This is a genomic window from Micromonospora sp. NPDC048935 (assembly GCF_043197875.1).
Lineage (GTDB): Bacteria > Actinomycetota > Actinomycetes > Mycobacteriales > Micromonosporaceae > Micromonospora.
Genome location: NZ_JBICTZ010000010.1, coordinates 1 through 57671, shown reverse-complemented (window position 1 = coordinate 57671; position 57671 = coordinate 1). Strand labels below are relative to the sequence as shown.

General features: G+C 72.5%; 28 protein-coding genes and 3 pseudogenes (1 of these 31 running past the window's edge). 6 read left to right on the top strand and 25 right to left on the bottom strand.

Going from position 1 to position 57671, the window contains the following annotated elements; all coding sequences use genetic code 11:
* From ACGFIW_RS25040 to lanKC, 3 genes are all read right to left on the bottom strand, one after another.
* Positions 1 to 1200, bottom strand: the 5' portion of a protein-coding gene (locus ACGFIW_RS25040) for an ABC transporter ATP-binding protein (RefSeq protein ID WP_393320204.1). The gene continues 528 nt to the left of window position 1, outside the view; the window shows 1200 of its 1728 coding nt (coding positions 1-1200); its start codon is at positions 1198 to 1200; the stop codon falls past the left edge of the window.
* A gap of 73 nt (positions 1201 to 1273) precedes the next feature.
* On the bottom strand, positions 1274 to 1393 hold the full coding sequence (locus tag ACGFIW_RS25035; RefSeq protein WP_013734295.1) for a SapB/AmfS family lanthipeptide: 120 nt from the start codon (positions 1391 to 1393) through the stop codon (positions 1274 to 1276).
* Positions 1394 to 1398: 5 nt separating this feature from the next.
* Positions 1399 to 3975, bottom strand: a complete 2577-nt coding sequence (lanKC, locus tag ACGFIW_RS25030) for a class III lanthionine synthetase LanKC (RefSeq protein WP_393320198.1) — start codon at positions 3973 to 3975, stop codon at positions 1399 to 1401.
* Positions 3976 to 4386: 411 nt separating this feature from the next.
* Between lanKC and ACGFIW_RS25025 the strand changes: the two genes are divergently transcribed.
* The gene (locus ACGFIW_RS25025; RefSeq protein WP_393320196.1) at positions 4387 to 6129 is read left to right on the top strand and encodes an RICIN domain-containing protein; all 1743 of its coding nucleotides are present in this window, start codon (positions 4387 to 4389) and stop codon (positions 6127 to 6129) included.
* Positions 6130 to 6198: 69 nt separating this feature from the next.
* Here the strand turns inward: ACGFIW_RS25025 and ACGFIW_RS25020 are convergent, their stop codons facing one another.
* On the bottom strand, positions 6199 to 7653 hold the full coding sequence (locus tag ACGFIW_RS25020) for an alkaline phosphatase PhoX (RefSeq protein ID WP_393320194.1): 1455 nt from the start codon (positions 7651 to 7653) through the stop codon (positions 6199 to 6201).
* Positions 7654 to 7876: 223 nt separating this feature from the next.
* Here ACGFIW_RS25020 and ACGFIW_RS25015 point away from each other — a divergent pair, with 223 nt between their 5' ends.
* The gene (locus ACGFIW_RS25015; RefSeq protein ID WP_393320191.1) at positions 7877 to 8830 is read left to right on the top strand and encodes a cyclase family protein; all 954 of its coding nucleotides are present in this window, start codon (positions 7877 to 7879) and stop codon (positions 8828 to 8830) included.
* Between the two features lie 131 nt (positions 8831 to 8961).
* Here ACGFIW_RS25015 and ACGFIW_RS25010 read toward each other — a convergent pair whose 3' ends face one another.
* The 3 genes from ACGFIW_RS25010 to ACGFIW_RS25000 form a co-directional block, all read right to left on the bottom strand.
* Positions 8962 to 9783: a sugar phosphate nucleotidyltransferase gene (locus ACGFIW_RS25010; protein ID WP_393320188.1), complete on the bottom strand. Its 822-nt coding sequence runs from the start codon at positions 9781 to 9783 to the stop codon at positions 8962 to 8964.
* A gap of 495 nt (positions 9784 to 10278) precedes the next feature.
* On the bottom strand, positions 10279 to 11163 hold the full coding sequence (gene ribD, locus ACGFIW_RS25005) for a bifunctional diaminohydroxyphosphoribosylaminopyrimidine deaminase/5-amino-6-(5-phosphoribosylamino)uracil reductase RibD (RefSeq protein WP_393320186.1): 885 nt from the start codon (positions 11161 to 11163) through the stop codon (positions 10279 to 10281).
* A complete protein-coding gene (locus ACGFIW_RS25000; RefSeq protein ID WP_393320185.1) occupies positions 11163 to 12368 on the bottom strand; it encodes a hypothetical protein in 1206 nt (401 codons plus the stop codon). The genes ribD and ACGFIW_RS25000 overlap by 1 nt, the downstream gene beginning before the upstream one ends.
* A gap of 470 nt (positions 12369 to 12838) precedes the next feature.
* Between ACGFIW_RS25000 and ACGFIW_RS24995 the strand changes: the two genes are divergently transcribed.
* Both ACGFIW_RS24995 and ACGFIW_RS24990 read left to right on the top strand, forming a co-directional pair.
* Positions 12839 to 13093 carry a hypothetical protein gene (locus ACGFIW_RS24995; protein WP_393320182.1) on the top strand — a complete coding sequence of 85 codons (255 nt, stop codon included), beginning with the start codon at positions 12839 to 12841 and terminating at the stop codon, positions 13091 to 13093.
* Complete coding sequence (locus ACGFIW_RS24990) at positions 13090 to 13368, top strand: hypothetical protein (RefSeq protein WP_393320181.1); 279 nt, start codon at positions 13090 to 13092, stop codon at positions 13366 to 13368. Before ACGFIW_RS24995 ends, ACGFIW_RS24990 begins: the two co-directional genes overlap by 4 nt.
* Before the next feature lie 301 nt (positions 13369 to 13669).
* Here ACGFIW_RS24990 and ACGFIW_RS24985 read toward each other — a convergent pair whose 3' ends face one another.
* The 8 genes and pseudogenes from ACGFIW_RS24985 to ACGFIW_RS24950 form a co-directional block, all read right to left on the bottom strand.
* Positions 13670 to 14785 (bottom strand): Gfo/Idh/MocA family protein, encoded by a 1116-nt coding sequence (locus ACGFIW_RS24985; protein WP_393320179.1) that lies wholly within the window; start codon positions 14783 to 14785, stop codon positions 13670 to 13672.
* Complete coding sequence (locus ACGFIW_RS24980) at positions 14755 to 15465, bottom strand: ThuA domain-containing protein (RefSeq protein ID WP_393320177.1); 711 nt, start codon at positions 15463 to 15465, stop codon at positions 14755 to 14757. The genes ACGFIW_RS24985 and ACGFIW_RS24980 overlap by 31 nt, the downstream gene beginning before the upstream one ends.
* Positions 15466 to 15575: 110 nt before the next feature.
* Positions 15576 to 17024, bottom strand: coding sequence for an FAD-dependent oxidoreductase (locus ACGFIW_RS24975; protein ID WP_393320175.1), 1449 nt, complete (start codon positions 17022 to 17024; stop codon positions 15576 to 15578).
* Positions 17025 to 17165: 141 nt separating this feature from the next.
* On the bottom strand, positions 17166 to 18170 hold the full coding sequence (locus ACGFIW_RS24970) for a 3-oxoacyl-ACP synthase III family protein (RefSeq protein WP_393320172.1): 1005 nt from the start codon (positions 18168 to 18170) through the stop codon (positions 17166 to 17168).
* Complete coding sequence (gene ccrA / locus ACGFIW_RS24965; protein ID WP_393320167.1) at positions 18167 to 19513, bottom strand: crotonyl-CoA carboxylase/reductase; 1347 nt, start codon at positions 19511 to 19513, stop codon at positions 18167 to 18169. Before ccrA ends, ACGFIW_RS24970 begins: the two co-directional genes overlap by 4 nt.
* 4 nt (positions 19514 to 19517) lie before the next feature.
* A pseudogene (locus ACGFIW_RS24960) lies at positions 19518 to 25262 on the bottom strand (amino acid adenylation domain-containing protein); the annotation flags it as partial.
* Positions 25263 to 25352: 90 nt separating this feature from the next.
* A pseudogene (locus ACGFIW_RS24955) lies at positions 25353 to 28961 on the bottom strand (type I polyketide synthase); the annotation flags it as partial.
* Positions 28962 to 29254: 293 nt separating this feature from the next.
* A pseudogene (locus ACGFIW_RS24950) lies at positions 29255 to 34210 on the bottom strand (type I polyketide synthase); the annotation flags it as partial.
* 280 nt (positions 34211 to 34490) lie between these two features.
* On the opposite strand from ACGFIW_RS24950, the gene ACGFIW_RS24945 reads away from it, so the two are divergent.
* Together ACGFIW_RS24945 and ACGFIW_RS24940 are read left to right on the top strand one after the other, a co-directional pair.
* Positions 34491 to 35696: an aromatic ring-hydroxylating dioxygenase subunit alpha gene (locus ACGFIW_RS24945; protein ID WP_393320165.1), complete on the top strand. Its 1206-nt coding sequence runs from the start codon at positions 34491 to 34493 to the stop codon at positions 35694 to 35696.
* On the top strand, positions 35693 to 37810 hold the full coding sequence (locus ACGFIW_RS24940; RefSeq protein WP_393320162.1) for an MMPL family transporter: 2118 nt from the start codon (positions 35693 to 35695) through the stop codon (positions 37808 to 37810). The genes ACGFIW_RS24945 and ACGFIW_RS24940 overlap by 4 nt, the downstream gene beginning before the upstream one ends.
* A gap of 7 nt (positions 37811 to 37817) precedes the next feature.
* Here the strand turns inward: ACGFIW_RS24940 and ACGFIW_RS24935 are convergent, their stop codons facing one another.
* The 10 genes from ACGFIW_RS24935 to ACGFIW_RS24890 form a co-directional block, all read right to left on the bottom strand.
* Positions 37818 to 38468 carry a 4'-phosphopantetheinyl transferase gene (locus tag ACGFIW_RS24935; protein ID WP_393320160.1) on the bottom strand — a complete coding sequence of 217 codons (651 nt, stop codon included), beginning with the start codon at positions 38466 to 38468 and terminating at the stop codon, positions 37818 to 37820.
* A 17-nt stretch (positions 38469 to 38485) separates the two neighbouring features.
* Entirely contained in the window at positions 38486 to 39241 is a 756-nt protein-coding gene (locus tag ACGFIW_RS24930; RefSeq protein WP_393320157.1) for a thioesterase II family protein, read from the bottom strand.
* 41 nt (positions 39242 to 39282) lie between these two features.
* Positions 39283 to 40509 carry a cysteine desulfurase-like protein gene (locus ACGFIW_RS24925; RefSeq protein WP_393320155.1) on the bottom strand — a complete coding sequence of 409 codons (1227 nt, stop codon included), beginning with the start codon at positions 40507 to 40509 and terminating at the stop codon, positions 39283 to 39285.
* Between the two features lie 36 nt (positions 40510 to 40545).
* Positions 40546 to 41394: a glycosyltransferase family 8 protein gene (locus ACGFIW_RS24920; protein ID WP_393320152.1), complete on the bottom strand. Its 849-nt coding sequence runs from the start codon at positions 41392 to 41394 to the stop codon at positions 40546 to 40548.
* 294 nt (positions 41395 to 41688) lie between these two features.
* Entirely contained in the window at positions 41689 to 42909 is a 1221-nt protein-coding gene (locus tag ACGFIW_RS24915) for an FAD-dependent oxidoreductase (RefSeq protein ID WP_393320149.1), read from the bottom strand.
* A gap of 27 nt (positions 42910 to 42936) precedes the next feature.
* The gene (locus tag ACGFIW_RS24910) at positions 42937 to 43797 is read right to left on the bottom strand and encodes a 3-hydroxybutyryl-CoA dehydrogenase (protein WP_393320146.1); all 861 of its coding nucleotides are present in this window, start codon (positions 43795 to 43797) and stop codon (positions 42937 to 42939) included.
* 37 nt (positions 43798 to 43834) lie between these two features.
* On the bottom strand, positions 43835 to 45046 hold the full coding sequence (locus ACGFIW_RS24905; protein WP_393320143.1) for a glycosyltransferase: 1212 nt from the start codon (positions 45044 to 45046) through the stop codon (positions 43835 to 43837).
* 31 nt (positions 45047 to 45077) lie between these two features.
* A complete protein-coding gene (locus ACGFIW_RS24900) occupies positions 45078 to 46346 on the bottom strand; it encodes an activator-dependent family glycosyltransferase (RefSeq protein ID WP_393320140.1) in 1269 nt (422 codons plus the stop codon).
* A 41-nt stretch (positions 46347 to 46387) separates the two neighbouring features.
* Positions 46388 to 51757 carry a type I polyketide synthase gene (locus tag ACGFIW_RS24895; protein WP_393320137.1) on the bottom strand — a complete coding sequence of 1790 codons (5370 nt, stop codon included), beginning with the start codon at positions 51755 to 51757 and terminating at the stop codon, positions 46388 to 46390.
* 25 nt (positions 51758 to 51782) lie between these two features.
* On the bottom strand, positions 51783 to 57671 hold a 5889-nt coding region (locus ACGFIW_RS24890; RefSeq protein ID WP_393320134.1), incomplete at its 5' end, for an SDR family NAD(P)-dependent oxidoreductase.

The following is a 57671-nucleotide window of genomic DNA, read 5'->3' as shown; positions in this document are numbered from 1 at the left end:
CGACCCGTCGAGGTCGCGCAGCGGTACGCCGTCGAGTCGCACCTCACCGCCGTCGGGGTCGTACAGCCGTCCGGCGACGGCAGCCAGCGTCGACTTGCCGGCACCGGAGACTCCGACGACAGCCACCGTCGCGCCGGCCGGCACGTCCAGGTCGATGCCGTCCAGGATGGGCCGGCCGTCGTCGGCGTGCACGCGTACCCCGCGCAGTCGCAGTGCGCCTCCGCCGGGTGGAAGGGGCCGGTCGCCGGCCGGCGTGGCCGGCTGGTGCAGCAGCTCGGCGACCCGGTGTGCCCCGGCGCGGCTGCGGACCAGGTGGTTCAGGGTGGCGAGCACTCCACCGAGCCCGGCGCCCATGGCCGCGTAGCGGACCGCGGCGACCAGTTGGCCCGGCGTGAGCCAGCCCGCGGTCAGCGCGTACCCGCCGACCGCGATGACGCTCAGGTTCAGCAGCGGTGCCACGGCGGAGGTGCGCGCGCTCGCCCGGGCCAACAGGTCCCAGCCGCGCCGGCCGTGCCGGCCCAGCTCCGGCAGGGCCGCCAGCACGCGGTCCTCCTCGCGGTGGGTGGTGGCGGCGGCGGCGATGGTCCGGGCACCGGTCAGCGACTCCAGCAGTCGGCCGGCGATGGTGCCGAGCACCCGCTGGTACCCGGCGGTCGCGGCCGAGGCGTCGGCCACGAAGGCGCGCATGAGGACGGCGAGCAGGCCGAGACCGGCGAGCAGGGTGAGCCCGAGGACCGGCTCGATGAGGGCGAGGGCGACGACGCTGCCGAGCGGTGGGAGCACCGCCACGACGGCCAGCACCACGGCGTTGCCTGCCTGTCCCGCGTCGGCGGCCTGGCCGACCAACCGGCCGACGAGGTCACCGACCGGGTGGCGGCGGGTGGCGCGGACATCCAACGCGAACACGTGCCGCAGCAGGTGCCGGCGCAGCCCGGCGGTGGCGCGTGCCGCGCCGAATCCGCTTGTCAGATCCGTGAGGGTGTCGACGCAGACGAGGACGACGACCAGGCCGCCGGCGGACACCGCCCACCAGCCGGAGCCGCCGGCGAGGGCGGCGTCGACGGCGTGGCCGAGGGCCGCGGGTAGCAACAGTTCGGCGGTCGCGCCGAGTAGCGCGACCGCCGCGAGCCCGGCGGTCCAGCCGCCGCCCGCTCGGGCCGTCCGCCACAGCAACCGGTCCCCCGCGGCGAACGTCGGCATCGGTCCTCCCGTTGGTACGCGATTGCCCTGGGTGGGCACGTCTGCCCACCCAGGGCCTCGCTTGTGCGGCGGATCAGTTGCAGGTCGTGACGGAGAGCGAGCTGTCGCCGCAGAGCAGCAGGCTCGCCCGGCTACCGCCACCCGTACGGTCGGCCGGAGCCATCTCCAGGCCCTGGAGGTCCAGAAGCGCCATGTCGTTCACCTCCCTTCCTTCCGTTCGCCGAACAGGTCGCCCCCGCTGTTGCGAGGGAGTCTCTGCGCGCCCGGCAGGGGCGCGAGAAAGGGCAGCACCGGCGGCTGGTCGTGCTGTGCGCAGGCCAGCGCGTAGAGCACGCCGGTGGTGCCGGTGCCGAAGTCCATGGAGAGCCGCAGCAACTGCTCGCCGGGGAACGCGGTTCCGTCCCGGTACGGCAGCGCGTGCCAGCTCAGCCGGTCCACCTGCGCGTCGAGTTCCCGGCGGTCGGCGTCGTCGGTCGAGGCGGCGAGGTAGGCGATGATGCCGGCCCGGCCGGCGAAGAGCCCGGACTGTGCGTAGAACGGTGACCGCGCGGCGCGGCGGATCCCCGCGCTCGCCTCGGCGAACCGGTCGTCGGAGCGGTGGCGCAGGTACTGGTCGAGGACCAGCCCGATGCCGACGCTGCCGTGCGCCAGGTACGGCATGGTCCGCCAGCCCTCGTTGACCTCCAGGGCGCCGTCCGGGCGCAGCACACACCGGCGCAGATCCTGGCGCAGTGCCGTGGCGGCGTGCCCCAGCAGCTCCTCGTCGCCGCTGAGCTCGTAGAGCCGCAGCAGCATCAGCGCCGGTCCGGTCCGGCCGCGCAGCAGCCCGGCGTACGGATTGCGTCCGCCGCTGATGTCCGGCCCCGGGTCGGCGGCCAGTTGCCCGACCACCCGCTCGGCGACCTGCCACGCGGCGTCGCGCAACGACGCCTCCCCGGTACGCGCGGCCAGCTCGGCAAGGTTGAGCGCGATTCCGGACAGTCCGCTCGCGAGGCTGTGGTCGAGTCCGTCCACGGGTTCGCGCAGGCAGATGTCGAGCACGTCCAGCGCGTCCTGCCGTCGTCCGAGGTGGTCGAGGGCGTGGGCGACGCCGTGCAGCCCGTCGTAGAAGCCGCAGCGGGTGCCGGACGGCGGCGCTGTCGCCCGCCGCACCAGCCAGTCCTCGTGCTCGGGCCACCGCCCGGCGCCGCTCTTGTCGAGCGCGTACAGCACTCCCGCCGCCCCGTGGGCGAGGTTGAGGCCGCCGCTGCGGAACTGTTCGATGTCGCCGGGGAAGAGCCGGTCGTCCCGGGTCGGAGTGGCGCTGGCCAGGATGGCCGTCGCCAGCTTCTCCCGCACGAGGGGCGCGGGGTGTGTGTCCGCGGCCCGGGGGCTACCGGTGATCTCCTCGACCGCCGGGTCGAGGAAGGACCTCGGCACCGGGAAGTTCGCGGCGATGATGTCGGCCAGGTGCGCCACCTTCGCCGGTGCGAGCCGGACCAACTGGGTCAGCGGCAGGAACAGCGCCAGCCGCAGGCAGGCCAGGGCGTACCTGTCGACCGCCGGCCCGGTCCGGTTCCGCGGTGCCGCGAACCCCTGGTTGCGCAGCCCGGGTCGGCGGTGTCCGGCGATCGGCGCGGCCACCTCGAAGTCGACGAGGGCGACCCGGTCGTCCGGCCGGATCATGATGTTGAACAGGTGCAGGTCCCCGTAGACCAGGCCGCGCTCGTGGATCGCCGCGACGACCGACTCGACCTGCTCGTAGGTCTGCCGGGCCCACCGGGCGTACGCCGCCCGGTCGTCGTCTGTCGCGTCGGCGTCGATGAGCGGGTACCTGTCGACGAGCACCTTGTTCAGCGGTCGGCCCTCGATGAACTCGAGTGCGAGGAACCGGTGCTCGCCCAGGGCGAACTCGTCGTGCACCCGGGGCACCTGCGGCAGGTCGGCGAGTTGCCGCAGAGCGTCCGCCTCGCGGGCCAGCCGGGCGACGGCGTCGGTGCCGTCGGCGTCCAGGCCGGCGTGCGGGCGGGCCTCCTTCAGCACCACCTCGGTGTCGGTGCGCAGGTCCCGGCCCACGTACAGCCCGCCGCCGTTGGAGAAGTGGATCACCTTCTCGATGCGGTACGGCACCTGGTTGGTGCTGGTGTCGTTGCGGGCGGCCAGGTGCGGGCCGAGGAAGTCGGGCAGGGTGATCCAGGACGGCACGTGGAAGACCGGCTCCCGGCGGTCCGGCACCAGCGTGCCGGAGTCGTCCTCGATCGCCGGCACCACCTGACCGTCCGGGGAGAGGCAGTAGCGGGCGGCGAAGCCGCCGTAGCGCACGTGCACCGGCCCGCTGCCGTAGCGCAGGTCACTGAGGATGTACGGCCCGGTCTCGCCGGTGAGCAGTTCGTCGAGTTCCTTGCAGGTCAGCTCCAGTTCCGCGTCGTCGCGGGGGTAGACCGTGACGAACTTGCCACTGGCGGCCCGGGCGGCGTACTTGGAGTTGCGCAGCAGCAGGGTGCGGGGCCCACGCAGGAACTTGAAGGACAGGCCGCGGGGGACGCAGTAGTCCCACACCGCGTCCAGCACCCGCTCGGCGTTCGCCAGACCCGCCGAGATGTGGATCTTCCAGCCCTGCTGCGGCAGCGAGCCGCCCTCGGGGGCGTAGATCAGCCAGTCGTCGAGCGGCTCGCTGCGCCAGCCGGTCGGCAGCGGCCGTTCGGCGGCCGGGAAGACGGGCTGCGCGACGGCGCTGCCGAGCGAGTCGTAGAACAGCGGGTCCGCGGCGCAGTAGCTGTCGTAGCGTTCGTCCACTGTCCCGCCGCCCTTCGACTCGGCCGGCTGATGTGCCGGCGTTGCATCGAGTCTCGTCCACGGGACGTGCCGGCCCCCAGTGCACATAGTCACGACGTTCAATGCAGGGCGCACGGTACCCAGTGACATTAGTCAGGGCCACCGCGCCAACACCGGTGGCGCGGCACCACTGTTCGATGCGACACACAGGGTGGCCACCCGCTCACTGAGCTGCGTGTTCTTGACCCCTGGCGAGTGCAGAACTTAGACTCCCGTGATTGTTAACGTTAACAGTCACGTCATTCGATCGTAATCGACAGGTCATCGGCACCGGGGTCCCCCGTCAGCCCCGGTGGCGACGCGACAGACCGGTGCCGACCGGGCCGAGGGGACCGCGAAGGCGCGTACCACCACCAGCCAGGAGGACGAGACATGACGCACGAGCAGCACGAACCGGTGAGCGGCGAGCGGAAACTGCTGAGCCGGAGAACCGTCCTGACGACGATGGGGGCCGTACCGGTCGCGGCGGTCGCCGCGGTCGCGGGGGCCACGCCGGCCTCGGCCGCACCGGCGAGCATCAATCCGTCCGCGACGCGACAGACGATCCGAGGCTTCGGCGCCATGGCCCACGCGGCCTGGATCGGCGACCTGACCGCCGCCCAGCGGGACACGGCGTTCGGCACCGGCGAGGGTCGGCTGGGGTTCTCCCTGCTGCGGATCCCCGTCAACGAGAACCAGGCGGACTGGAGTGCCGATCTGGCGACGGCGCAACGCGCGGTCGCGCTCGGAGCCACCGTGTTCGCGTCGCCGTGGAACCCCCCGGCCAGCATGATCGAGACCTTCACCCGCGGCAACCAGACCAACGCGAGGCGCCTGCGGTACAGCTCGTACGCCGCCTACGCCACGCACCTGAACAACTTCACCACGCACATGCGCAACAACGGGGTGGACCTGTACGCCATCTCGGTGCAGAACGAGCCCGACTACGCGGCCGAGTGGACGTGGTGGACCACCACCGAAATGGTGCGGTTCCTACGGGAGAACGCCGGCTCGATCAGCACCAGGGTCATCGCTCCGGAGTCCTTCCAGTACGTGAAGTCCGTGTCGGACCCGATCCTCAACGACGCCACCGCGCTGGCCAACGTGGACATCATCGGGGCGCACCTCTACGGCACCTCGTACTCCAACTTCGCCTACCCCCTGTTCAAGCAGAAGGGCGCGGGCAAAGAGCTCTGGATGACCGAGGTCTACTACCCCAACAGCAACACGAACTCGGGCGACGCCTGGCCCGAGGCGCTCGACGTGGGCGAGCACATCCACCGCGCCATGGTCGACGCCGAGTTCCAGGCGTACGTCTGGTGGTATCTCCGGCGCAGCTACGGGCCGATGCGCGAGGACGGCCAGGTCAGCAAGCGCGGGGCCATGATGGCGCACTTCTCCAGGTTCGTCCGCCCCGGCTACCAGCGGATCGACGCGACGGCGAACCCGGCGTCGAACGTCTACGTCTCGGCGTACCGCGGTGGCAACACCGTCGTGATCGTCGCCGTCAACAAGAACACCTCGTCGGTGAGCCAGCAGTTCACCCTGTCCAACACCACCGCGTCCGGCAGCGTCTCGAACTGGCTGACCGACGCGAGCCGGACCGTCGCGCCCCAGGGCGCGCTCACCATGTCGAACGGCTCGCTGACCGTCACGCTCCCCGCCCGCAGCGTGATGACCTTCGTGACGAACGTGACCGGCACCACCCCCGTGGGAGACACCTACAAGCTGGTAAACGTCGACACCGGTGTGGTCCTCGGCGTCCAGAACATGTCCACGGCCGACGGTGGTCTGGCCGTGGTGTGGGGCGACACCGGCACCGCCGACCACAACTGGGTCCGCGTCACCGACGGCAGCGCGTTCCGGTTCCGCAACGTCAACAGCGGCAAGGTCCTCGGCGTCGAGAACATGTCGACCGCCGACAACGCCCGCGTCCTACAGTGGAGCGACAACGGCACCGCCGACCACCGGTGGACCCTGGTGGCCAACAGCGACGGTTCCTACCGGATCCGCAACGTCAACAGCGGCAAGGTGCTCGCCATCCTCAACGGCTCCAGCACCTGGGGCACCCAGGCCGTCCAGTACACCGACAACGGCAGCACCAGGAACAACTGGCGGCTGGTCCAGGTCGGCTGACCGTACACCCCGCACGACTCCGGTGGGGATCAGGCCGATCACCTGACCCCCACCGGCCGGCCCCCTCGGTCAGCCCAGGTACTTCTCCCACGGGCCGGTGATCGCCAGGGTGAGACCGGGGTCCTGCATGTTGACGAAGAGCACCCTGCCGTCGGCGCTGAAGGTCGGCCCGCAGAACTCCGAGTCGTTGAGCTGGTTGCGGGCGATCGCGTACGTCGGCCCGCCCGGAATCGTACTGAGCACGTGGGAGGCCCCGGTGCCGTCCTCGGCGAGCACCAGGCTGCCCCACGGGGTGACGGACACGTTGTCCGGGCCGTCGAAGGTGAGGTCGTTGTACTTGACCGGCGCACCCTCCTCGGAGGCCACCTGGTGCGGGAAGTACGTCACCAGCTGGATGGTCTGGGCCCTGAAGTCGTAGAACCAGACCATGCCGTCGTGCGGCGCGGCGTCGGCCGGCAGGTCACCGTCGTCCCAGGCGTAGGAGTTGACCACGTACACGCCCTCGTCGGTGCTCCACACCCCCTCGAACTTGCGTCCCCGGGTGACCTGGCCGTCGGCGAACTGCTCGCGCACGGACGTGTGCCGCGCGTCGCGGTCCGGCACCTCGATCCACCGCACGGGGAAGGGGCGGCCCAACTGGGCGGAGGTCAGGTAGGCGACGTCCGGCAGCACCGAGCCGTCGTCCAGGATGATCTGCATGGCGGCGAGGACACCGGCGTTGGGTGCGAGGCGGGTGAGCACACCGGGGCCGAGCTTGACCCCGGCCGGGGCGGTCCAGCGGTAGAAGAGGCCGTTGGGCTCGTCGGCGTCCTCGGACAGGTAGATCCGGGTGCGGTCCCGGTCGACCGCCAGGGCCTCGTGGGAGTAGCGGCCCAGGCACTTGATCGGCCGCGGGTCCGCGCTGCCGTCGGCCCAGACCTCGAAGACGTAGCCGTGATCCTTTTGGTAGACGCCCGACCGGGCGCCCTCCTCCCACTCGTCGCCGGCCCGGTCCTCGGTCTCCTCGCAGGTCAGCCACGTCCCCCACGGGGTCGGCCCGCCGGCGCAGTTGGAGATGGTGCCGGAGAGGGCGACGAACTCACCCAGGTTGCGGCCCGCGCGGTCGGTCCTGATCACGGTGCAACCGCCGGCGTCGGTGGCGCCCGCGTCGTACACCGTGCCCTTGACGTGCGGCACACCGAACTCGGCGCCCGGGTCGATCTCGTGGTTCTGGATCAGGGTGTAGCGGCCGTGACCGGCGTCGTAGACGGCCATGCCGTCGTGGTCGGACGGGGTCACGCCCTGAGCACGGTCGAGCCGGGTGACGCCGGTCCGGGTGACCACGGTGTAGCTGAAGCCCTCGGGCAGGGCCAGGACTCCCTTGGGGTCGTCCACGAGCGGCGGGAAGGGGACGTGGCCGCCCTTGACCGGCGGGTGCGGCCGGCCGGGGCTGGCCTGCGCCAGGGACGGCAGGCCACCGGCGACGGCGAGGCCCACGCCGGCGGCGGCACCGCTCGCGAGGAAGGTACGACGGGAGGAAGGCACGCGGATCAGCTCCTGGTCCAGGGATGTACGACGGCTGACAGCCAACTCCCGTGGACGGACACCGACACGTCACCCGAGGGTTCCCGTGGTGACATCGAGGTGAAGAATCAGTGCCGCGCACCCGTCGCGGGGCTGGTCACCGGTCGTCCCGGACCTCGATCCGGCCGCGGGATACCCTGACCGCGGTGCCCAGCGGAGCCGGACAAAAGGAGTCGATGCGGGAATGACGGCAGAGCGACACATGCCCTCCCAGGACGACGTGCTCGGGTATTTCGACACGCTGTCGAACTGGGGACGGTGGGGCGACGACGACGAGCGCGGCACACTGAACCACATCACCGACGACGTCCGACTGGCGGCGGCGCGGGCCGTGCGCCACGGCAGGAGCGTGTCCTGCGCGTGGGAGGTCGCCGCACCGGCGGACATGGAGCGGTCGACGACGACGTGCCCGCGCGCCGCCGACATGCCGGGCGCCGAGCACATGCCGCCCCACTTCCACGGCGACCGGAGCTGGGGCTTCTCGTCCGAGCGACTCGGCATCACCTTCCACGGCAACACCCTCACCCACGTCGACTCGCCGTGCCACCTGTTCTGGGACGGCAAGATGTACAACGGGCGGTCACACTCGTTGGTCGACGCCGAGACGGGATCGGCGTGGGCCGCCGTGACGGCGGCAGCCAACGGGATCATCACCCGTGGTGTCCTGCTGGACGTCGCGGGAGCCCGCGACGTGCCGTGGCTGGAGCCGGGGCAGGGCGTCTTCCCCGACGATCTCGAGGAGGCCGAACGTCGCCAGGGCGTACGGGTGCTCCCCGGCGACGCGGTGCTCCTGCGCACCGGCCATGGCCGCTTCCGGCACGAGGCCGGCGCGGCCAGCGGTTTCGCACAGACCGGCTGGCACGCGTCCTGCCTGCCGTGGCTCCAGGAACGGCAGGTCGCGCTGATCGGCGCGGACAGCCCTCAGGACGTGCAACCGTCGGGGTACGAAGCGGTGTTGATGCCGGTCCACGCCGTGGGTCTCGTCGCGATGGGTCTGTGGCTGCTCGACAACTGCGACCTGGAGGCGTGCGCGACGACGGCCGCCGAGCTGTGCCAGTGGGATTTCCAGCTCGCGGTCGCACCGGTCCGCTTCGCCGGCACGTCCGGCAGCCTGGTCAACCCGATCGCCACCTTCTGACCGCGCGTAGATCGGCAGCTCGCCGCAGCGGCCAGGAGGACTTCCGTTGACAGCGCCGGACGACTTCCGTGCGTGTGCGCCGGGCTGGCCCCGGCACGGGGCGTTGTGACATCCCCGGGAAGGCCGGGCCCTCAGGCCAGAGCCGCAGCGTTGTTGGCAGCGAGCCAGCCGGCAGGGTTGCCGCAGTCGTGGTACTCGCCGGTGACAGGGTGGATCAGTACGTCGTTGTCGCGGGCGAAGGCGATGACGGCGTCGGTGGCCTGGTACTCGCCGTTCGGCGCCGGAGTCAGCTTCTGGAAGTAGGCCAATGCTTCGGCGGGTAGCAGGGTGCGGCTGATGTTGATGTACGCGGTTGGCTCGCCGTAGTCGTCCGGCTTTTCGAGCAGCTGATCGAGTAGCTGGTGACCCTCGGCTGCTCGCGGGTGCAGGATGCCGTAGCGATGGGCCTCGGCGCCGGGCACCGTGGCGGCGGCGAGCGCGGCCGGCACTCCAGCGCTGGCCCGGGCAGCGACGAGGTCGGCCAGGTCCGACCCGCCGTCGTTGCGGAGCAGAAGGTCGTCGCCGGTCACTAGGAGGAAGTCGTCGCCAGCGATGAAGTCAGCGGCGACGATCGCGGGCAGCGCGGTGCCGTACCGGTCGTCGCGTGGCTGTTCGATGAACGTGAAGTCGGCCTGGCTGTGCAGGTCCGCGAGGGGCGCGTACTTGTCCCGCCAGCCGCGTGCGGTGAAGTAGTCCTTCAGGTCATGGTCTTCGGTGAAGTAATGACGCACCTGGCGGCCGATCTCGCCGGGGGCGGTGACGATCGCGATCTCGTGGGCGCCTGCGGCGACGCAGTCAGCGACTGCGTAGGCGACAACTGGTTGGTTGAGGATCGGCAGCATGCATTTGTTAATGGTCTTGCCGATGGGAAAGAAGCGGCTGCCCATGCCGGCGACAGCGATGACGGCCCTCACGTGCTTACCTTTCGGTTGGGTTGCACCGGCCGTCAGGGTGTGGCGACAGTGAGCCGGGCGAATCTGTGCAGTTTACGCATCGCACTGGTCCGACTCGGGGCACATGGTGAAGGCGCGCACGGTGCGGGCCGCCAGCGCGTCGATGCCGGCGGCCCGCGATGATTCGTCAGCGTGCGGTGGGTGCTTTGAGCATGGTGATCGTGGGTTCGGCGGCGGCTGCGGCTGCGGCCAGGGAGCCGGCTTGACGGATGCGGTCCCACGTCGGGGTCCGGCGTGTGTCGGGGTCGAGGCGGTGGCCGGGAAGGCTTTGAAGCCGGCCTGCGGGTCGGTGGCGTCGAGGTGCAGGAGGTCCCGGACGGCTCCTTGGTAGAGCCAGGTGGTGGGGGTCGGACCGGTGGACGGGTAGTAGCCGTGGGAGTCGGGGCGGCGGCGGGAGCCGATGACGGCGCCGACGCCGGGCTGGTCGAGGGCGGCGACGTGGGGTCCGATCTCGCGCTACACATCCACGCGTCGCAGGCGCAGCGTCATCGACTCCGCGTCGGCACCGACCTCGACCAGGCGGAAGCCGACCGGCATGAGGTCGGGTTGGACCACGTCCAACGCTCGCGACGGGTCGGTTCGCGGCACAGCGATGACGATCTCATCGACCGCGTGCAGGTGCGGTCGCAGCGCGGCGGCCTGCTCGTGACCGACAACGAGCATGCTGCGTACGCCGACTCCGTAGGCCGCTGACTGCCATTGGGAAAGGCCGCCGTCGATCTCTGCAGCCCCCGGCAGTGCGAAGTGCGCGCTGGCGTGGCCTCCGGGAATGCCCTCGTGGAGGGTGTTGTCCGCAATGACGAGGTCAGCGGTCGCGCGAAGGTCGACCAGGAGTCGCTTTTCGGCCGCCGTTCGATACCCGCTGTCCGCTGTGAACGCCCACGTCAGGTAGGGCCTGCGCCGTTGTGTTGCGGTCAGCCACGGCTCAAGGACGGTCAGGGCTTCGTCGCGCAACACGCCGATCTCGACCTCCACGCCCGCCGCGGCGAGCATCGAGGCGCCACCCTCACCACGGGACGTTGGGTCCATGACAGCGATGACCACCCGGGAGACGCCGGCGTTGATCAGCTCCTGGCGACACGCCGGCGTGACTCCGACGTGGTTGCAGGGTTCCAGCGTGACGAAAGCCGTACCACCGCGAGCGGCACCTCCCGCCGCGTTGAGAGCGTGCGCTTCGGCGTGCGGCTCCCCCTTGCGGCGGTGAAATCCCGCACCCACAACGACTCCGTGCTGATCCAGGATCACGCACCCGACGGGCGGGTTCGGGCTCGTGGTGCCCAGTCCAAGAGCGGAGAGAGCGATGGCATGCCGCATCGCGGACAGCTCTACGTCTGAGGCCATCAGTCGGTCTCCACAAGGTCAGCGAGGAACGCACGGACATGGGTCAGGTGGCGGTGCTCGTCAACAGCGGAGCCGATCTGGCCGAGTTGGTGCAGAATCCGGCGCGAACCAGCTCGCCGGGCGATCGGTAACGCCACACGCGCGGTGGCGGCAGCCTGCTCAGGCTGGTCAGCCGCTACGTGGGCTGCGGCCTTGGTGAGCAGGGCTGCGGTGAAGTCCTGACGGTGGAGCGGCGGGATCATCGGTAGCGCTGCGTCGAGCACCGCGATGGCCTCGTCGGGTCGCTGTCCTATCCTCAGGCACGTACCTCGGTGTACCTCGATATAGCCACTCGTGCAATAGGAGGCATGCTCACCTTCGGGCTTGCCTGGGCGACGGTCCGCAGCCCACTCGTGGGCGTCGTCCAGGAGTTGCATGGCCTTGCGATGCTCACCGACCATGGCGAGCGCATGGGCATGCTGCACGCGAAGTGCCGCCCGAACCGGATTGGGTACCCTCCTGTCCTGCAGCATTGCAGCTTCGGCTTCCTCGACAGCACGACGCGGCTTTCCCGCGATGAGCCAGTGCTGACTACTGCGGTACGTCGCCCAGGCTGTCATGATCGGATCAGCAATTTGATCCGCCCAGGTAAGCGCCTCCCGGGTCCAACGCTGGGCGGCTGGGGCGTCGTCGAGCGAGTGGTTCAACCATGCTGCCGACTCGGCATACTGGGCGGCCAGGCGTACGAGGTTCGGGCGAATCGACGATGGCACGTCGTTGAGCAGCCGGTCGAGCAGCATGAGCTGAGCCGTGACCCCGATTAACGCGTACTCCGGTCCAAACAGCATGTCGTTCTGGACCAGCAGGTGCCACTGGGCTCGTAGCTGGTAGATCGTCTCGTCCCAGCTTCCCGGCGTCGGCAGTTCGATGACGTGGTTGGCGGCGCTGGTGGCGTCGGTGCGCCGCGGGCTGTACAGGTCGAGTTGAGCGTCGCTGGCAGCGCTGAGAACATCGCGGAGGGCGGCGCGACGCTCTTCGCCAGGCCATCGGTGCTCGCCGCGTTCGAGTTTGCCGACCCACCGAGAGTCGACGTAGTGGGCGGTAAGCACCCTGCTGGAGTAGAGCCGGTCAAGAGCGGTATTGATGGCGTCGGCCAGCTCGCTGCGCGACATGCATTGGCCCGGTCGCCGGGGTGAAAGTAAACGTTGGCGGGCGTCGGTGAGCACCGTGTTAGGGGTGACCACGGTTTCCGGGTGACGAGCCACTATCAGGCCCGGCACATTCGTGGATGAGGGCCGAGACCTTGCTCGGTGGCGATGCCGAGGAACCGGCAGGAATCCGCTCTCCGACCGGTAGAGCGAAGCTGCCTGCCAGGTACGACAGTGGTGTGAGGAGAGCGTGACACTTACTTCTCCTCTCACGGCCGGCTCTACGGCCATCTTGCCACCGGATGGTCGCCGTCATGCGTCACGGCGGCAATCGAGTCGCTGGATGCCCAGCTCAGACGGTGGTCGGACCAGAGGTCGGTACACAAGGTCGGACCGTAGGTCGGTATTCCCAGGCGTACAGCATTCGGTGATCGTTGACTCGCAACGAGTTAACCACCAGCCGAGCAGGGTGCAGAGCCCGTCGCGTCCCGCGGGCGTCAGTCCCTGCGGCCCCGGCCTGGCCGCACGCGCGTGAGGGAAGGATGACGGTGGCGAAACGAATCAAGTGGTTCGTCCCGGCCCAGGACAGTCGGCAGTACCGGCCGTTCGGCATCGACTGCGAAGGCGCGGCGACGCTGTTCGGTCACCGCAGCGGATGGAATCGGACCGGCGAGGCCGGCCCGGACCAGCCCTCCCCGCAGGGGCTCGCTGCGGAGAACCGCGCCTTCTGGGCGGGTCTCGATCGGGTGCCCGCTGATTACCAGATGGGTCTCGACCTGCACCGCGACGAGAGGCCCGCATGACGTACGAACCCAGCGAACTGCCCATCGTCGAGCCTGGGACGCTGCTGAGGCTCAATCCCGACGACTGGTCTTTCGGCCGGGACCTGGCCCCTGGCTCCCCCGTCGACGTCGTCGTCGCCTGGCTCCGCACCGACCTGGCGCACCTCAGCGACGAGTGGTTGTGGACACACGGCCACCGGCCCCAGTGCGGCTACCCCGACATTGATCCGCACCCGCCCTGCATGGAGTTGCGCGTCAACGTCGCCGCACTGAGGCGAATCGCGCAGACGCCGTGACCGGCACGGACGAAAGCGCCCGACCCGTCGACCGCTTCGAGTCGGCCCGCCTAACGGCCCTCCAGCACGCGAACGACCGCACCTGCTTCCACTGTGCCGACAACGGATGCAGGCAGCACGCCTGGGCGGTGGAGGAACTCACCCGCCACACCGGAGGCCGCCAACTCCTCCGCCGACTCGGGCTCTCCGCCGTCGACAACTCACCTCCGAATGGCCAGCCACGGTGAACGGACCGCTGGCTCAGCGGATGCGCACGCGATGCCCGCGAAGAAAAGGTACCCCTGCACGCGTGGACATCTGTTTACGAAGCTGCGAGGTGCCCCTTCCACTCCTCGGCCGGGGTGAGCGGGACCGGCGAGGGTCGCTGCACCCCCGTCGTCAGCTCGATCCGCCGGCCTTCGGCTGCCGACCGGAGCAGGGTGGTCATCGTTTCGAGTACGTGCAGTGCGAGGTCGCCGCTCGCCCGTGGCGGACGCTGAGCGTCGGCCCGGACGAAGTCGATCAGGCCGATGCCGCGGGACGACTCGGCGTATCCGGCCCGCGGTTCGAGAACGCGCCATTCGGTGTCCCCGGGCGCGAAGAGGCGGACCTCCCCGTCGAAGTGGTTCGGATCGGGTACGGCGAGGGTGCCGGCCTCCCCCCGTACCTCGATCGGCGCGGCCGTCGTCGTGACGCCGTCGAAGCTCGTGGTGATGGTGGAGAGGGCACCGTTGGCGTGTTCGAGCACGCCAGTCACGTGGGTGTCCACCTGCACCGGGATCCGCTGGCCGGTGCGTGGGCCCGAGCTGATGACGCGTTCGGCGCGCAGGCGGCTGGCGGCTCCGACCACCGCGCGCACCGGCCCGAGCAGGTGGATGAGCGCCGAGATGTAGTACGGCCCCATGTCCAGCAACGGGCCGCCGCCCGGTGCGTAGTAGAAGTCGGGGTTGGGGTGCCAGCGCTCGTGCCCCGCGGTGATCATGACTGCCGAGGCGGACATCGGGCGTCCGATGAGCCCGCCGTCGATCGCCGCCCGCGCCGTCTGCGTACCCGTGCCCAGGACCGTGTCCGGCGCGCACCCGACGCGCACGCCGGCCGACGCGGCCCGTTCGATGATCGTGCGACCCTCGGGGAACGTCACGGCGAGCGGCTTCTCGACATAGACGTTCTTGCCCGCGTCGATCGTGGCGAGCGAGATGTCGGCGTGCGCCGCGGGGATGGTGAGGTTGAGCACCGTCCGCACGTCCGGATGGGCGAGCAGGCGCTCGACGCTCATGGCCTCGGCCCCGGGAATCAGGGCGGCGGCCTCGGCGGCCCGGGAGGCGTCGAGGTCGGCCAGTGCGGCGACGCGCACCGCGGGGTGGTTGGCGAGGGTGTCCAGGTACGCGCGGGAGATGACCCCGAGACCTACGACGCCGACGAGGTGCGCGTCGCCCACCGCATCCCCCTCTCGATGACGGTACGGACGCTCGGGTGCTCCAGCACGTCCAGGCTGTGCCCCGGAGTCGTCACGACGATGCGCCCGGCACCCCAGCGCCGGGTCCAGATGGCCGGCGAGGTGACCGGCCGGTGCCACGTGTGCCACGCCTGGGTGGGGTGGGTCGTCACGGCCAGGACGTCGATGAGGTCGTCGTGCAGCACCCAGTACTGTTCGGTGACCAGGTCGAAGTCGTCGATTCCGGCGGTGATCGGGTGCTCCCGGCCGAGGTCGGTGACGCGCACCGTGTGCGGCAGGAAGTTGTCCTCCGGGCCACCGTGCCGCTCGCACGGCTCCTTGCCCGGATGGGTCGCGAACTGGCCGCCCACCAGATGCAGGTATTCGGAGGACGCGCGGAACGAGTCGACGATGCCGCCGTGCCAGCCGGTGAACCCCGTGCCGGCGACGACCGCCGCGCTCAGGCCCGCCACCTGCTCCGCGGTGATCTGCGACATCGTCATGCACTGCACGACGAGGTCGGTGTCGGCCATCTCGGCGGCGTCGGCGTAGACCTCGGTCGACTCCTCGATCCGTACGGCATAGCCGTTGTCTTTGAGAAAGGGGAGGAACAACTCCGTCGCGCCGACCGGCTGGTGCCCCTCCCATCCGCCCCGAACCACAAGTGCTCTCCGCTGCGTCACCCTCGCTCCCTCCCCCGGTCCGTCGCCACCGGGTTGACCGCTCGCGTCCCGACGATGCCCGTGAATGTCGCGCACCCGAAACCGTACTAGGGGTTGTTGCGGTGTGCCCGTCAGCCGGCGGCCGGTGTGCTCTCGCGGACCGTACGCCGGGTGGACCGTCTCAGCATCGCGAGTTCCTCCGCGGTGAACGGAGGAGCCTTCAGCGGCGGGTGGGTGGGCCCGGCGCGTAGCGCCCCGAGGACGCGCGGTTGCATCAGGCTGCTCACCGGGGCCGCGAGCGTGACGACGTCGAAGAGCGCCGACGCGATCTCCGGTTGCCGGGCGGCGGCCGTCCCGATCGCGTCGGTCAGCTCCCGTCGAGCGTTGGCCTGCTGTGGCAGCAGACGGTCGTCGCCGCTGCGTATCCGGCAGTTGGGGTAGCAGATGTCCTGCGTGGTGGCGAACGTCCAGGCCTCGTCGACGACGTCGGCGAGGCCCCGCATGACGCGTCGCATCGTCGCCGGACCGGCGTCGCCGCTGGACAGTTCACGGTCCAGGACGGCGGCGCTGCGGGCGGCGGTGACCATGCCGTGGCCGTACGACGGGTTGAACGAGGCCATCGAGTCGCCCAGCAGGAGCAGGCCGGTGGGCCAGTCGGCGGCGCGCTCCGGGTACAGGCGGCGGTTGGCGGTGCTCCGCGACCGCTGGACCGGGGTCAGTGGCTCCGCGTCACCGATCAGCTCCGCGATGATCGGGTGACGCAGGTTGCCGGCGAACTCGGTGAAGGACGCGTCGTCGGCCGACGGCTCGCCGCCGCGGGTGCCGGACAGCGCGACGATCCACCTGTCACCCTCGATCGGCAGGAGGTATCCGCTCTGGCCAGGGCGCCCGTCGCGGTGGTCCGGCTGCACGCTCACCCCGGGGAAGCTGCCGTCCACCCACTCGGGCACCCGGAACAGCCGCGTGGCGTACGTGATGCCGGTGTCGACGAGATCCTCCTCGATGGGCCGCAGCCCCAACTCGGCGAGCCACCGCCGGGTCGCGGACGCGCGTCCGGTGGCGTCCACGACGAGGTCGGCGGGCAGCTCGGTGGTCTCGCCGTCGGCCACCGAACGCACCACCACACCGGTCACCGCCTCGGCCGAGCCGAGCAGACCGTCGGCCTGCGTGCGGTCCCGCACGACGACCCTCGGATCGGCGCGCACCCGCTGGCGGACCGTCCAGTCCAACAGGTCCCGGCTGGCGGAGAGCATGAACTGCGCCTCGGGGAAACGGTGCTGCCACCCGTACGCGCTGAACAGGGCGTTGCCGGTGGGGATGCCGACGCGTTTCGCGCCGGCCCGCAGGAGCTGCTGGGTCAGGCCGGGCAGCAGGGTGTCGAGCACCCGCGCGCCGCTGGACCACAGCTGGTGCAGGTGCCGGGCCTGCGGAAGCCCGGTACGCGGCTGTGGGCCGGGCGCGCCCAGGTCGTCCCGGTCCACCACGGTGACCGTGCCGAAGTGCCGGGCGAGGACCTGCGCGGCGAGCATGCCGGCGAGTCCGCCACCGAGGACGACGGCCTGGCGCTCCCCCGGGTTCACCGCGTGGCCCGGGTCGTCGGGGCCGCCGTACGCGCCACGCGGTGGGCCGTCGAGGCGTGCCGGGCAGGGTCGGTCATGGAGTGTCCTCTCGCGTTCGATGAAGGTTGGTGCGCCGCACGGTGAACCCGCCGACCGCTGCCGTCACTGTTGCGCCGGACCCCACCGGAGCAGGCTCGCGCCGAGGCTCATGCCACCGCCGAAGCCGGCGAGCAGGACCAGGTCACCGGGGCGTAGCCGGCCCTCGCGGTTGGCATCGTCGAGCGTCACCGGGACCGAGGCGCTGCCCACGTTGCCGTACCGCTCCAGGGTCCGACAGGTGTGTGCCCCGGCCAGGCCGCACCGCTGCACCAACTCGCTCAGCAGCACCCCGTTCGGCTGGTGCGGCACGAAGTGGTCGACGTCGTCCAGGCCGACGCCGGCCCGTTCCGCCAGACCCCGCATCGCGGGCGGGACGTGCTCGAAGACGAAGTCGCGCACCCCGCGGCCGTCCATCCGGAAGAAGTGGCCGCCGGCGGCCACCGTCTCCGCCGACGCCGGTAGGCGACTGCCGCCGGCCGCCACGTGGATCAGCCCGTGTGCGGACCCGAAGCTGGACAGGTCGAAGGCCAGGAAGCCGGTCCCCTCGGGCGCGGGGCCCACCACCGCCGCGCCCGCCCCGTCCCCGAGCAGCACGGCGGTGCGGCGGTCGTCGAAGTCCAGCGACCGGGAGTACACGTCCGCCCCGATCACCAACGCGTAGTGGTCCTCCCCGCCCACCGCCAGCAGGCTGTGCGCGAGCGCCAACGCGTAGACGAAGCCGCTGCACACCACGTTGACGTCGAAGCACGCGGCCTGGGTGGCGCCGAGCGCGTCCTGCACGAGGTACGAGGTGGGCGGCTGCGGTGAGTCGCCGGTGGAGGTGGAGACGATCACGTAGGCCAGCTGGTCCGCCGACAACCCGCTCTGCGCCAGCGCCCGCTCCGCGGCCTTGACCGCCAGGTCGGAGGTGGCCTCGTCGGGGGCGGCGTAGCGCCGGGAGGCGATCTGGGTCTTGCGCTCGATCCAGGACGGGTCGATGCCCATCCGCTCGGCCAGCTCCACGCTCGCCACCTCGTGCTTGGGCAGGTACGACCCGGTGCCGAGGATGCCCGTGCCGCGGGCCCTCACAACGCCTCCGCCGCGATCGGCAGGCGCAGCGGGTTGATCCGCTGCTCGCCGATCCGCTCGCGGGCCGCCCGGTCGGTGACGCCGAGCCCCGGCTCCGGCGCCAGGCAGAGCACACCGACCTTGCCGATGTGCGAGTTGGTCTGCACCAGCCGGGCCGCCTCACCCACCTCGGCGAGCTGGTAGCAGCGCGACAGCGCCGGCGACAGGTGCCCCAGGTCGAACAGGCGGATGCACTCCGTGTTCTCCTGGAGATTGGCCACATGGCTGCCGATGACCCGCTTCAGGTTCATCCACAGGTACCGGTTGTCGTACTGGTGCTGGTAGCCGGTGCTGGAGCCGCAGGTCACCACCGTCCCGCCGCGCCGGACCAGGAACACCGACAGGCCGAAGGTCGCCTTGCCGACGTAGTCGAACACGATGTGCGGGTCGCCGCCCGCCTGCTCCCGGATGATCCGACCGAGACGCTTGCCGGCGGCGACGGTCTCCTCCGGCCCGTTCTCCGCCCCGCCCAGGCCCAGTTCCTCGCGGTCGACGACGATGTCGCAGCCCAGCCGGCGCAGCAGCTCCGCCTTCTGCGGCGAACTGACCACCCCGACCGGGATGCCGCCACCGTTCTTCACCATCTGCACGGCATAGGCTCCGAGGCCGCCGGTGGCGCCCCAGATCAGCACGATGTCGCCCTGCTTCATGTCCGCGCCCTGCCGGCTCACCAGCATCCGGTACGCGGTGCCGGCGCAGAGCGTCACCGAGGCCGCCTCCTCCCACGTCAGGTGGGCGGGCTTGGGCAACAGTTGGGTGGCCCGGACGACCGTGTAGTGGGCGAGCCCGCCGAAGTTCGTCTCGAAGCCCCAGGCCCGCTGTTCGTTGCCCATCATCCCGTCGCCGTGGGTGGCGGGCTCCTGGTCGTCGACGTAGGCGGGGCTGACCACCACGTGGTCGCCGACCCGCCAGTGCCGCACCCCGACGCCGACGCGCACCACGACTCCCGCGCCGTCCGAACCGACCACCTGGTACGGCTGGTCGTGCCGGCCGGCGAAGCCCCCGGTGGCGGCGAACCGCTTCAGGAAGCCGAACGACGGCATCGGCTCGAACATCGCCGACCAGACCGTGTTGTAGTTGATCGAGCTGGCCAGGACGGCGACCAACACCTCGTCCGGGGCCAGCTCCGGCATCGGCACCTCGCCGACCCGCAGGGACTTACGGACGTCCTTGTCCTCGACGCCGGTGAACATCCGGACGTCCTCGACGCGCAGGTGCGCGGCGAGATAGCGGTCCGGCACCGGCGCCGCGGACAGCGTCTCCGGGGAGGCGCCGGCGAGTACGGCCTCACTCAGTGGGTCCATCGGTCTACTCCTGCGGCTCGGCGAGGTCGGGGAGGATGTCGCCCAGGGGACGTTCCGGATCTGCGGCGATGGACGCCAGGAGCCCCTCGAAGGCTCGGCTCCAGCGGGCGACCGCGCCGGCCGGGAAGAGGCCCGACCGGTGGTTGATCGAGATGAAGATGTTGTCGTACGCCACCGCCGCCTCGACCCGCAGCGGATGCTCGGTCTGGGCGAGGACCTGCACCGGCGCGGCACCCAGGAGGGACATGAACTGACCCAGGTTGGTGCCGAAACCCGGCAGGGTCTCGCTGACGAAATAGCTCTCGAAGATCGGCTGCTCGACGGGGACGCCGGTGATCTCGTACAGGGCGGCCGGCGTCACGTACTCGTGTTGGTTGAGCGTCGAGATCCGCTGGTGCAGTTCGTTCAGCCAGGCCAGCAGCGGCGTCGACCGCTCCACCCGAGCCCGCACCGGCAGCACGTTGAACAGCAGACCGACCGCCTGGTCGACGTCGACCGAGGTGGTGCTGCGGCCGGAGTAGACCGCCCCGCAGATCACGTCCGGGGACTCGCTGATCGCGCTGAGCATGAGTGTCCAGGCACCGTGCAGCACCGTGTTGAGGCTGATCCCGGACTCGGCGGCCAGCCCGCTGAGCCGGGTCGACACCTCCGGGCTGACCTGCACCGTCTCCTGTAGCAGCGTCGGCACCAGCTCGGTGCTCCGCTGCGCCGGGGGCAGTGTGATGGGGGCCAGCGGGAACGCCACGTCCGCGAGTTCCCGGCGCCAGAACTCCACGACCGACGTCGTGTCCCGCTGCGCCTGCTCGGTGCAGAAGTCGCCGTACACCCGGGAGACGGGCCACGTCGCCGGCTCGCGACCCGCCCGGATCGCGCCGTACGACTCCAGCAGGTTGACCACCATGATCTGGTAGCTCCAGCCGTCCTGCCCCGGGAGGCTGAACATGTGGATGTGCTCCCAGGTGTCGTCCTCCAGGCGGAAGAGCGCCAGCCGCATCTGCGGCGGCGTCCCGTCGAACCCGCGCCGTCGCTGCGCCTCGACGTACACCTCGATCCGCCGGTGCTGCTCGGTCTCGGAGACCCCGCGCAGGTCGAACCGCTCGATCGGCAGTCGGACGTCGCGGTGGACGACCTGGATCCAGCGGCCCGTGTCGTCCCGCTCGTAGCTGGCCCGCATCGACTGGAAGCGGTCGATGGTGTGCTGCCAGGCCCGCTCCAGCGCGTCCGGGTCGAGACCCCCGTTGGTGAACCGGAACCGCTGGTGGGTGACGTTTATCCCCAGCCCCGGGTTGCGTAGCACGGCCTCCAGCATGCGCTGCTGGGTGCCCGTGGTCGGGTAGGCGTCCTCCGCGTCGGGGAAGTGGGCGCGGGCCCACTCCCACACGGCCGGGTCGCGCTCCGCGACCTTCTCCGTCTGCACCGCCCCCCGGGAGCCGACGAGTTCGGCCAGCTCCGCGATGGTGGGGCTCTGGAACACGTCCTGCGGGTTCAGCGCCATGCCACGGGCGTTGGCCCGGCTGACCATCTGGATGCCGAGCAGGGAGTCTCCGCCGAGGGCGAAGAAACCACTGTCGACGCTCACCTCCTCCAGGCCGAGCACGTCGCGCCAGATCGCCGCGAGTTGCTGCTCCACCTCGGTACGCGGGTTGACCACCTCGCCGGTGGCGTGCAGGGCCCGCACCGGCATCGGCAGGGCCCGCCGGTCGAGTTTGCCGTTGGCGTCGGTCGGAAACTCCGCGACGGCGACGACGGCCGAGGGCAGCATGTAGTCGGGCAGGCTGTCCCGGACGAAGCGCGGGATGTCGGTGCTCAACCACCGGCTCAACTCGAGCAGTCGGGGGTTGTTGGTGTAGTGCCGCGACGTGCGGCCCGGCGACACCGGGTCGGCCCAGTCGGCGGCGTACGCCGACCCGGGCCGCCGGAACGTCACCCGGTAGCGGCCGTCGTCGGCACCACCGGCCCACGCCACGTCGACAACGTAGCCCAGTTCCTCGGCGAGCGCCCACCACGTCTCGGGCTCCACCCCGTCGGCCGGTTCGTACCGCAGGTCGGACACCAGCCGGTCGTCGGCGGCGTCCCGCGCGGCCTTGCGGAAGCCGTTGATGCCGGCCAGCCGGGCGTTCGGGACGTCGTCGACCCGCAGCGCCTCGGGCCGGTCCTCCGTGAGCAGCCGGCGGACCTGCGCCACAGACGTCCACGGTGTACGGATCGGCTCGGTCGGCGGCGTGACCGGCTCGCCGATGTGCAGGACCACGTCGTAGCGGTAACGGGTGAGTTCGTTGTGGTGCTCGCCGCGCTTGAGCATCAGCTCGACCCGTGCGATGCCGGGCACCTCCTCGCGCAGGGCGGTGAAGAACTCCGGTGCCACGACAAGCTCCCGCTCGTGCTGGGTGCGCTGCTGCACCCGGCCACGGAGTCGCCCGAGGGTCAGACCGGGCTCGGCGCGGGCCATCTCGACCTCGACGTGGAAGGCGTCCAGGGTCGGCAGGTGCCTCAGGTCACCCAGGAAGACCGCCCCACCCGGGCGGACCCGGGCCACCACCTGCCCGATCACCGCACGGAGGTAGGCGGGGTCGGGGAAGTACTGTGCCACCGAGTTCACCACGACCGCGTCGAACCGCTCGTCGGCCAGGCCGGTGAAGTCGTTGGCGTCGCGTTGGAAGAGCTCGACGTCGACCCCGTCAGGCAGGCCGGGCAGCAGGTTCTCCCGGACGTAGTCGAGCACGGTGCCCGAGATGTCGGTCCCCCGGTACGCCTCGGCGTGCGGTGCGATCCGGGCGAGCAGCATGCCCGTGCCGCAGCCGACCTCCAGCACCCGGCGCGGCATCAGCGCGAGGATCCGCTCCACCGTGGAGTCCAGCCAGATCCGCATCTCCGCGTCGGGGATCGGCTCGTCGGTGTAGCTGCTGTTCCAGCCGATGATGTTGAAGTCGGTCTCGCTGACGTCGGTGTCGCGGCCGTAGCTCTGGTCGAACAGGTTCTGCCACTGCGCCACCCGGTCCTCGGCGGACGCCTCCGGAGCGGTGGCGTCCTCGGCGGGGATGACGTACGCCACGAGCTGCTTGTCCTCGGCGTCGTGGGGCAGCTCCCGGGCCAGGACCACCACCTCGTCGACGGCCGGGTGCCCGGCCATCGCCGTCTCGATCTCCTCCAGCTCGATCCGCATCCCGCGCACCTTGACCTGGAAGTCCGTGCGGCCGAGGAACACCATCGTGCCGTCGGGCAGGAACCGGGCCAGGTCGCCGGTCTTGTAGAGGGTGGTGCCCAGGTCCGGGCGGAACGGGTCCGGCAGGAACCGCTGCTCGGTCAGCTCCGGGCGGCGGTAGTAGCCGCGGGCCACGCCGATGCCACCGATGTACGCCTCGCCGGGCGTACCGATCGGCACCGGGTTGAGGTGTCGGTCGAGGACGTAGGTCTGGGTGTTGGCGATCGGCGGGCCGAGCGACACGACACCCGGGTCGCGTGGGCACTCCCAGCAGGTGCTGTCCACCGAGCATTCGGTGGCGCCCCACAGGTTGTGGATGGTCGCGCCCGGCCAGCGCTCGTAGAGCGCGCGGATGGACGTCGGGGGCAGCGCCTCGCCACTGGCCATCACCCGCACCACCGAGGTACACCGCTCGATGCCGGGGTGTTGCAGGAACACCCGGAGCATCGACGGCACGAAGTGCAGGGTCGTGATCCCGTGTTCCTGGATCAGGTTGCTCAGGTACTCGGGGTCCTTGTGCCCCTCGGGTCGGGCCACCACCATGCGGGCACCGGTCAGCAGCGGCCAGAAGAACTCCCACACCGAGACGTCGAAGCTGAACGGGGTCTTCTGCAGGACCCGGTCGTCGAGGGTGAGACCGAACGCGTCCTGCATCCACAGCAGCCGGTTCACCACGCCCCGGTGCGTGATCATGGCGGCCTTCGGCTGCCCGGTCGACCCGGAGGTGTAGATCATGTAGGCGAGGTCGTCCATTCCGGCGACGTTCTCCGGACGGGTGTCCGGCTCGTCGTCGAACTCCCCCGGCCGGTCCAGCGGCAGGGTCACCGCGCCGTGCTCGGGCAGGCGCTCCACCAACCGCTCCTGCACCAGCAGCAGGCTCGGTTCCGCGTCGGCGAGCATGAACGCCACCCGCTGCGGCGGGTACGTCGGATCGATCGGAACGTACGCCCCGCCGGCCTTCAGGATGCCCAGCAGACCGACGACCATCTCCACCGAGCGTTCGACGCAGATGCCGACCGGCTGGTCCGGCCCCACGCCCATCCGGCGCAGCCGGTGCGCCACCCGGTTCGCCCGGCGGTCCAGCTCACCGTAGGTGACCTCCACCCCCTCGAAGGTCACCGCGACCACGTCCGGCCACCGGTCGGTGGCATCCTCGATGAGCGTGTGCAGGCAACGGGTCAGCGGGTACGGCACGTCCGTGTCGTTCCACTCCACCAGGAGCTGGTGCTCCATCGCCGGCGGCAGCACCGGCAGCTGGGAGACCCGCCGGTCGAGCGGGCCGGCGAACGCCCCGAGCAGCGTCCGGTAGACGGCGAGCAGACGCTCCACGGTGGCGTGGTCGAAGATCTCGCTGTTGTACTCGACGTCCACCAGCAGGGTCTCGGCCTGCTCGGTCACCGAGATCTCGATGTCGAACTTGCTGGTGTCGGTGTGCACCTCGACCACGTCCACGGTCGCGGCGCCGGACCGGGAGTCGCCGCTGTAGCGCTTCATGTCGAAGACGACCTGGAACAGCGGATTGGTCGTGGCGCCCCGGTCGGGGGCCAGCTCGGCGAGCAGCGCCTCGAACGGCAGGTCCTGCTCGTCGTAGGCCCGTTTGACCGCCTGGCCGACCCGGTCGAGCAGTTGCGCGACAGTCGGATCGTCACCCAGCGCGGTCTTGAGTACCACCGTGTTGACGAAGAAACCGACGAGGTGTTGCACGGCGTCGTGCTGCCGGTTGGCCATCGCGGTACCGATGATCACGTCGCCGGTGCCCTGCATGTCGCCCGCGTACCGGTAGAGCGCCACCTTCAGCGCGGTCAGCAGCGTGGTGAACAGCGTGACACCGTGCTCGGCGCTGAATCCGCGCAACGCCGCAGAGGTGGCGGTGTCCAGGTCGAAGCTGAGGCTGCCCCCGCTGAACTGCTGCACCGCCGGTCGGGGCCGGTCCGTCATCAGCTCCACGCCGGTCGACCCGCCGAGCAGCTCGCGCCACTGCGCCAGCCTGCCGGCGAGCCGGTCCTCCCCGAGCCGCTGCCGCTCCCAGATCGCGTAGTCGGCGTACTGCACGGGCAGCTCCGGCAGCTCCGGGCGACGGCCCTCGACGAACGCCTCGTACGCGATCGCCAGCTCCCGGGCGAAGATGCCGCCGGACCACACGTCCACCACGATGTGGTGCACGGTGACGAGCATCCGGTGCTCGGTCGGGCCGAGGCGGTACAGGACGACCCGCAGCAGCGGCCCCTCGGCCAGGTCGAACGTCCGGCGCGACTCCACCGTGACCAACCGCTCGCACTCGGCCTCCCGCTCACCGTCGGGCAGGTCGGCGAGGTCGACCACCGGCACCGGCACGGTGAGGTGGGGCGCGATGCGCTGCCAGGCCTGGCCGTCGCGGCTCGGGAACGTGGTCCGCAGCACCTCGTGCCGCCGGACGAGCTCGTTGACCGCGTGCTCGACGGCGTCCGGGCGCACCGGGCCGTCGAGCGCCAGCGAGAACGCGGCGTTGTACGCGTAGCTGTCCGGCACGAGCTGGTCGAGGGTCCAGAGCCGCTGCTGGGCGAAGGAGAGCGGGATCTGCTCGTCCGGCGTCGCCACCGCCCGCCGTCGGCGCGCGATGCGCAGCAACTCGACGCCCTCGTCGTCACCGCCGTCGGACGCGGCAAGCTGCGCGAGGACGAAGTCGGCGAGCGCGGTCGGCGTCGCGTGGTCGAAGACCATGCTCACCGGCAGGGTGAGCCCGGTGGCCCGGTTGAGCCGGTTGCGGACCTCCAGGGCGGTCAGCGAGTCGAACCCGAGGTCGAGGAAGTCGGCGTCCGGCGCGATCTCCTCCGGCTGGCGGTAGCCGAGCACGCTGGCCACCACCCCGGCGACCAGGCCACCGGCGGCCGTACGCCGGGTCTGCTCGTTGCCGGTGCGCAACAGCTCGCGGGTGTCGTCGACGGTCTCGTCCTCCGCCGGCAGACCGGCGAACGGATCCTCCCCGTCGGCGGCGACGCCCGGCGCGACGGTGTCGATCCAGAACCGCTGCCGCTGGAAGGCGTACGTCGGCAGCTCGACGGCCGTGCCGTCGCCGGCGGGCAGGGCGGCGGCCCAGTCCAGCCGGACGCCCGCGGCGAACGCCTCCCCCAGTGACGTCAGCAACCGGTCGCGGTCGCCCTGACCGCGGCGCAGCGTGCCGAGCACGGCGAACGGGTCGCCGACGGCCTCCAGCGTCTCCTGCACCCCGGACGCGAGCACCGGGTGCGGGCTGACCTCGATGAACGTGTCGAAGCCCTGCTGGCGCAGGGCGGTGGCGGCCGACGCGAGCCGAACCGGGCCGCGCAGCACCCGGAACCAGTACCCGGCGTCCATCTCGGTGGTGTCCAGCCACTCGCCGGTGACCGGCGAGAAGAACGGCACCGTCGCCCGAGTGGGGCGCACCTCGGCCAGGTCGGCCAGCAGGGTGTCCCGGATGCCGTCCACGTGCGGCGAGTGCGGCGCGTACCCGGCGGCGACGCGGCGGACCCGCGGCCCGCCGGCCTCGCCCGCGGCGACCAGCTCGTCGATCGCGTCGGCGTCGCCGGAGACCAGGATGGACGACGGCCCGTTCACGGAGGCCACCACGAGTCGCCCGGACCAGCGGTCGAGAAGCTCCGTGACGGTCTCCTCGGTGGCGGAGACCACGGCCATCCCGCCCCGGCCCTCCATCACCCGGGCGATGGCCCGGCTGCGCAGCGCCGCCACCCGGGCGGCGTCGGCGAGGCTGAGCGCGCCGGCCACGTGGGCCGCGGCGATCTCGCCCTGGCTGTGCCCCAACACGGCGTCGGGCTCCACGCCGTAGGAGCGCCACAGGGCGGCGAGCGACACCATCACGGCGAAGAGCGCCGGCTGGACGACCGCGACGCCGTCCAGCTCCGGGGCGCCGGGCGTCGCCCGCAGCACGTCGACCACCGACCAGTCCAGGTGCTCCCGCAGGGCCGCGTCACAGGCGGCCATCTCCCGCGCGAAGACCGGCTCGGTGTCCAGCAGGTCCGTGGCCATCCGTGCCCACTGCGACCCATGGCCGGGGAAGACCAGGACCACCCGGCGACCGGCCCGGCCGGTGCCCCGGGCCACGCCCACCGCGTCGACCCCTCGGGCCACCGCCTGCAACCCGGCGACCAGGTCGTCCCGGTGGCGGCCGACGAGCACCGCGCGGTGTTCGAAGGGGGTACGGGCGGCCAACGCGCGGGCCAGATCCGCGGGGCGTAGCTCCGGCTCCGCCTGCACGTACGACAGCAACCGGGCGGCCTGGGCGCGCAGCGCGACGGCCGACCGGGCGGAGACCACCCACGGCATCGCCACCTCCGGCGCGGCCGGCGGCTGCTCGACGGCCGGCGGCTCGGGCGCCGCTTCGAGGATGACGTGCGCGTTGGTGCCGCTCAGCCCGAACGAGGAGACCGCCGCCCGGCGCGGGCGGTCGGTGTCCGGCCACGGCCGGGTCTTGGTCACCAACTCGACGGCGCCCGCCGTCCAGTCGACCTGCGGGCTGGGGGCGTCCAGGTGCAGGGTGCTCGGCACGGCGCCGTGGCGCAGGGCCAGCACCATCTTGATCAGACCGGCGACGCCCGCCGCGGCCTGGGCGTGCCCGATGTTGGACTTGAGCGCACCCAAAAGCAGCGGCCGGCCGAGCGGCCGGTCCGCGCCGTACGTGGCGAGCAGCGCCTGTGCCTCGATGGGGTCGCCGAGGGTCGTGCCGGTGCCATGCCCCTCCACCACGTCCACGTCGGCCGTCGTGAGGCCCGCGTTGGCCAGCGCCTGCCGGATGAGCCGCTGCTGCGACGGGCCGTTCGGGGCGGTCAGCCCGCTGCTCGCCCCGTCCTGGTTGATCGCCGACCCACGGACCACCCCGAGCACCCGGTGGCCCAGCCGCCGCGCCTCGGAGAGTCGTTCCAGCACCACCACCCCGGCGCCCTCGGCCCAGCCGACCCCGTCGGCCCCCGCGGCGTACGACTTGCAGCGACCGTCGGGTGCCAGCATCCGCTGCTGCGAGGTCTCGACGAAGACCTGCGGGGTGGCCATCACCGTCGCGCCACCGACCAGGGCCAGCGAGCACTCGCCCTGTCGCAGCGCCGTCCCCGCCGCGTGCAGCGCGACGAGCGAGGACGAGCACGCGGTGTCGACCGTCATAGCCGGGCCCTCCAGGCCCAGGGTGTACGAGATCCGGCCCGAGGCGACGCTGCCGGAGCTGGTGTTGCCCAGGTAGTCGTGGTACATCAGCCCGACGAACACGCCGGTGCGGCTGCCCGCCAGGGACTTCGGGTCGATCCCGGCGCGCTCCAGCGCCTCCCAGGAGCACTCCAGCAGCAGCCGCTGCTGCGGGTCCATGGTCAGCGCCTCGCGCGGGGAGATGCCGAAGAAGGCCGCGTCGAATTCCGCGGCGTCGTGCAGGAAACCGCCCTCCCGCACGTAGGAGCGGCGTGGCCGTCCCGGCTCCGGGTCGTAGATCGCGTCGACGTCCCATCCCCGGTCTACGGGGAACGGCCCGACCGCGTCCTCGCCGTCGGTGACGAGCCGCCACAGCTCCTCGGGAGTGCTGACACCACCGGGCAGCCGACAGGCCATCCCCACGATGGCCAGGGGCTCACGGGCAGCGTCCGCCAGCTCCTGGGTCTGTCGGCGCAGCCGCTCGTTCTCGAGCAGAGACGCCCGCAGCGCCTCGACCAACGAATCGGAAGTGTTGCCCACTACTGGTACCCCCAGATGGATGTGTCGGTGACGGCTGGCGGTCGGCTCGCTCAGAAGGTCTCGAGCTGCTCGTCCAGGAGGTCGAAGAGTTCGTCGGCCGTGGCGGACTCCACCTCCACCGCAGGCTCCTGCGGTCGGACGTCGAGCTCGCGCACCAGCTCCCGCAGGCGGGCGGTGAGGCCGGCCCGAGCCGGGTCGTCCGGCGGCTGCGCGGCGACCACGGCACGCAGGTGCTCCACGGCGGCGGTCACCGGGTCGGCCCCCGCGGCCTCGTCGCCGACGAGTTCGGTGCGGAGGAACTCCGCAAGCGCGGACGGGGTGGGGTGGTCGAAGACCAGCGTCGCGGGCAGCCGCAGCCCGGTGGCCGCGCCGAGCCGGTTGCGCAGTTCCACGGCGGTCAGCGAGTCGAACCCGAGCTCCTTGAAGGGGCGATCCGCGTCGATCGACGCGCCGGCCGCGGGCGGGTGCCCGAGGACCGTGGCGACCCGGGAGCGGACCAGGTCGGTCAGCCGGCCGAGTTGGTCCTCCGCCGGCAGCCCCGCCAGGTCCCGCCGCCACGTCGCGGCGTCCCCGGCCGAGGCGTCCGCCGCGCCGTCCGGCCTGGACGAGGCGGCCGGTGCGCGCACCAGCGAGGTCAGCACCGGCGGCAGCGGGCCGGCGCCGGCCGCCGTACGCAGCGCGGACAGGTCCAGCCGCGCGGTGACCACCGCGGACTCGTCGGACGCCCGACCGGCGTCGAGCAGGGCCAGCGCCTCCTCCGACGGCATCGGCACGATCCCGGCCGCGGCGAGCCGGCGCAGGTCCTTCTCCTCCAGCTCGCCGGTGAGCCCGCTGGTCTGGGCCCAGTGCCCCCAGGCCAACGACAGGCCGGGGAGCCCGAGGTGACGGCGGTGCTGCGCGAGGGCGTCCAGGAAGGCGTTCGCCGCGGCGTAGTTGGCCTGGCCCGCGCCACCGAGCACCCCGGCGAGGGAGGAGAAGAGGATGAACTCGTTGAGGTTGTCGCCCCGGGTCAGCTCGTGCAGGTTGACGGCACCGTCCACCTTGGGCCGCAGCACCCGGTCCAACCGGTCCGGGGTGAGCGTGTCGACCAGACCGTCGTCGACCAGGCCGGCGGTGTGCACGACGGTGGTCAGCGGGTGCTCCGCCGGGATCGCGGCCAGCACCTCGGCGACGGCGGCACGGTCCGCCACGTCGCAGCGGGCCACCGTGACGGCCGCGCCGAGCGCGGTCAGCTCCTCGACGAGCCGATCCGCCCCGGGGGTGTCCGCGCCCCGGCGTCCCACCAGCAGCAGGTGCCGGGCGCCCCGCTGGGTCACCAGGTGCCGGGCCACCGTCGCACCCACCGTGCCGAGGCCGCCGGTGACGAGGACCGTGCCGGCGGCGACCGGCCCCGGCTCGGTGGTGGGGGTGACGGCCCGGACCAGGCGGGCGACCCGCACCGACCCGGCCCGCAGCACGCACTGCGGTTCCTCCCCGGCGAGCACCTCGGGCACGACCGCGCCGGAGGCCGGGGTGCCATCGATGTCGACGAGCAGGAAGCGCCCCGGGTGCTCGGACTGCGCCGAGCGCACCAGCCCCCACACCGCCGCGGCGTCCAGTCGTGGCGTCTCGTCGCCGTCCATGGCCACCGCGCCCCGGGTGACGAGCGCCAGTCTGGTCGCCGGCAACCGGTCGTCGGCGAGCCAGGCCCGCAGCAGCGCCAGCGTGCCGTCGAGCGCCGCGCGCACCGCCTCGGACGTCGAGGACCCCTGATCGGCCGGTGCGATGCCGGCGACGACCACGTCCGGCGCGGGTTCGCCCTCGTCCAGCGCCGCGCTCAGCGCCGTCAGGTCGGCGTACCGTTTCGCGGTCGCGATGCCCGGGACGTCACCGAGCAGCGCGAACTGCGGCGGCACGGCCGCGTCCGCGGTGGGCGCGGCCGGCGTCCAGTCCAGGCGGAACCAGGCGTCGCGCAGGGCCCCCCGGGCCGCCCGTAGCTGTTCCAGCGTCACCGGGCGGGTGGTCAGCGACCCGACGGAGACCACCGGCGCGCCGCTGGCGTCGACCGCCGCCATGGTGACGTCGTCCGCACCCCGGTAGGCGAGCCGGACCCGCAGGGTGTCCGCGCCGCCCCGGTGGACCACCACGTCGTGCCAGGCGAAGGGCAGGCTCAGCGAACCTCCGCCGGTCGCGCCGTCCGCGCGGTCGACCAGAACGGCGTGCATCGCCGCGTCGAACAGCGCCGGGTGCAGGCCGAACCCCGCAGGCGGTACGCCGTCGGGCAGCGCCACCTCGGCGAAGAGCTCGGCCCCGCGCCGCCACACCCCGCGCAGCCCCTGGAAGGCGGGGCCGTACTGGTAGCCGAGGGTCGCGAGCCGGTCGTAGACCCCGGTCACCTCGACCGGGTCGGCACCGACCGGCGGCCATGCGCCGCGGAGGGCGGACCAGGCCGCCGGGTCGGGCTCGGGCAGGTCGGCGCGCACGATGCCACCGGCATGCCGGACCCACGACGCGTCGGCCGCCGCGCCGGCCGGTCGCGAGTACACGGCGAACGGTCGTCGGCCCGTCTCGTCCGGGTCGCCGGCGGTCACCTGGAGGGCCAGCTCGTCCTCGTCGGGGATGACCATCGGCACCTCGATGGTCAGCTCCTCGACGCTGCCCAGGCCGGCCCGCGCCGCCACCTGGCCGGCCAGCTCCACGCAGACCGTGCCGGGCACGAGCAGGGTGCCACCGGCGGCGTGGTCGGTGACCCAGCTCTGGTCGGACGGGGACAGCCGGCCGGTGAGCACGGCCCCGGCACCACCGGCCAGGTCGACAGTCGCGCCGAGGAGCGGATGGTCCACCGGCAGCAGGCCGGCGGCACGGACGTCACCCTTCGCGCGGTCCGGCTTGTCCAGCCAGAAGCGGCGGTGCTGGAAGGCGTACGTGGGCAGCGGCACCCGCCGGGCGCCGGTGCCGGTGAAGATCGCCTGCCACTCGACCCGGCCGCCGCGGACGTGCAGCTCGGCCAGGGAGGTCAGGAACCGCGCGGGGCCGCCGTCGTCGCGGCGCAGTGACCCGGTCACCGTCACCTCGAAGCCCCGGTGCTCGGCCAGTTCCTCGATCCCGTGCGTCAGCACCGGGTGCGGGCTGCACTCGACGAAGGTGCGGTGTCCGTCGCTCAGCAGCGCGTCGACCGCGCCGACGAAGTCCACCCGGCGACGCAGGTTGTCGAACCAGTAGTCACCTGTCAACTCGTCACCGTCGAGCGGGCCGGCGGTGACCGCGGAGTAGAAGGGCACCCGGGTGCCGGCGGGCCGGACGTCGGCCAACACCGCCCGCAGTTCGGTTTCGACGGCGTCGACCTGGGGAGAGTGCGAGGCGTAGTCGACCGGGACCCGCTGGGCCCGGACGCCGTCGGACGCGCAGGCGTCGAGGAGCGCGGTGAGAGCCTCCGGGTCGCCCGAGACCACCGTGGAGCCGGGACCGTTGACAGCGGCGACGAAGAGCCGCCCGTCGTCGAGGAGTTGCTCCACCTCGGCCACCGGTCGGGCGACGGACGCCATGCCACCGTGGCCGGCCAGTGTGCTCCGGATGGCGCGGCAGCGCAGGGCCACGGCGCGGGCGGCGTCCGGCAACGTCAGCGCGCCCGCCACCACGGCGGCGGCGAGCTCGCCCTGGCTGTGCCCGACCACGGCGACCGGTCGGACCCCGCGGGCCTCCCAGAGCGCGGCCAGCGAGACCATCACCGTGAACAGGCTGGTCTGGACGACCTCGACATCGTCCAGGCTCCGGGTCCCGGGGGTGACGCCGCGCAACACGTCGGCGAGGGACCAGTCGAGGTGCGGGGTGAAGGCCGCGACGCACTCCTGTGCCCGGTCGGCGAACACCGGCTCCGCGTCGATCAGCTCGCGGGCCATCCCGACCCACTGCGAGCCCTGCCCGGGAAAGACGAACACGGCGCCCGGGGCGGGAGCGCCGGTCGCCACGCCCTGGACCAGGTTCTCCGCCGGCTCGCCCGTGGTCAGCGCGGCGAGCCCGGACCGCCGGGCGTCCCGGTCGTGGCCGATGATCACCGCCCGGTGCCGCAGGGCCGCCCGGCCCGCGGCCAGCGACAGGGCGACGTCGGCGTCCGACGCCGCGGGTTCCGCGTTCAGGTGGGCGAGCAGCCGTGCGGCCTGCGCCCGCAGCGCCGGCGCGGTCTTCGCCGACAGCACCCAGGGCAGGGCGGGCAACGCCCGCACCGGCTCCTCGGCGAGGGCCTCCTCGGCGACCGGGGCCTGCTCGACGATCACGTGGGCGTTGGTGCCGCTGAAGCTGAACGAGGAGATCCCGGCCCGCCGCGGCTCGCCGGTCCGTGGCCAGGGGGTGGGCTCGGTCAGCAGCCGGACCTGGCCGGCCGACCAGTCGATGTGCGGGGTGGGCTCGTCGACGTGCAGGCTCGCCGGGAGCACACCGTGCCGCATGGACAGCACCATCTTGATCACGCCGGCCAGGCCGGCGGCGGCCTGGGTGTGGCCCAGATTCGACTTGACCGAGCCGAGCAGCAGGGGTGGGCGTCCGGCGCGTCTGGTGCCGTAGGTGGCGAGCAGCGCCTGGCCCTCGATGGGGTCGCCGAGGGTGGTGCCGGTCCCGTGCGCCTCCACGGCGTCGACCTGGTCGGGAGTGAGCCCGGCGTTGGCGAGCGCCTGCCGGATCACCTGCTGCTGGGCGTTGCCGTTCGGGGCGGTCAGCCCGTTGGACGCGCCGTCCTGGTTGAGCGCGGAGCCGCGGATCACGGCCAGCACCTCGTGCCCGGCGCGCTGGGCGTCCGAGAGCCGTTCCAGGACGAGCATGGCGACGCCCTCGGAGAACGACGTGCCGTCGGCCGCGGCGGCGAATGCCTTGCACCGCCCGTCCGGGGCGAGGCCACCCTGGCGGCTGAACTCCACGAGCAGCCTCGGTGTGGTCATCACCGCCGCCGCGCCGACCAGGGCCGTGGAACAGTCACCCTGGCGCAGCGCGTGACAGGCGTCGTGGATCGCGACAAGCGCCGAGGAGCACGCGGTGTCGATGGTGACGGCCGGCCCGTGCAGGCCGAGCGCGTACGCGATCCGACCGGAGGCCACCGCGCTGCTGTTGCCGTTGAGGAAGAAGCCACCGAACGCCGACGTGCCCTGCGCCGATCCGGTGAGCCAGGTGCCGTAGTCGTTGTGGATCATGCCGACGTAGACGCCGGTGGGCGTGCCGCGCAACGCGTCCGCCGGGATGCCCGCCCGTTCCAGGCTCTCCCAGGCGACCTCCAGCAGCAGGCGGTGCTGCGGGTCCATCGCCAGCGCCTCGCGGGGCGAGATCTCGAACAGCTCGGCGTCGAAGTCGGCGGCGTCGTGCAGGAAACCACCGGTGCGAGGGGTCTGGGGCGCGTCGTCGTTGGTGCCGGCGTCGAAATCCGCCAGATCCCACTCCCGGTTGTCCGGCAGGCTGCCGATGCCGCTGCCGCCGCGCTCCATCAGCCGCCACAGATCCTCGGGTGACCGAACGCCACCGGGAAAGCGGCAGGCCATGCCGACGATCGCGATCGGCTCGCCACCACTCGCGAGTCGCTGCCGGGCCTCCAGCAGCTCGGCGGTGACCCGCTTCAGGTAGCCGCGCAGCTTTTCCTCACCGCTCACCGGACATCTCCCCCCTGTCGCCGACCGTGTCGGGCGGCGTCCGGACGCGGCGGCCGGTGGATCGGACGCCAGCGGCTCGACGGTTGTCGGCCGGGACCCGCAACCACGTGTCCACCTGCGAATGATTGGTAGAGACGGCCCACCCGGTCCAGGCAGAACCGGCGGCAGATCACTGGCCGGGAATCGAACCGCGCCCATGCCCGACGGTCACGGACCGGTCGGGATGACTGGTCAGAGCCGATGCCCGCCGCGTCGGCCTCCCCCCGGCACGTCACCCGGGGTGCCGATGGGAGGAGCCAAGTCCACCTGAACGGCCGCTTACGCAAGTCGCCGTCGGTTCTGCCTGGACCCGGCGTCGCCGCCTCATCGATTATTCGGTCGCCAGGCGGTAGCTCGGCGCCGCCCGTCCGAGCCCGCTTCCCGCCCGTCAGGCCCGCGTCCGCGGCAGGACGGGACGAGCCGAAAACGGAGGTCGACAGTGGTCTTCAATCCCACCCGTGGTGAACTGCCCGTGCGTTTCGGGCAGAGCGTGCCGGCGGTGCCGCCGATCGGGCCCTCGACAGTCGACGCGAGCGTCTACCGCGACCCGCAGCGGTACGAGCTGGAGCGGACGCGCATCCTCAACCGGAGCTGGCAGATCATCTGCCGCTCGGAACAGATCCCCAACCCCGGCGACCACCACGTCTGGGAGGGGCACGGTGAGAGCATCGTCATCACCCGCCGCCCGGACGGCGGTCTGGCCGGCTTCCACAACGTCTGCCAGCACCGGGGCGCGCGGATCGTCCCCGAGAGCGGCACCGGCGCCCGCCGCTTCACCTGCCGGTGGCACCGGTGGGCGTACGACATCGAGGGCAAGGTGACGGGCGTCCCCGACCGCCACGACTTCGACCAGGAGGTGCTCGCCGGCCTCTGCTCCCCCGCCCTGGACCTGGACGAGTGGGGTGGCTGGGTGTGGGCGGTGCTGGCCGGGCCGGGCGTGGCCGGGCCACTGCTCGACTGGATCGGCCCGGAGATCTCCGCGGATCTCGGCGCCTACCACATGCAGGACATGAAGCTCGTCGAGAAGCTGGAGTGGGAGGTGAACGTCAACTGGAAGGTGTGCGTCGACGCCTTCAGCGAGTATTACCACGCCCAGGCGCTGCACAACGTCCCACCGAAGGAGTCCCGGGACGCCCGCCACTCCACGATGGACGTGTTCGGGCGCAACGGGATGATGGTGGTGCCGTTCATGGGGGTGCTGGAGGAGTTGCAGCGCACCCTCGACCACATCAACCTGGCGATCTGCAACTACCAGCTCTTCCCGACCACTGTGGTCAACGCCAACCGCCTGCACACGCAGATCTTCCGCGCCGTCCCGCTCGACGTCGACCGGACCCGGTTCGAGGCCTGGGAGCTCCAGTACGACTCCGACGACGCCGAGTACCAGGAGCACGTGTCGTTGTTCTGGACCATCTTCAAGGGCGTCGTCCAGGAGGACGTCGACCAGTGGACCGACGTCACGGCCACGCGGCAGTCGTCCGCGTACCGGCGCAACGTGCTCAACGATCGGGAGTGCCTGATCACCCACTTCCACCGGGTCTGTGACGACATGCTCGCCGGCGGCACCGGGCTCGGCCTGGAACCGGGGCGGGGCGAGGAAACACCCGCGGCGGAGGTGATTCCCGGCCCACCGGCGCTGCCGTGATCGCGGCACCCGTGCGACGCCGGGGTGCCTGGGCCACCCTGCTGCTCGCCGTCCTGATCGTCGTCGGCGTCTACCTGGTGCCGCGTCCCGAGACCGAGCCGTTCCAGGTCGGCGTGGCCAGCCTGCCCGACTCGTACTCCTCGGTGCGTGCCGGAGAACTGCTGGCGCGGCTGCCGTCGACGAAGGCGCAACCGGCGGTCGTCGTGGTCAGCCGCACCGACGGCGCCGCGCTCACCACTGGTGACCGGGCGGCGTTGGAGACGCGGTTGCCGGCGCTGCGCGCGATGGCGGTCGGCGGCACGGTCACCCCGCCCCACCTGTCCGGTGACGGCACCGTCGCGCTTGTCGCGGTCCCCCTGCCCGCCGACGACGAGGACACCGCAGCGCAGGTGCGCGCGCTGCGCGCCGCGCTCGCCAGCGGGCTTCCCGAGGGGGTACGGGCCCAGGTGACCGGGGCGCCCGCGTTCACCGCCGACCTGTCCGCGGTCTTCGACGGCACCGACACCACCCTGCTGCTGACCACGGTGACCGTGGTGGCGGTGCTGCTGCTGGTCACCTACCGCAGCGTGGTGCTGTGGGTCGTCCCCCTGGTGGTGGTGGCGGTCACCGAGCAGTTGGCGCTGCGCGTCATCGACCACGTGTTGCCCCGGCTGAGCCTCACGCCCGACGGGGCCACGTACGGCATCGCCAGCGTGCTGGTCTTCGGCGCGGCGACCGACTACGCCCTGCTGCTGATCGCCCGGTACCGGGACGAACTGCGGCGCACCGAGGACCGGTTCGCCGCGATGCGTACCGCCGTCGGCCGCACCGGCGAAGCCATCCTGGCCAGCGGCGGAACGGTGGTGGTGGCGCTGCTCGCGCTCGTGCTGGCCCAGGTCGAGGGCAGCCGCTCGCTCGGTGTCGCCTGCGCCATCGGCATCGTACTGGCCGTGCTCGCCGCCCTGTTCGTGCTGCCCGCCGCGCTCGTGCTGTGCGGGCGAGGGGTGTTCTGGCCGGCCGTGCCACGGCTGGGCAGCGCCGCCCGCGTGGGGCGGGTGTGGGGCCGGCTCAGCGCGGTGGTGGGCCGGCGTCCCGTCGCGGTCGTGCTGGTGGGGGTGACGCTGTTGGCTGGCCTGGCGGCCGGCGTCGCGGGGCTGCGGGTCGGGCTCAGCCAGAGCGAGCAGTTCCGCGTCGAGCCGGAGGCCGTACGCGGGGCGCAGACGCTGGCCCGCGCGTTCCCGGCGGGGGCGACCCAGCCGGTCGATGTCCTGACCACGCCGGCGACCGCCGACCGGGTGGCGCAGGCCGCGACCACGGTGCCCGGTGTGGCCGGCGCGACGGTCACCGAACGGACCGATTCGGTCGCCCGGGTGTCGGTCGTGCTGACCGCCGAGCCGGGCACCGCCGGTTCCGACCGGTCGATCCGGGAGCTGCGGCGGGCCGTGGCCACCGTGCCCGGTGCGCGGGCGGCGGTGGGTGGCCAGGTGGTGGCCACCATGGACACCCTCGACGCCTACAAGCGGGACACCGCGTTGCTCCTGCCGATCATCCTGGTCCTCGTCGGTCTGGTGCTGGTGGCCCTGCTGCGGGGGTTGCTCGCCCCGGTGCTGCTGGTCGTGACCGTCGCGCTGTCGTTTCTGGCCAGCCTGGGGGCGAGTTGGTTGCTGTTCCAGCACGTGCTGCACTACCCCGCGCTGGACAGCGGCGTGGTGCTGATCTCGTTCGTGCTCCTCGTCGCACTCGGCGTGGACTACAACATCTTCCTGGTCACCCGGGCCCGGGAGGAGGCGCGGCGGCTCGGCACCCGCGAGGGGATGCTGCGCGCGCTGCGGGTCACCGGCGGCGTCATCACCAGCGCCGGCATCCTGCTCGCCGCCGTGTTCGCGGTGCTGGGGGTCATCCCGGTGGTCACCGCTGCCCAGGTCGGCATCGTGGTCGGGATCGGGGTGCTGCTCGACACCCTGCTGGTGCGGACCATCCTGGTGCCCGCCCTCGCGATCATTCTCGGTGACCGGTTCTGGTGGCCCCGCCGAGGCACGGACGAGCGGCAGGGAGACAACCGTCCCGACGCCGGGCAGCAGCCGGCACCGGACGGCGGGGCACGAGGTCAGGCCGACGCGGTCGCCGGGACCTGAGCGGGTCTCAGCTGGGTACGGCGATGGCGGTGCCGGCCAAACCGGCCCGGATCCGCCATCGCCCACCCAGCCGGGCGAGCGGAACGACGCAGTCGGCGGGCACCTGCCTGAGCAGGGTGGCCGTGAAGACGCCCGACGGGTCGAGGTCGATCCGTGCCTCGTGGAAGTCCAGCCACAGGCCGGTCACCGGGAACCACGTCTTGTACACCGACTCCTTGGCACTGAACAGCAGCCGGTCCCAGGGGACCTCCGGGTACGTGACGGCCAGCCGGCGGACGGCCGACTCCTCCTCGGGCAGCGCGATGGCCTCCAGCACCCCCTCGGGCAGCGCGGCGGCGGGCTCGGCGTCGACGCCGAGCGCGGCCACGTCCCGGCGCAGGGCCACCGCGCTCGCGCAGTAGCCCTCGCAGTGGGTGATGCTGCCGACCACGCCGTCCGGCCACCCCGGCGCGCCCCGAGGGCCGGGAAGGATCGGCACCGGGTCGAAGCCGAGCCGACCGAGCGCCGACCGGGCGCAGTGCCGGGCGGTGGTGAACTCGCGGCGCCGCTTGTCCACGGCGCGCGCCACCACCGCCTCCTCCTCGGGCAGGAGCACGACGTCGTCGCGGTGCCCGAACGCCTCGACGACGACCACACCGGCGGGAACCAATCCGCCCACCGGACCGACGGACGCGCTCACGCCGGGGCGAGCAACTGCCGGGCGACCAGGTCCGCGACGGCCTGTCGCTGCTCGGCCAGGTAGAAGTGGCCGCCGGGGAGGACGTGCAGGCGGAACTCGCCGGTGGTGTGGTCGCCCCAGGCACGGGCCTCGTCCTGGTTGACCTTGCCGTCATCCTCGCCGATCACGGCCGTGATCGGGCAGGTCAACGGTGGCCCGGGACGGTAGCGGTAGCTCTCCACCGCACGGTAGTCGCTGCGCATCGACGGCAGGATCATCCGCAGCACGTCCTCGTCGTCGAGGATCCGGCTGTCGGTCCCGCTGAGGGTCTTCAGCTCGGCTATCAGGCCGGCGTCGTCGCGCAGGTGGACGCTCTCGTCCCGGAACCGGGAGGGCGCCCGGCGGCCGGAGGCGAAGAGGATGGTCGGTGCCGCGTCCAGCCGCTCCCGCATCAGGGTCGCCACCTCGAAGGCGATCATCGCCCCCATGCTGTGGCCGAAGAACGCCACCGGCCGGTCCAGCAGCGGACGCAGCGCCCGGTACGACTCCTCGGCCAACTCGTCGATGCTGCCGAGGCAGCGGTCGCGGAGCCGGTCCTGCCGGCCCGGATACTGGATGGCGAGCACCTGGAGAGTCGAGCGCAACTCGGCCGAGAACGAGGTGAAGTAGCTCGCCGACCCGCCGGCGTGCGGGAAGCACACGAGCGTCGGCCCGTTCTCCGGGCCGCGGTGGAAGCCACGGACCCACGATTCGTCCACCGTGGTCTTGGTCATCACAGCTCCAATCGTCGAGGAAGAGTACCGCCCGAGGCGGGTCACCGGCTCCCGCTCAGGTAGGCGGACAGACCCTCCAGCAGGCGGTCGATGTCCTCCTCGGAGGTGTAGGGCGCCAGCCCCACCCGGACACCGCCGGTCTCGCCCAGGCCGAGACGCCGGGACGCCTCGACCGCGTAGAACGTCCCGGAGCCCACGTCGACGCCCTGCCGGGCGAGGTAGCGGTGCACGTCGCGGGGGTGGTGGTCCGCGACGCCCAGCAGCAGGGTCGGCGTACGCCGGGCGGCGCGGGAGTACACGGTGACCCCCGGCAGCTCGGCCAGCCCGCGTTCGGCGCGTACCCGGAGCGCGTCCTCGTGCTCCTCCACCGCGTCGAACGCCGAGGCGAGCCGCGCGCGCCGGTCGCCGTCGCGCAGCGGGCCCAGCCCGGCGAGGAAGTCCACTGTGGCGCGCGCGCCCGCGAGCACCTCGTAGGGCAGGATGCCCAGCTCGAACCGCTCCGGCACGTCGTCGGTGGCGGACACCAGCTTGTCCGGTCGCAGACCGTGCAGCAGCTCGGGGCGGGCCGCGAGGACGCCCAGGTGCGGGCCGAGGAACTTGTAGCAGGAGCAGGAGAGCAGGTCCGCGCCGAAGGCGTCCAGGTCGACGCTGGCGTGGGCGCTGTAGTGCGCCGCGTCCACGTAGAACAGGGCGTCCGTCTGATGGACGAGGCGGGAGAGCGCGGCGACGTCCGGTCGCGTACCGATCAGGTTCGACGCGGCAGTGACGGCGACCAGGCGGGTCCGGTCGGACAGCACGGCGGCGAGGTGGTCGGGTGTCAGCTCGCCGGTGGCGGGGTCGAAGTCCGCCCAGCGAACCGTGGCCCCGCAACGCTCGGCGGCCTGCACCCAGGGTCGGACGTTGGCCTCGTGGTCGAGCCGGGTGACCACCACCTCGTCGCCCGGACCCCAGTCGCGGCTCAACGCCCGGGAGATGTCGTAGGTGACCTGCGTGGCGCCGCGGCCGAAGACGATCCCCTCCGGCGTCGCGCCGAGCAGGTCGGCGAGAGCACGGCGGGCCTGCACGACGATGGCCTCGGCGTTGCGCTCGCCGGCGGTGTGCGCGCCGCGGTTCGACACCGGGTTGGCCATCGCCTCGGCCATCGCGTCGATGACCGGCTGCGGAATCTGGGTCCCGCCCGGCCCGTCGAAGTGTGCGGACCCGGCCTTGAGGGCGGGGAACTGCGCCCGGAGGGCGTCGACGTCGTAGTACCAGGGTGCTCTGTTCACGGATCTCTCCGGGTGTCAGGGCGGAGCGCGGCTCCGCTACCGGGCTGCGGTCAGGTCCGGGGTCCGCGGGAGGTAGGTCAGGTAGAGGTCCCTCAGCGGGCCGTCCGGGAAGGACTCCTGCCACGGCTTCTTCTTGCCGGCGAAGTGGATGATCCGGGTCTCGTCGACCGCGCCGAGCTCCTGCTCGAAGCGGAAGAAGTCCATGTCGTTCCAGCGCGGGTCGAGGCGCAGCCACCTGTCGTCCACGGCGACGTTCATCGCGTCCTGGACCGCGAAGCGGAGTTTCCCGGCGTTGGTCCGGATGTAGTCCAGCGACCGGGTGGACAGCTCCGCCGCACGGCAGCGGGGCAGGTCCATCAGGAGCACGCCGGAGTTGAAGTAGTCGCTGCGCTTGGTGAGCCGGCCAACCGTCGGGTCGAGGCCGGGGATGCCGGTCGCCGCGCCGACGGTCGGGGAGCCGATGTCGACGGCGGCGCCGAGCAACGCGCCCTCCAGGTCCGTCTGCCACAGCTCGGTGAGGTCGCCCGTGCACATCACGTCGGAGTCCAGCCAGAGCATCCGGTCCACCGAGTCGGGCACCAGGTCGGGCAGGAGCAGCCGGTAGTAGGCGGCGTTGGAGATCCGGGACGACATCATCCGCCACGACGACAGCGGCAGTTCGTCCAGCTCGGTCGGCACCCGCAGCACCCGGGGGTCGCCGACGCGCTCGCCCTCCTCGACGACGGCGGCGAGCACGTCCGCCGGGACGTCGGCTCCCGGCATCAGCCACCAGGTCACGGTGCCGCCCGGCGGGATCCCGACCGCCGCGACCGATCTCATCGTCGCCACCGTCCACGGTACGAAGCCGAGGTCGAAGGCCACCGCGACGTGCATGGGTCCACTCATGTCTCTCCGCTCACCTGTCGATGGTCAGGCCGGTCCCGGCTTCGGTGTCCGGTCGTACGACCGCGTCGCGGCCCGTCCGTCACCGCCCGTGCCGGCGGAACCCGGTTCTGCCGGGTCCCGCCGGTTCGGCGCGTTGGGCTCGTAACACCGACGCGGACGCCCGGCCGTCACCGCGGCGTCTCTCGGCGCGCCCGGAACTCGTGGTCGGCGGACGCGCGGTTCTCTCTGGAATCATCGGTACGGGACGGCCGGCGAACCAGGCAGAAACGGCGGTGGAAACCCCACCTCCGGTGGTCAGGCTGTTACCGGCTGCTCCCAGTCGATGTGATGTCCCCACAGGGCGGCCATGTCGCCGCCGGCCAGCTCACCCTTGCGCCGGATGGTCCGGCCCTCGTGCCAGAGCACGACCGACACCGCCAGGTTGCGCACGAACACCTCGGTGCGGCTGTTCATCCGCATCCGCGTGTCCATGTCGACGCCGATCTTGATCACCTGTTCGATCCGCTCACGCCGGACGCGGTCGTACCTGTCGAACGCCCCGCGCAGGTCCGGCGTGTCCCGCAGGCAACGGGCGAGCGTGGCGGCGTCCTCCAGGGCCATCGACGCGCCCTGGCCGATCGAGGGACGCACCGGGTGGGCGGCATCCCCCAGAAGCACCACGCGGTCGGTGAACCAGGGCCGGCCGTTCGGCAACGAGTGGGCCACGCTCGGCGGGTACGACTCGACGGTCGCCGCCACGATCCGCGGCGCCGGGGTCCGGTCGACCTCCAGCATCCGGAGCAGCTCCTTTCGCCACTGCTCGGCCGGCAGGGCGGCCAGTGCCACGGCGGCCTCCGGGGTGTCGATGGCGGGCGTGGCCAGCCACTGCACCGTGCCGTCGGGTTGCCGGACGTAGCCGAAGAACGCCTGGGTGCCGAAGAACGTCTGGAAGTCCCCCGGTTCGCCGGGAACGTCGAGCGCGCCGCTACGGCCACCCACTCCGACGATGCAGGTCGGCGACAGGGCCGGACCGCCTGGGTCGACCGTCTCCCGGACCCTGGACCAGACCCCGTCGGCGCCGATCACGACGTCCCCGTCGGCCGAGCCGCCGTCCTCGAAGAAGACGCGTACGCCGTCGGCGGTCTCCTTGAGGTCGACGAACCGCTTGCCGTACTCGACCGGCACACCCTGGCGCTGCGCCTCCTCCAGCAGCGCGCCGTACAGGTCCGACCTGTCGATCATCTGGGTGGGTGTCGCGTCGGCGCGATGCCGCCCGAACGGCGACGCGCCGAGCCGGCGGCCGGCGTGCGAATACGCCACGACCGACCTCATGTCCAGGCCACGCCGCACGATCTCGTCCTTCATCCCGAAGGAGTCCAGCGCGTTCAGCCCGTTCGAGGCGAGGAAGAGATAGGCGCCGACGTCGTGTGCCGACCTCCCGTACGCCTCGAACACGACAGGATCCCAGCCGATCCTGCGCAGGGTGACGGCCGCGGCGGCGCCCGCCACACCGCCACCGACGATCAGTGCCCGCATGGGGGCCTCCTCGTTGTCTCGTGCGTCTCAGCGCGGATAGGTGTGGAAGCCACGGCCGGCCTTGCGACCGATCGCCCCCTCCGCCACCAGGCGGAGCAGCAGCTCCGGCGCGGCGTACAGGGGCTCACGGAACTCGCGGTGCAGCGCGTCGGCGGTCGAGGCGACGACGTCCAGCCCGATCAGGTCGGCCAGCTCCAGCGGCCCCAGCGGGTGGTTGCAGCCGAGCTTCATCGCCTGGTCCACCGCCTCCGCCGTGGTCAGCCCGGACTCGACCATCCGGACGGCACTCAGCAGGAACGGGATGAGCAGCCCGTTGACCGTGAAACCGACCCGGTCCGGGGACCAGACCACCTGCTTGCCGAGTTGTTCGGCGGCGAACCGGTGCACGGTGCGGCGGGCGTGCTCGCCGGTGGTCTCGGAGGCCACCAGCTCCACGAGCGGCAGCACCTGCACCGGGTTGAAGAAGTGGATGCCGGCGACCCGCTCGGGCCGGCTGGTGACCTCGGCCAGCCGGTGGATCGGGATGGACGAGGTGTTGGAGGCGATGACCGCGTCCGGCTGCGGCAGCGCCCGGTCCAGTTCCTTGAAGAGGGCGAGCTTGGCCGGCTCGTCCTCGGTGATGCTCTCGATCACGAGCTGCCGGTCGGCAAGCGCGTCGAGTTCGGTCACGAAGCTGATCCGCCCGAGGGTGGCGTCCCGGTCCGCCTCGGTCAACCGCCCCTTGGCGACCAGCCGGCCCAGCGACCCGGTGATCCGGGCGCGGGCCCGGTCGGCGGAGGTCGGGCGGGAGACGACCACTCGGACGTCGACGCCGGCTCGGGCGCTGATCTCGGCGATACCAGCGCCCATGGTGCCACAGCCGACAATTCCGACTCGTGCCACGTACATGCGCAGTCCTTTCGGTCCAGGTCCCGGGGAGGGGTGGTCAGTGGAGTCGGTCCAGGGCGGCGAGCACGTTCCCGGCCCCGTCCTCGGTGGCGATCCGGTCGCGCAACCCGGCGGCGGCCGTCCGGTACGACGGGTCACCGAGTGCGGCCGAGAGGGCCTTGGTGAGACGGTCGACGGAGAGCTTGCGATAGGGCACCGGGGCTGGTCCGGCGCCGAGCGCGACCACCCGACCGGCCCAGAACGGCTGGTCACCGAGGATCGGCACGCCGACGGTCGGCACACCCGCCCGCAACCCGGCGGCGGTGGTGCCCGCCCCGCAGTGGTGCACCACGGCGGCCATCCGCGGGAACAGCCACTCGTGCGGGGTCTCCCCGATCGTGATCGTTCGGTCCGAGCGACTGGTCAGGTCGCCCCAACCGGCGTGGATCACGCCACGCGCGTCGACCCGACGCAGGGCCTCGTCCACGGTCTCGGCGATCCGCGCCGCGTCGGAGATCTTCCGGCTGCCGAAGCCGACGTACACCGGCGGTGGACCGGCGGCGAGGAAGTCGGCAAGCTCGGCCGGCGGTGCCCACCCCGCCGGCACGGCCGGCCAGAAGTAGCCGGCCACCTCCAGCGCGGGACGCCAGTCGGCGGGCCGCGGCAGCACGCTGGGGCTGTAGCCGTGCAGCACCGGCCAGGCATCCATCTGCGCGCCCAGCTCCCGGCGACCCAGGGGCCGCAGGCCCAGCCGCGAGCGCAGCTCCCGGGTGGCACCGGAGACGAGCCGGCCCATCACCCCGAGCAGCAGATTCCCGCTGGCCCGGTTGCCCCACGAGCCGAGCGAGCCGCCGGTGCCGATGAACGACGGCGGGTGATCGGCGGTCGGGAAGACCGGTTGGAGGAACACGCCCATGCTGGGGATGCCGAGACTCTCGGCGACGTGCACGCCCTGCTGCGCCGGCATGGACAGCAGCAGGACGTCGGCACCCTCCTTGGCCGCGGTGAGGATCGACTCGCCGAGTTCCAGGGTCTTCGCCGTGATCCCCCGCATCGCCTGCGACGAGTTCTCCGCCTGCGTCCACTCCCCCACCACCGCCGGATCGCCGGGCATCTCCCGGAACTCGGCCCCGGCGGCCCGCACCAGATCCGCGAAGCGCGGGTACGCGGCGATGGCCACCTCGTGCCCCGCCTCCCGCAGCCGGGGCACCAACCCGGTGTACGGGGCGACGTCCCCCATCGTTCCCAGTGCGACGATGAGCACTCTCACGGCTTCTCCCCAGGTTGTTGCTGCACGGATGTCACGCGTCCAGGTCCCGGTGCTGGAGGGTCAGCTTCTCCAGCGTCGGCACCACGTCGTTCGGTGTCGGGTCGCTCATCGACTCCCGACGCAGCCGGTCCGCCCCTTCGGCGAAGCGCGGTTCGGTCAGCACCCGCAACAGGCCGTCCCGTAACGCCTGGGGGGTCAGCTCGGACTGCGGGATCACCAGGGCCGCCCCCACCTCGGCGGTGCGCCGCGCCCGGTACGAGTTCTCGAACACCATCGGCGAGATCAGTTGCGGCACGCCGTGGTAGGCCGCGGTGGACCAGGTGCCGGCACCACAGTGGTGGGCCACCGCGGAGCAGGTCGGCAGCAACGCGTGCAATGGGACGAAGTCCACCGCCCGCACGTTGTCGGGAAGTCGGGAGACCTGCTCCCGCTGTGCCGCGTTGAGGGTGGCGACGATCTCGACGTCCAGGTCGCCCACCGCGTCGAAGAGCCCGTCGAGCGAGCCGAGCAGGTAGTCCGCGCCGTCGCGGGCGGTCAGCCCGAGCGTCAGGCAGACCCGGGTACGCGCCGGGGGCACGCGGAGCCAGTCGGGCACCACCGCCGGCCCGTTGTACGGCACGTACCGCACCGGCACGGTCGGCTCGCCCAGCGGCATCCGGATGCTCGAAGGGAGCGTGTCGATGGTCCACTGTCCCCGGACGACCGTCTCGTGGAAGTCGAGCCCGTACCGGTCGAGGAGCCCGCCGAGCCAGTCGCCGAGTGCGTCGTGCGCGGCACCGGCCGGGCGTTCGGCGAGTTGGCTCAGAAACCGCGCCCGCAGGTCGATCAGCAGGTCGGCCCCCCACAGCAGTCGGGCGTGGGCCGCGCCGACGGCCCGGGCCGCGATCGCGCCCGCCACCGTGAACGGCTCCCACACCACCAGGTCGGGGCGCCACGACGTGGCGAACTCGACCATCCCGTCGACCATCGAGTCGTTGTTCGCCTGGGCGAAGAAGCGCTCCGGCAGGATGCCGTTGATCGCCTTGAGGAACTCCCAGCTGTGCACCTCCGGCCGGGCCGGGTCGAGGTCCACCGAGTTCCAGCTGCCGTCGGCACCGTCGCTGACACCGAGCACCGCGTCGAGCAGGCCGTGGTCCTCGCCGACCGGCACGGCGGTCAGCCCCGCGGCGGTGATGGCCCGGGTCAACCCCGGCTGGCTGGCCACCCGCACCTCGTGCCCGGCGGTGCGCATGGCCCAGGCCAGCGGCACCATGCTGAGGAAGTGGGTCTCCATGGCGAACGACGTGAAAAGGACTCGCAAGGGGGATCAGTCTCCTCGGGCCGGCAGCGGGTCGGGGCGGGTCATCCGACGCCGATCTCGCGGTCGATGAGCGCGAACATCTCGTCGTCGGTGGCGGTCACCAACTCCGCCTGCCCCGGGCTGTCGCCACCGTGCCGGGCCAGCAGGGTGCGCAGCCTGGTGACCAGGGCGGACCGGTCCGCGTCGGTCGTGTCGAGCGCGTCGAGCGCCTCGTCCAACCGGTCCAACTCGGCGTGCAGCCGCTCGGCCGGCGTCGGATCGGCACCGATCAGCTCGGCGCGCAGGAACGCCAGCAGCTCGGCGGGGGTGGGATGGTCGAACACCATGGTCGCGGAGAGCCGCAGCCCGGTGGCCGTGCTGAGCCGGTTGCGCAGCTCCACCGCGGTCAGCGAGTCGAGGCCCAGGTCGCGGAACGGCCGGACCGGGTCGAGCGTCGTCTCCGACCCGTGCCCGAGCACCGACGCCACCTGGGCGTACACCAGGTCGGCCAGGGCCTGCTCGCGGCGCGTCGCCGGCATCGCCGCGAGGCGTTCGGCAAGGGTCCCGCCGTCTCCGGGCGCGGCGGCGGCGACCCGCCGGCGGGTGCCCGACAGGCCGCGCAGCAGCGCGGACGACATGCTGTTCGGGTCCAGTCCGACAGGTACGAGGACCGCCTCGTCGCGGCGCATCGCCGCGTCGAAGAGCGCCAGCCCCTCCGCGGCGGAGAACGGGCGGATGCCGCTGCGGGCCATCTGGCGGCGGCGTTCCTCCGGGTCGAGGTGCCCGGCCATGTCGCTCTGTTCCTCCCACAGACCCCAGGCCAGCGAGGTCGCCGGGAGCCCGGCGGCCCGGCGTCGGACAGCGAGGGCATCGAGGAAGGCGTTCGCGGCACCGTAGTTGGCCTGACCCGGCGCGCCGAAGGTGCCGGACGCCGAGGAGAAGAGCACGAAGGCGCTCAGGTCGGCGTCGCGGGTCAACTCGTCGAGGTACGTCGCCGCGTCCACCTTGGGGCCGAAGACGGTGTCGACACGCTTCGGGGTCTGCGCGGCCAGCAGCGCGTCGTCAAGCACTCCGGCCGCGTGCACCACGGCGGTCAGCGGCCGGTCGAGCCGCTCCAGCAGGCCGGCCAGGGCGTCCCGGTCGGACACGTCGCAGGCCTCGAACCGCACCTGAGCGCCAGCCCGGCCGAGCTCGTCGACGAGTTCCGCCGCACCGGGGGTGTCCGCGCCGCGACGAGACGCCAGCACCAGGTGACGCATGCCGTGCTCGGTGACCAGGTGCCGGGTCAGCAGCCGGCCGATCCCACCGCCGCCGCCGGTGACCAGCACCGTCCCCTCCGGGTCGGGCATCCGGCCGAACGCGGGGCCGGCGGCGGTGCGGGACAGTCGGCGCGCGTACAGCCGCCCGTCGCGCACGGCCACCTCCGGCTCGCCGGCCGCCACGGCGGCGCCGACGAGCGCCAGGTCCCCCGGTACGTTGACGTCGACCAGGACGAAACGGTCCGGGTGCTCCGCCTGCGCCGACCGGACCAACCCGTGCACGGCCGACTGGGCAGGGTCCGCGTCCGCGCCGCTGGTGACCACCGCGAGCGTGGACAGCTCGGACCGCTCGTCGTCCAACCACCCGTTGAGCAGGGCGAGCACCCGACCGGTGTACGCCCGGGCGGCCTCGTTCGCCGGCCGGACGTCCGACGCCGCCAGGGCCACCGCGACGACGTCCGGCAACTCGTCCGGCAGGTCGGCCAGGTCGTCGACGACAAGCGCGTCCACGGTCGGCTGCTCCGGCAGCGGGACCCACCCGAGCGAGAACAGCGAGTTGTCGACGACAGCCCGCGTGTCGAGTGGGACGTCGAGCTGGTCACCGGTCAGCGGCCGGGCCACGATGGCCGCCACCGAGGCGACCGGCGCGCCCTCGGCGTCACACACGTCGACCCGACGCCCGTCCGGTCCGGCCCCGGTGATCCGCACCCGCAGCGCCGTGGCCCGCACCGCGTGCAGGGCGACCCGGCTCCAGGAGAACGGCAGGCTGAGGGTGCCCGACCCGGCGGCGAGGTCGGCCACCACGGCCGCCTGGAGTGCCGCGTCGAACAGGGCGGGATGCAGGCCGTAGCCGTCCGGGGCGAGCCCCTGCGGCAGGGCCACCTCGGCGTAGACGTCCCCGTCGGCACTCCACAGCCGGCGCAGCCCCCGGAACGCCGGGCCGTACCGGAACCCGTTCTCCGCCAGCCGGTCGTACGCGTCGTCGAGGTCCACCTCGGTCGCGGGTGGGGGCCAGTGGGTCAGCGACACCGCGTCGGACCCGGCGGCGGGGACCAGGGTGCCGACCGCGTGCGGCGTCCACGAGGCGTCCGGGGGCGCGCTGTCGGGCTGGCCGTACACGGTCAGCGGGCGACGACCGTCCTCCTCCGGCGGACCGACCACCAGTTGGAGCCGCACCCCACCCTCGGCGGGCAGAGCGAGCACGGCCGCAATGGTCAGCTCGTCGACCAGGTCGCAGCCGACCTGCTCACCGGCGTGCAGCGCCAGCTCCACGAAGGCCGTGCCGGGCAGGATCGCGACGTCGTGCACCGCGTGGTCGGCCAACCACGGGTGGGTACGAACGGACAACCGCGTGGTGAACAGGAAGCCGTCGGAGCCGGGCAGCGCCACGGCCGCCCCGAGCAGCGGATGCCCCGGAGCGGCCAGCCCCAGGGCCGCCGCGTCCTGCTCGGCGGGCCCGACCACGTCGAGCCAGAAACGACGCCGTTGGAATGCGTACGTCGGCAGGTCCACCCGTCGGCGAGCGCCTCCGTACACGGCCGTCCAGTCGAGGTCGACACCCCGGACGTACGCCTCGGCCAGCGAGGTCGGGAAGCGGTCCCCCTCGTCGCGGCGCAGCGAGCCGAGCACGGCGGCCTCCACGCCCGCCTCGTCCAGGATGCCCTGGAGCGCCATGGTCAGCACCGGGTGCGGGCTGCACTCGACGAAGATCCGGAAGCCGTCGGCGAGCAGGGCCTCGACGCCGCCGGCGAAGTCCACCGGTTGCCGGCAGTTGTCGAACCAGTACTCGGCATCCAGCTCGGCGGTGTCCTTCGGGCCCGGGGTGACAGTCGAGTAGAACGCGATCTCGGACGGGACGGGAGAGAGCCGGCCGAGCCGGTCGAGCAGGGGGTCGCGGATGCTGTCGACCTCGGCGCAGTGCGTCGCCGCCGTCGCGGAGACCACCCGGGCGCGCAGGTCGTCGGCCACGCACGCGGCGACGAACTCCTCCACGGCGGCGAGGTCACCGGCGACGGTGGTCGCCTTCGGCCCGTTCATTCCGGCCACCGTGAGCCGGTCGCCCCAGCGCGTCATCCGCTCGCGCACCTGCTCCACGGGGAGCACCACGGAGGCCATCGCACCCTTCAGCTCGGCGACGATCAGTTGGCTGCGCAGGGCGATCACCCGGGCGGCGTCGGCGAGCGGCAGACCGCCGGCCACGTGTGCGGCGGCCAGCTCGCCCTGCGAGTGGCCGATCACGCCCGCCGGGTGCACCCCGTACGACCGCCAGAGCGCCGCCAGCGAGACCATCACCGTGAACAGCGCCGGCTGGGCCACCTCCAGGTCGTCCAGGCCCCGGGCGCCCGGCCGGCCGAGCAGCACGTCGAGGAGGGGGAAGTCGAGGTACGGCGCGAACGCCTCGGCGCACTCCCGCGCCCGGTCGGCGAAGACCGGGTGCCGCATCAGGCTCTCCGCCATGCCGGTCCACTGTGAGCCGTGGCCGCCGAAGACGAAGACCACCCCGCCGTCGACCACGCCGCCCTGGACGACGGCGGGGTCCGGCGTACCCTCGGCCAGCGCGGTGAGGCCGGCGAGCAGCGCCGGCCGGTCGGCGCCGAGCACCACCGCGCGATGGTCCAGGGCGGCGCGGGTGGTGGCCAGCGACCACCCGACGTCGACAGGTGCGGCGTCGGAGCCGGCGAGGAAGGCGTGCAGCCGTTCGGCGTGCCCGCGCAGCCCGGCCTCGTCGCGAGCCGAGACCGGCCACGGGACCAGGGCCGGGGCCGGCGCGTCGGCCGCCTCTACCGGCTCCTCCGGCGGGGCCTGCTCCACCACGATGTGCGCGTTGGTCCCGCTGAGCCCGAACGACGACACGCTGCCGCGCCGGGGCCGGTCCACCGCCGGCCAGGACGTCTCCTCGGTGAGCAGTTCGACGGCTCCCGCCGACCAGTCCACCTGCGGGGACGGCTCGTCCACGTGCAGGGTGCGCGGCAGCACACCGTGGCGCATCGCCTGCACCATCTTGATCACACCACCGACACCGGCCGCGGCCTGCGTGTGACCGATGTTCGACTTCAGCGACCCCAACAGCAGCGGCCGCTCGCGGTCCTGCCCGTACGTCGCCAGCAACGCCTGCGCCTCGATCGGATCACCCAACCGGGTCCCCGTCCCGTGCGCCTCCACCGCGTCCACATCCGACGCCGACAACCCCGCATCCGCCAACGCCGCCCGGATCACCCGCTGCTGCGCCGGACCGTTCGGGGAGGTGAGGCCGTTCGACGCACCGTCCTGGTTCACCGCCGAGCCGCGGACCACGGCCAGGACCTGATGCCCGTTGCGCCGCGCGTCCGACAACCGCTCCAGCAGGAGCAGCCCGACACCCTCCGCCCCGGCGGTGCCGTCCGCGGCGGCGCTGAACGCCTTGACCCGCCCGTCCGGCGCGAGACCCCGCTGCCGGCTGAACTCGATGAAGAACGACGGGCTGGACATGACCGTCACCCCGCCGGCCAGCGCCATCGAGCACTCGCCCCGACGCAGCGCCTGCACCGCGAGGTGGATCGCCACGAGTGACGACGAGCAGGCCGTGTCCACGGTCATGGCCGGCCCCTCCAGCCCGAGGGTGTACGCCACCCGCCCGGCCGCGACGGCCACCGCGTTGCCGTTGGCCAGGTAGCCCTCGTACTCCCCCGCCGCCCCGGGCGAGATCATCTGCCGGACGCCGTACCCGCCGGCCATGACCCCGGTGAAGACCCCGGTCTGGCTGCCGCGCACCGAGACCGGGTCGATGCCGGCGCGCTCGAACGCCTCCCAGGCGGTTTCCAACAACAGCCGCTGCTGCGGGTCGATGGTCACCGCCTCGCGCGGCGAGATGCCGAAGAATCCCGCGTCGAAGTCGGCGACGCGCGGCAGCAACCCGGCCTGGCGTACGTAGCTGCGACCCGTGCGCTCCGGGTCGTCGTCGAAGAGGTTGTCCAGGTCCCAACCCCGGTCGTCGGGGAAGTCGCCGATCGCGTCGGTCCCCGACGACACCAGCCGCCACAGGTCCTCCGGTGAGCTGACGCCGCCCGGGTAGCGGCAGCTCATCGCCACGATGGCGACGGGCTCGCGGGTGGCCTCGACCTGCCGCCGCAGCCGTTCGGTCTCCTTCAGCGACACCCGGAGGGCATCGAGAACCCGATTGTCCGAACCAGTCATTGTGTTCCTCCGCTCGGGGGCGTCGTCAGGAATCGGTGCCGAGCGCCATGGCAATCAGGGCGTCCTCGTCCATCGCGTCGATGTGGTCGTCGCTGCGCCGCTCGTCGTCCGACCGGTGGCCGGCGAGCTTCAGCAACTGGTCGAGCAGCCCGCTCTCGCGCAGCGCCTGCACGGGGATGGTGGCCAACGTCGCCCGGACGTCGGTGTCGTCGTCGGCCGTGGTCGGCTCGGGTGGCGCGGCCGGGGCCAGCTCGGCGAGCAGGTGGTCGGCCAGCGCCCGCGGGGTCGGGTAGTCGAAGACCAGGCTGGCCGGCAGCCGCAGCCCGGTGACGCCGTTCAACCGGTTGCGCAACTCCAACGCGGTGAGCGAGTCGAAGCCCAGCTCCTTGAAGTCGCGCCCGGCCTTGACGGTGTCCCCCGGCTGGTGGCCGAGCACCGCCGCGGTCTCCGCGAGCACCGTCGACACGAGCACCTGGTGCCGCTGGGCGGCCGGCAGCCGCTCGATCCGCTGCGTCAGGGTGTGGCGTGCCGCCTCCCCGGACGCGGCCCGCCGGGCGCTGACCTGCACCAACCCTCGCAACGGGGCCGGGAGTGTCCCGGCCTCGGCCCGGCCGCGCAGCGCGGCGCGGTCCAGATGGACCGGCACCACGGCCGCCTCGTCGAGCGCCACCGCGGCGTCGAGCAGGGCGAGGCCCTGCGCCGAGGTCATGGCGACCACTCCCGCCCCGGCGAGCCGGTTGCGGTCGGTGTCGACGAGACCATCGGTCAGGTCGCTGCTCTCCTGCCACAGCCCCCACGCCAGCGAGATCGCCGGCAGGCCCTCGGCCCGCCGACGCGCCGCCAGCGCGTCGAGGAACGCGTTCGCCGCGGCGTAGTTGCCCTGCCCCGGGGTGCCGAAGACCCCGGCCGCCGAGGAGAAGAGGACGAACGCCCGCAGGCCCCGCTCGCGGGTCAGCTCGTGCAGGTGCACGGCCGCGTCCACCTTGGAGCGGAAGACCCCGTCGATCCGGTCCCGGTCGAGCGAACCGACCAGGCCGTCGTCGAGCACGCCGGCGGTGTGGACCACCACGTCCACCGGGTACGCGTCGAGCAGCGCCGCCACCGCGTCCCGGTCGCCGAGGTCGGCGGCCACCACGACCGCCTCGGCGCCCCGCGCCGACAACTCCGCCACCACGTCGTCCGCACCGGGGGCGGCCGGTCCGCGACGGCTGGCCAGCACGAATCGGCGTACGCCATGGGTCTCGGCCAGGTGCCGGGCAACCAGGCCGCCCAGCGCGCCGGTGCCACCGGTGACCAGCACCGTCGCGTCCGGTTCCCAGGTCGGGCCGTCGCCGGCCGACGGAAGGGACGCCCGGACCAGCCGGGGCGCGTGGGCCCGCCCACCGCGCAGGGCCAGTTGCGGCTCGTCGTGAGCGGCCACCCCGTCGACGAGCTGGCCGTACGGTTGGTCGGTGTCGGTGTCCAGCAGGACGAAACGCCCGGGGTGCTCCGACTGCGCCGCCCGGACCAGGCCCCAGGCGGCGGCCGCCGCCGGGTCCTCGATCCGCTCACCGGTGGCGCCCCTGGTCACCAGGACCAGGCGGGCGTCGGCGAACCGGTCCTCGGCGAGCCAGCCCTGGACCAGGTCGAGCGCAAGCCCGGTGGTGTGCCGCGCGGCGGCGGCCAGGTCCGACCCGGTCGGGCCGGCGAGCGGAGCCACCACCAACGCCGGCACCGCGGCGCCCGCGTCGATGGCCGCGCCCAGCTCCGCCAGGTCGGCGACGTTGTCCGGGCCACTCCCGCCGACCGACACCCAGGAGGGTGTGGAGGCCGCGGTGGCCTCCGGCAGCGGGGACCACACCAACCGGTAGAGGTGGTCGCCGGGCCGGTCCACGGGCTCGGTCATGGTGCGCACCAGCAGCGAGTCGACAGTGGCGACCGGCGCGCCGTGCGCGTCGGCGGCGAGGACGGCGAAGGAGTCCTCGCCGGTCGGTGTGATCCGGATCCGCAACATGGCCGCGCCGGTGGCGTGCAGTGCGACACCGCTCCAGGTGAACGGCAGTTTCGGCTCGCCCAGCTCCGCGCCGAGCGCGGCGGCGTGCACCGCCGCGTCGAGCAACGCCGGGTGCAGGCCGTATCCGGCCACGGTCAGCTCGCCCGCCGGCGCGATCTCGGCGAAGACCTCGTCGCCACGCCGCCACGCCGCCCGTACGCCCTGGAAGGTGGGCCCGTAGCCGAGCCCGGAGGCGGCGAGGCGGTCGTACAGGTCGGTGACGTCCACCGGTTCGGCTCCGGTCGGCGGCCACTCGGTGAGCGCGTCGCCCGGTGCCTCGACCTCGGGCGCGAGGGTGCCGGTGGCGTGCAGGACCCAGTCCTCGCCGCCGCCCACCCTGGCGTACACGGTCAGCGGCCGGCGGCCGGACGGGTCGGCGGCCCCGGCCGCCACCTGCACCTGCGCCGTTCCCGACCCGGTCAGGGCCAGCGGCGCCGTGATCGTCAACTCCTCCACCAGTGGGCACCCGGTCTCGTCACCGGCCCGGATCGCCCACTCCACGAACGCGGTGCCCGGCACCAGGACCGTGTCGCGCACGGTGTGGTCGGCGAGCCAGGGGTGACTGCGGGCGGAGACCCGTGCGGTGAACACGTGGCCGTCGGAGCCGGCCAGCGGGACCGCCGCACCCAGCATGGCGTGCTCCACCGCGTCGAGGCCGGCGGTGGAGACGTCGAGGGACTCCCCGGCGTCGAGCCAGTAGCGGCGGCGTTGGAAGGCGTACGTGGGCAGCTCCACCCGCCGGCCCCGGACGACTGTGTGCCAGTCCACGCCCGCGCCGGCGACCCACGCCTCGGCCAGCGACAACCCGAGTCGCCGCCCACCCCCCTCACCGCGCCGCAGCGAGCCCACGGCCCGTGCGTCCACGGCCGGGACGAGCACCGGGTGGGCACTGCACTCGATGAGGAGGTGATCGTCGAGCGCCCGTACCGCCTCGTCGAAGCGGACCGGCCGGCGCAGGTTCTCGTACCAGTACTCGGCGTCCAGGCCGGTGCCGTCGACGAATTCGGCGGTGACCGTGGAGTAGAAGGGCACCTCGGCGGTTCGCGGCGCGATGTCGGCCAGCACCGCGACCAGGTCGTCGTGCAGCAACTCCACCTGGGCGGAGTGGGAGGCGTAGTCGACCGGGATCCGCTTGGCCCGATCCCACTGGACCAACACCTCGTCCAACGCCTGCGGGTCGCCGGAGAGCACCGTCGATGTCGGCCCGTTGACCGCCGCCACCGACACCAGGCCGTCCCAACGCCCCAGGGCCGCGTCGACCTCGGCCACCGGGAGCGGCACCGACACCATGCCCCCACGGCCGGCCAACACCGCACCGATCAACCGGCTCCGCAGCGCCACCACCCGGACGGCGTCGTCCAGCGACAACGCCCCCGCCACGTACGCCGCCGCGATCTCACCCTGCGAATGCCCCACCACGGCCACCGGCTCGACGCCGCGCGCACGCCACACCGCCGCCAACGACACCATCACCGCGAACAGGACGGGCTGCACCACGTCCACCCGCCGCAGCGCCTCCTCGTCACCCAGCGCGTCGAACAGGTCCCACTCGACCACCTCGCGCAGCGCCGCCGCGCACTCCGCCATCCGTGCCGCGAAGACCGCGTCGCCGTCGACCAACTCGCGAGCCATGCCCACCCACTGCGATCCCTGCCCGGGGAAGACGAACACGGCCCGGGTGTCTCGACCGGCGCCGGTGACGACCTGCGCCGACGGGGTCTGCTCGACCAGGGCGGTGAGCCCGGCCAGGGCCTCGGCCCGGTCGTCGCTCCACACCACCGCGCGGTGTTCCATGGCCGAACGGCCGACGAGCGAGTACGCGACGTCGCCGAGGGCGACCTCCGGCCGCGCGGTGAGGTACGAGAGCAGCCGTTCCGCCTGCCCGCGCAACGCCTCGGCGTCCCGTCCGGAGAGCACCAGCGGAACCGGCCCGGTGGTGTCGGGTGCCGGTGCCTCGGAAGGCTCCTCGGCGACAGCCGCTTCGAGGATCACGTGCGCATTGGTGCCGCTGACTCCGAACGACGACACCGCGGCTCGGCGCGGCCGGTCGGCTTCGGGCCAGTCGAGTTGCTCGGTGAGGAGTTCGACGGCTCCCGCCGTCCAGTCGACCTCGGGCGTGGGCTCGTCGACGTGCAGGGTGCGCGGCAGCACACCGTGGCGCATCGCCTGCACCATCTTGATCACACCACCCACACCCGCGGCGGCCTGCGTGTGACCGATGTTCGACTTCAACGAACCGAGCAACAGGGGCCGCTCGCGGTCCTGCCCGTACGTCGCCAACAACGCCTGCGCCTCGATCGGATCACCCAACCGGGTCCCCGTCCCGTGCGCCTCCACCGCGTCCACGTCCGAGGTCGACAACCCCGCGTCCGCCAACGCCGCCCGGATCACCCGCTGCTGCGCCGGACCATTCGGCGCCGTCAACCCATTCGACGCACCATCCTGGTTCACCGCCGAACCCCGCACCACCGCCAGGACCTGATGCCCGTTGCGCCGCGCGTCCGACAGCCGCTCCAGCAAGACGATGCCGACGCCCTCGGACCAGCCGGCCCCGTCGGCCTCCGCCGAGAAGGACTTGCAGCGGCCGTCGGCGGCGACGCCCCGCTGCCGGCTGAACTCGACGAAGACCTGCGGGGTGGCCAGCACCGTCACGCCGCCGGCCAGCGCCAGGTTGCACTCGCCGCGACGCAGCGCCTGTGCCGCCAGGTGGATCGCCACCAGCGACGACGAGCAGGCGGTGTCCACGGTCATCGCCGGGCCCTCGAACCCGAACGTGTAGGAGACCCGGCCGGAGGCGACGCTGCCCGCGCTGCCGTTGCCGAGGTAGCCCTCCACGTCGCGAGGCACCTGCCGGACGCGCGAGCCGTAGTCGTTGTACATGACACCGGTGAAGACGCCGGTCTGGCTGCCGCGCAGTGCCGCCGGGTCGAGACCGGCCCGCTCGACCGCCTCCCAGCTGGCCTCCAGCAGCAGTCGCTGCTGCGGGTCGATGGTCAGGGCCTCGCGCGGGGAGATGCCGAAGAATCCGGCGTCGAAGTCGCCCACCCGGTCGAGGAAGCCACCGCTGGTGCTGTACGTCGTCCCCGGGTGGGTCGGGTCGGGGTGGTACAACGCCTCCACGTCCCAGCCGCGGTCGTCGGGGAACGGCGTGATGCCGTCGCGCCCCTCGGTCAGCAGTTGCCACAGCTCCTCCGGGGAGCTGACCCCACCCGGGTAGCGGCAGCTCATCCCGACGATGGCGATCGGCTCGTCGGCCCGGACGACCACCGGCTCCGTGGCGTCGTCGCCCTGCTCGGCGCCGAACAACTCGGCCAGCACCATGGCGGCGAGCTCGTCCGGGGTCGGGTAGTCGAAGATCAGCGTCGCCGGGAGTCGCAGCCCCAGCGCGCCATTGAGCTTGTTGCGCAGCTCGACGGCGGTGAGCGAGTCGAAGCCGAGGTCCTTGAAGGCGCGCTCCGCCCCGATGGTGCGGGTCGATTCGTGTCCGAGGACGTCGGCCACCTGCTCCAGCACGACCTGGGTGACCGCGCCCCGCCGTTCGGCGACGGGCAGGGCGGCCAGCCGCGCGGCGAGTGTCGCGTCGGCACCGGCGGTGGCCTGCACGGCCGCCCTCCGGACCGGCACGCGTACCAGGTCACGCAGCACCGGGTGCAGGTCTCCGGCGGTGGCCCGTTCCTTCAGTGCCGCGCTGTCCAGGGCGACCGCCACCACAGCGGGGGCGTCGACGCGGGTGGCCGCGTCGAGCATGGCCAGGGCATCCGCGGTCTCCAACACCGCCAGACCCGAACGCGACAACCGCGCCAAATCCCGCTGCGACAACCCCCGCGTCATCCCCGACACCTCACCCCACAACCCCCACGCCACCGACACCCCCGACAAACC

Bases quoted from the DNA above. Each gene is read 5' to 3' on its own strand.
- ACGFIW_RS25035 (WP_013734295.1), bottom strand. From the start codon at position 1,393: ATGGCGCTTCTGGACCTCCAGGGCCTGGAGATGGCTCCGGCCGACCGT.
- ACGFIW_RS25025 (WP_393320196.1), top strand. From the start codon at position 4,387: ATGACGCACGAGCAGCACGAACCGGTGAGCGGCGAGCGGAAACTGCTG.
- ACGFIW_RS25015 (WP_393320191.1), top strand. From the start codon at position 7,877: ATGACGGCAGAGCGACACATGCCCTCCCAGGACGACGTGCTCGGGTAT.
- ribD (WP_393320186.1), bottom strand. From the start codon at position 11,163: ATGGCCTCAGACGTAGAGCTGTCCGCGATGCGGCATGCCATCGCTCTC.
- ACGFIW_RS24990 (WP_393320181.1), top strand. From the start codon at position 13,090: ATGACGTACGAACCCAGCGAACTGCCCATCGTCGAGCCTGGGACGCTG.
- ccrA (WP_393320167.1), bottom strand. From the start codon at position 19,513: ATGGACCCACTGAGTGAGGCCGTACTCGCCGGCGCCTCCCCGGAGACG.
- ACGFIW_RS24930 (WP_393320157.1), bottom strand. From the start codon at position 39,241: ATGACCAAGACCACGGTGGACGAATCGTGGGTCCGTGGCTTCCACCGC.
- ACGFIW_RS24920 (WP_393320152.1), bottom strand. From the start codon at position 41,394: ATGAGTGGACCCATGCACGTCGCGGTGGCCTTCGACCTCGGCTTCGTA.
- ACGFIW_RS24915 (WP_393320149.1), bottom strand. From the start codon at position 42,909: ATGCGGGCACTGATCGTCGGTGGCGGTGTGGCGGGCGCCGCCGCGGCC.
- ACGFIW_RS24910 (WP_393320146.1), bottom strand. From the start codon at position 43,797: ATGTACGTGGCACGAGTCGGAATTGTCGGCTGTGGCACCATGGGCGCT.
- ACGFIW_RS24895 (WP_393320137.1), bottom strand. From the start codon at position 51,757: ATGACTGGTTCGGACAATCGGGTTCTCGATGCCCTCCGGGTGTCGCTG.